General features: G+C 53.3%; 54 protein-coding genes and 9 tRNA genes (1 of these 63 running past the window's edge). 24 read left to right on the plus strand and 39 right to left on the minus strand.

All coding sequences use genetic code 11. The features are described 5' to 3' along the window. The 21 genes from NR177_RS14625 to sdhC form a co-directional block, all read right to left on the minus strand. A tRNA-Lys gene (locus NR177_RS14625) sits at positions 1 to 72 on the minus strand. Positions 73 to 132: 60 nt separating this feature from the next. After that, positions 133 to 208: transfer RNA gene (locus NR177_RS14630), tRNA-Lys, on the minus strand. A gap of 166 nt (positions 209 to 374) precedes the next feature. Beyond that, a complete protein-coding gene (cpoB, locus tag NR177_RS14635) occupies positions 375 to 1,178 on the minus strand; it encodes a cell division protein CpoB (protein WP_063878802.1) in 804 nt (267 codons plus the stop codon). A 9-nt stretch (positions 1,179 to 1,187) separates the two neighbouring features. Next, complete coding sequence (gene pal, locus NR177_RS14640; RefSeq protein WP_063878801.1) at positions 1,188 to 1,712, minus strand: peptidoglycan-associated lipoprotein Pal; 525 nt, start codon at positions 1,710 to 1,712, stop codon at positions 1,188 to 1,190. 52 nt (positions 1,713 to 1,764) lie between these two features. Further along, entirely contained in the window at positions 1,765 to 3,060 is a 1,296-nt protein-coding gene (gene tolB / locus NR177_RS14645; protein ID WP_063878800.1) for a Tol-Pal system beta propeller repeat protein TolB, read from the minus strand. A gap of 115 nt (positions 3,061 to 3,175) precedes the next feature. Then, a complete protein-coding gene (gene tolA, locus NR177_RS14650; protein WP_096012130.1) occupies positions 3,176 to 4,447 on the minus strand; it encodes a cell envelope integrity protein TolA in 1,272 nt (423 codons plus the stop codon). Between the two features lie 26 nt (positions 4,448 to 4,473). Then, positions 4,474 to 4,902 (minus strand): colicin uptake protein TolR, encoded by a 429-nt coding sequence (tolR, locus tag NR177_RS14655; protein WP_014606291.1) that lies wholly within the window; start codon positions 4,900 to 4,902, stop codon positions 4,474 to 4,476. A 13-nt stretch (positions 4,903 to 4,915) separates the two neighbouring features. After that, positions 4,916 to 5,602, minus strand: a complete 687-nt coding sequence (gene tolQ, locus NR177_RS14660) for a Tol-Pal system protein TolQ (RefSeq protein ID WP_063878797.1) — start codon at positions 5,600 to 5,602, stop codon at positions 4,916 to 4,918. Continuing rightward, positions 5,599 to 6,003, minus strand: coding sequence for a tol-pal system-associated acyl-CoA thioesterase (gene ybgC / locus NR177_RS14665; protein WP_063878796.1), 405 nt, complete (start codon positions 6,001 to 6,003; stop codon positions 5,599 to 5,601). The genes tolQ and ybgC overlap by 4 nt, the downstream gene beginning before the upstream one ends. Positions 6,004 to 6,184: 181 nt before the next feature. After that, complete coding sequence (gene ybgE / locus NR177_RS14670) at positions 6,185 to 6,478, minus strand: cyd operon protein YbgE (protein WP_256853139.1); 294 nt, start codon at positions 6,476 to 6,478, stop codon at positions 6,185 to 6,187. Beyond that, on the minus strand, positions 6,478 to 6,591 hold the full coding sequence (gene cydX, locus NR177_RS14675) for a cytochrome bd-I oxidase subunit CydX (protein WP_063878794.1): 114 nt from the start codon (positions 6,589 to 6,591) through the stop codon (positions 6,478 to 6,480). The genes ybgE and cydX overlap by 1 nt, the downstream gene beginning before the upstream one ends. A 15-nt stretch (positions 6,592 to 6,606) precedes the next feature. Then, the gene (gene cydB, locus NR177_RS14680) at positions 6,607 to 7,746 is read right to left on the minus strand and encodes a cytochrome d ubiquinol oxidase subunit II (protein ID WP_256853140.1); all 1,140 of its coding nucleotides are present in this window, start codon (positions 7,744 to 7,746) and stop codon (positions 6,607 to 6,609) included. Between the two features lie 11 nt (positions 7,747 to 7,757). Continuing rightward, positions 7,758 to 9,329 carry a cytochrome ubiquinol oxidase subunit I gene (gene cydA, locus NR177_RS14685; RefSeq protein WP_145393810.1) on the minus strand — a complete coding sequence of 524 codons (1,572 nt, stop codon included), beginning with the start codon at positions 9,327 to 9,329 and terminating at the stop codon, positions 7,758 to 7,760. 630 nt (positions 9,330 to 9,959) lie between these two features. After that, positions 9,960 to 10,835 carry a succinate--CoA ligase subunit alpha gene (gene sucD, locus NR177_RS14690; protein ID WP_013025067.1) on the minus strand — a complete coding sequence of 292 codons (876 nt, stop codon included), beginning with the start codon at positions 10,833 to 10,835 and terminating at the stop codon, positions 9,960 to 9,962. Further along, complete coding sequence (gene sucC / locus NR177_RS14695; RefSeq protein WP_013025065.1) at positions 10,835 to 12,001, minus strand: ADP-forming succinate--CoA ligase subunit beta; 1,167 nt, start codon at positions 11,999 to 12,001, stop codon at positions 10,835 to 10,837. The genes sucD and sucC overlap by 1 nt, the downstream gene beginning before the upstream one ends. Before the next feature lie 68 nt (positions 12,002 to 12,069). After that, positions 12,070 to 13,290, minus strand: a complete 1,221-nt coding sequence (odhB, locus tag NR177_RS14700; RefSeq protein ID WP_109717171.1) for a 2-oxoglutarate dehydrogenase complex dihydrolipoyllysine-residue succinyltransferase — start codon at positions 13,288 to 13,290, stop codon at positions 12,070 to 12,072. Positions 13,291 to 13,305: 15 nt separating this feature from the next. Continuing rightward, positions 13,306 to 16,113: a 2-oxoglutarate dehydrogenase E1 component gene (gene sucA / locus NR177_RS14705; protein WP_063878790.1), complete on the minus strand. Its 2,808-nt coding sequence runs from the start codon at positions 16,111 to 16,113 to the stop codon at positions 13,306 to 13,308. Positions 16,114 to 16,313: 200 nt separating this feature from the next. Beyond that, complete coding sequence (locus tag NR177_RS14710; protein ID WP_063878789.1) at positions 16,314 to 17,030, minus strand: succinate dehydrogenase iron-sulfur subunit; 717 nt, start codon at positions 17,028 to 17,030, stop codon at positions 16,314 to 16,316. A 14-nt stretch (positions 17,031 to 17,044) separates the two neighbouring features. Further along, positions 17,045 to 18,811, minus strand: coding sequence for a succinate dehydrogenase flavoprotein subunit (gene sdhA / locus NR177_RS14715; protein WP_063878788.1), 1,767 nt, complete (start codon positions 18,809 to 18,811; stop codon positions 17,045 to 17,047). Next, positions 18,812 to 19,159, minus strand: coding sequence for a succinate dehydrogenase membrane anchor subunit (gene sdhD, locus NR177_RS14720; protein ID WP_063878787.1), 348 nt, complete (start codon positions 19,157 to 19,159; stop codon positions 18,812 to 18,814). After that, positions 19,153 to 19,575 (minus strand): succinate dehydrogenase cytochrome b556 subunit, encoded by a 423-nt coding sequence (gene sdhC, locus NR177_RS14725; protein ID WP_162287606.1) that lies wholly within the window; start codon positions 19,573 to 19,575, stop codon positions 19,153 to 19,155. The genes sdhD and sdhC overlap by 7 nt, the downstream gene beginning before the upstream one ends. A 590-nt stretch (positions 19,576 to 20,165) precedes the next feature. On the opposite strand from sdhC, the gene NR177_RS14730 reads away from it, so the two are divergent. Next, positions 20,166 to 21,449 (plus strand): citrate synthase, encoded by a 1,284-nt coding sequence (locus NR177_RS14730; protein ID WP_063878786.1) that lies wholly within the window; start codon positions 20,166 to 20,168, stop codon positions 21,447 to 21,449. Between the two features lie 158 nt (positions 21,450 to 21,607). On the opposite strand, the gene NR177_RS14735 is transcribed toward NR177_RS14730, so the two are convergent. From NR177_RS14735 to NR177_RS14790, 12 genes are all read right to left on the minus strand, one after another. Further along, positions 21,608 to 22,180, minus strand: coding sequence for a GNAT family N-acetyltransferase (locus NR177_RS14735; protein WP_063878785.1), 573 nt, complete (start codon positions 22,178 to 22,180; stop codon positions 21,608 to 21,610). A gap of 82 nt (positions 22,181 to 22,262) precedes the next feature. After that, a complete protein-coding gene (nei, locus tag NR177_RS14740; protein ID WP_096012125.1) occupies positions 22,263 to 23,051 on the minus strand; it encodes an endonuclease VIII in 789 nt (262 codons plus the stop codon). Between the two features lie 11 nt (positions 23,052 to 23,062). Continuing rightward, complete coding sequence (gene pcp, locus NR177_RS14745) at positions 23,063 to 23,710, minus strand: pyroglutamyl-peptidase I (protein WP_256853141.1); 648 nt, start codon at positions 23,708 to 23,710, stop codon at positions 23,063 to 23,065. Between the two features lie 6 nt (positions 23,711 to 23,716). Further along, positions 23,717 to 24,733, minus strand: coding sequence for a DUF979 domain-containing protein (locus NR177_RS14750; protein ID WP_256853142.1), 1,017 nt, complete (start codon positions 24,731 to 24,733; stop codon positions 23,717 to 23,719). Then, positions 24,733 to 25,461 carry a DUF969 domain-containing protein gene (locus NR177_RS14755; protein WP_063878781.1) on the minus strand — a complete coding sequence of 243 codons (729 nt, stop codon included), beginning with the start codon at positions 25,459 to 25,461 and terminating at the stop codon, positions 24,733 to 24,735. Before NR177_RS14755 ends, NR177_RS14750 begins: the two co-directional genes overlap by 1 nt. 58 nt (positions 25,462 to 25,519) lie before the next feature. Then, positions 25,520 to 26,257 (minus strand): 5-oxoprolinase subunit PxpA, encoded by a 738-nt coding sequence (gene pxpA / locus NR177_RS14760; protein ID WP_063878780.1) that lies wholly within the window; start codon positions 26,255 to 26,257, stop codon positions 25,520 to 25,522. After that, positions 26,247 to 27,179 carry a 5-oxoprolinase subunit PxpC gene (gene pxpC, locus NR177_RS14765; RefSeq protein WP_256853143.1) on the minus strand — a complete coding sequence of 311 codons (933 nt, stop codon included), beginning with the start codon at positions 27,177 to 27,179 and terminating at the stop codon, positions 26,247 to 26,249. The genes pxpA and pxpC overlap by 11 nt, the downstream gene beginning before the upstream one ends. Beyond that, on the minus strand, positions 27,173 to 27,829 hold the full coding sequence (pxpB, locus tag NR177_RS14770; RefSeq protein WP_063881132.1) for a 5-oxoprolinase subunit PxpB: 657 nt from the start codon (positions 27,827 to 27,829) through the stop codon (positions 27,173 to 27,175). Before pxpB ends, pxpC begins: the two co-directional genes overlap by 7 nt. Positions 27,830 to 27,986: 157 nt before the next feature. Beyond that, positions 27,987 to 28,730 (minus strand): type 2 GTP cyclohydrolase I, encoded by a 744-nt coding sequence (locus NR177_RS14775; protein ID WP_256853144.1) that lies wholly within the window; start codon positions 28,728 to 28,730, stop codon positions 27,987 to 27,989. A gap of 17 nt (positions 28,731 to 28,747) precedes the next feature. Continuing rightward, positions 28,748 to 30,175 (minus strand): deoxyribodipyrimidine photo-lyase, encoded by a 1,428-nt coding sequence (phrB, locus tag NR177_RS14780; protein ID WP_256853145.1) that lies wholly within the window; start codon positions 30,173 to 30,175, stop codon positions 28,748 to 28,750. Between the two features lie 12 nt (positions 30,176 to 30,187). Then, entirely contained in the window at positions 30,188 to 31,147 is a 960-nt protein-coding gene (locus NR177_RS14785; protein WP_063878776.1) for a 2-thiouracil desulfurase family protein, read from the minus strand. Positions 31,148 to 31,322: 175 nt separating this feature from the next. After that, positions 31,323 to 31,523, minus strand: coding sequence for a DUF2517 family protein (locus NR177_RS14790; RefSeq protein ID WP_063878775.1), 201 nt, complete (start codon positions 31,521 to 31,523; stop codon positions 31,323 to 31,325). Between the two features lie 256 nt (positions 31,524 to 31,779). On the opposite strand from NR177_RS14790, the gene kdpE reads away from it, so the two are divergent. Continuing rightward, positions 31,780 to 32,454, plus strand: coding sequence for a two-component system response regulator KdpE (kdpE, locus tag NR177_RS14795; RefSeq protein WP_063878774.1), 675 nt, complete (start codon positions 31,780 to 31,782; stop codon positions 32,452 to 32,454). A gap of 40 nt (positions 32,455 to 32,494) precedes the next feature. Here the strand turns inward: kdpE and pgm are convergent, their stop codons facing one another. Beyond that, on the minus strand, positions 32,495 to 34,135 hold the full coding sequence (gene pgm / locus NR177_RS14800; RefSeq protein ID WP_256853146.1) for a phosphoglucomutase (alpha-D-glucose-1,6-bisphosphate-dependent): 1,641 nt from the start codon (positions 34,133 to 34,135) through the stop codon (positions 32,495 to 32,497). A 25-nt stretch (positions 34,136 to 34,160) separates the two neighbouring features. Next, complete coding sequence (seqA, locus tag NR177_RS14805; protein WP_063881131.1) at positions 34,161 to 34,712, minus strand: replication initiation negative regulator SeqA; 552 nt, start codon at positions 34,710 to 34,712, stop codon at positions 34,161 to 34,163. Positions 34,713 to 34,964: 252 nt separating this feature from the next. Between seqA and ybfF the strand changes: the two genes are divergently transcribed. From ybfF to fur, 4 genes are all read left to right on the plus strand, one after another. After that, positions 34,965 to 35,729, plus strand: coding sequence for an esterase (ybfF, locus tag NR177_RS14810; protein ID WP_218995055.1), 765 nt, complete (start codon positions 34,965 to 34,967; stop codon positions 35,727 to 35,729). A 166-nt stretch (positions 35,730 to 35,895) separates the two neighbouring features. Then, entirely contained in the window at positions 35,896 to 36,171 is a 276-nt protein-coding gene (gene ybfE, locus NR177_RS14815; RefSeq protein WP_063878771.1) for a LexA regulated protein, read from the plus strand. A 131-nt stretch (positions 36,172 to 36,302) separates the two neighbouring features. Then, a complete protein-coding gene (gene fldA / locus NR177_RS14820; protein ID WP_063878770.1) occupies positions 36,303 to 36,833 on the plus strand; it encodes a flavodoxin FldA in 531 nt (176 codons plus the stop codon). A gap of 334 nt (positions 36,834 to 37,167) precedes the next feature. Beyond that, positions 37,168 to 37,611, plus strand: coding sequence for a ferric iron uptake transcriptional regulator (gene fur / locus NR177_RS14825; RefSeq protein WP_063878769.1), 444 nt, complete (start codon positions 37,168 to 37,170; stop codon positions 37,609 to 37,611). A gap of 60 nt (positions 37,612 to 37,671) precedes the next feature. Here the strand turns inward: fur and NR177_RS14830 are convergent, their stop codons facing one another. The 3 genes from NR177_RS14830 to nagE all read right to left on the minus strand — a co-directional run bounded on the left by NR177_RS14830 (position 37,672) and on the right by nagE (position 42,154). Continuing rightward, positions 37,672 to 38,067 (minus strand): hypothetical protein, encoded by a 396-nt coding sequence (locus NR177_RS14830; RefSeq protein ID WP_256853147.1) that lies wholly within the window; start codon positions 38,065 to 38,067, stop codon positions 37,672 to 37,674. A gap of 231 nt (positions 38,068 to 38,298) precedes the next feature. After that, a complete protein-coding gene (gene glnS / locus NR177_RS14835; RefSeq protein WP_256853148.1) occupies positions 38,299 to 39,966 on the minus strand; it encodes a glutamine--tRNA ligase in 1,668 nt (555 codons plus the stop codon). A gap of 151 nt (positions 39,967 to 40,117) precedes the next feature. Beyond that, positions 40,118 to 42,154, minus strand: coding sequence for an N-acetylglucosamine-specific PTS transporter subunit IIBC (nagE, locus tag NR177_RS14840; RefSeq protein WP_256853149.1), 2,037 nt, complete (start codon positions 42,152 to 42,154; stop codon positions 40,118 to 40,120). Positions 42,155 to 42,477: 323 nt separating this feature from the next. Between nagE and nagB the strand changes: the two genes are divergently transcribed. The 12 genes from nagB to NR177_RS14900 all read left to right on the plus strand — a co-directional run bounded on the left by nagB (position 42,478) and on the right by NR177_RS14900 (position 49,358). Further along, positions 42,478 to 43,278 (plus strand): glucosamine-6-phosphate deaminase, encoded by an 801-nt coding sequence (gene nagB, locus NR177_RS14845; protein ID WP_063878765.1) that lies wholly within the window; start codon positions 42,478 to 42,480, stop codon positions 43,276 to 43,278. A 60-nt stretch (positions 43,279 to 43,338) separates the two neighbouring features. After that, positions 43,339 to 44,487 (plus strand): N-acetylglucosamine-6-phosphate deacetylase, encoded by a 1,149-nt coding sequence (gene nagA, locus NR177_RS14850; protein WP_256853150.1) that lies wholly within the window; start codon positions 43,339 to 43,341, stop codon positions 44,485 to 44,487. Between the two features lie 7 nt (positions 44,488 to 44,494). Then, positions 44,495 to 45,715: an N-acetylglucosamine repressor gene (locus NR177_RS14855; RefSeq protein ID WP_063878763.1), complete on the plus strand. Its 1,221-nt coding sequence runs from the start codon at positions 44,495 to 44,497 to the stop codon at positions 45,713 to 45,715. 40 nt (positions 45,716 to 45,755) lie between these two features. Then, positions 45,756 to 46,508 carry an HAD-IIA family hydrolase gene (locus tag NR177_RS14860; protein WP_063878762.1) on the plus strand — a complete coding sequence of 251 codons (753 nt, stop codon included), beginning with the start codon at positions 45,756 to 45,758 and terminating at the stop codon, positions 46,506 to 46,508. Positions 46,509 to 46,812: 304 nt separating this feature from the next. Continuing rightward, complete coding sequence (gene asnB / locus NR177_RS14865; RefSeq protein WP_145393800.1) at positions 46,813 to 48,480, plus strand: asparagine synthase B; 1,668 nt, start codon at positions 46,813 to 46,815, stop codon at positions 48,478 to 48,480. Positions 48,481 to 48,697: 217 nt separating this feature from the next. Next, a tRNA-Met gene (locus NR177_RS14870) sits at positions 48,698 to 48,774 on the plus strand. 10 nt (positions 48,775 to 48,784) lie between these two features. After that, a tRNA-Leu gene (locus NR177_RS14875) sits at positions 48,785 to 48,869 on the plus strand. A 22-nt stretch (positions 48,870 to 48,891) separates the two neighbouring features. Further along, a tRNA-Gln gene (locus NR177_RS14880) sits at positions 48,892 to 48,966 on the plus strand. A gap of 35 nt (positions 48,967 to 49,001) precedes the next feature. Further along, positions 49,002 to 49,076, plus strand: a tRNA-Gln gene (locus NR177_RS14885). A 22-nt stretch (positions 49,077 to 49,098) separates the two neighbouring features. Continuing rightward, positions 49,099 to 49,175 (plus strand) — tRNA-Met (locus tag NR177_RS14890). 6 nt (positions 49,176 to 49,181) lie between these two features. Further along, positions 49,182 to 49,256, plus strand: a tRNA-Gln gene (locus NR177_RS14895). Between the two features lie 27 nt (positions 49,257 to 49,283). Then, positions 49,284 to 49,358: transfer RNA gene (locus tag NR177_RS14900), tRNA-Gln, on the plus strand. Between the two features lie 108 nt (positions 49,359 to 49,466). Here NR177_RS14900 and ubiF read toward each other — a convergent pair. Beyond that, positions 49,467 to 50,639 (minus strand): 3-demethoxyubiquinol 3-hydroxylase, encoded by a 1,173-nt coding sequence (gene ubiF / locus NR177_RS14905; RefSeq protein ID WP_256853151.1) that lies wholly within the window; start codon positions 50,637 to 50,639, stop codon positions 49,467 to 49,469. A 168-nt stretch (positions 50,640 to 50,807) separates the two neighbouring features. Between ubiF and miaB the strand changes: the two genes are divergently transcribed. The 6 genes from miaB to NR177_RS14935 form a co-directional block, all read left to right on the plus strand. After that, on the plus strand, positions 50,808 to 52,232 hold the full coding sequence (gene miaB / locus NR177_RS14910) for a tRNA (N6-isopentenyl adenosine(37)-C2)-methylthiotransferase MiaB (protein WP_063878759.1): 1,425 nt from the start codon (positions 50,808 to 50,810) through the stop codon (positions 52,230 to 52,232). 207 nt (positions 52,233 to 52,439) lie between these two features. Continuing rightward, entirely contained in the window at positions 52,440 to 53,501 is a 1,062-nt protein-coding gene (locus NR177_RS14915; protein WP_063878758.1) for a PhoH family protein, read from the plus strand. Continuing rightward, positions 53,498 to 53,971 carry an rRNA maturation RNase YbeY gene (gene ybeY, locus NR177_RS14920; protein ID WP_063878757.1) on the plus strand — a complete coding sequence of 158 codons (474 nt, stop codon included), beginning with the start codon at positions 53,498 to 53,500 and terminating at the stop codon, positions 53,969 to 53,971. The genes NR177_RS14915 and ybeY overlap by 4 nt, the downstream gene beginning before the upstream one ends. An 81-nt stretch (positions 53,972 to 54,052) precedes the next feature. Continuing rightward, the gene (corC, locus tag NR177_RS14925) at positions 54,053 to 54,934 is read left to right on the plus strand and encodes a CNNM family magnesium/cobalt transport protein CorC (RefSeq protein ID WP_145393797.1); all 882 of its coding nucleotides are present in this window, start codon (positions 54,053 to 54,055) and stop codon (positions 54,932 to 54,934) included. A gap of 4 nt (positions 54,935 to 54,938) precedes the next feature. Next, a complete protein-coding gene (gene lnt, locus NR177_RS14930) occupies positions 54,939 to 56,462 on the plus strand; it encodes an apolipoprotein N-acyltransferase (RefSeq protein WP_109717274.1) in 1,524 nt (507 codons plus the stop codon). A 477-nt stretch (positions 56,463 to 56,939) separates the two neighbouring features. Continuing rightward, a protein-coding gene (locus NR177_RS14935; protein ID WP_063878755.1) for an amino acid ABC transporter substrate-binding protein crosses the window boundary here: on the plus strand, positions 56,940 to 57,671 show its 5' portion. 165 nt of this gene lie beyond the right edge of the window; only the first 732 of its 897 coding nucleotides appear in the window; it begins with the start codon at positions 56,940 to 56,942; the stop codon falls past the right edge of the window.

The raw sequence follows: 57,671 nt of genomic DNA on the forward strand, positions 1-57,671 counted from the left end.
GGGTCGTGCAGGATTCGAACCTGCGACCAATTGATTAAAAGTCAACTGCTCTACCAACTGAGCTAACGACCCATCTTAATGGTTGTGAAGCAATACTGAAGGTTCTCTTGGGGAACAACGTCCTGCGGGAGATGGTGGGTCGTGCAGGATTCGAACCTGCGACCAATTGATTAAAAGTCAACTGCTCTACCAACTGAGCTAACGACCCATCTTCAGGCTTGCCAGACACATCTGCAATGTGTCCCGGCAACGGCGGCATATATTACTGATTTACCGAGGTAGCGCAACCCTTATTTTCTGTTAAGGGGTTCAATTGCCTACCTTTCATGCGGCAAGACCAGAAATCACACGATATCCGGTCAAACCTGCACAAATTACATACCAGACAAACGTTTTTGCGCCTGCTTAGCAGATTCGGTATCCGGGTAAAGTTTGATCACCTGTTGATAAACGGCTTTGGCTTTCGCCGTGTCGTTTTTCTCCTGCATGATCACGCCAACCTTTAACAACGCTTCAGCAGCCTTGGGGGATTTTGGATACTGCTTCACCACCGTGGCGTAATAATACGCCGCGTCGTCTTTCTTGCCTTTGTTATAAAACAGTTGTCCCAGCCAGTAATTGGCATTCGGCTGATACGTCGAATCCGGGTAGCGCTTCACCCACGCCTGTAGCGCAGTGATCGCCTGGTCGTACTGTTTTTTCTCCAGAATAAGCGCGACAGCAGCATTGTAATCGCTGTTGGCATCGCCGCTCTGGACCGGCGCACTACCACCGGCTGCCGCTGCACCAGACTCCGTGCCAGAGGCTGCAGCACCCGCACCGGCGTTATCGCTGGCACCGGCGGCTGGCTGACTGGCATTGCTGTTGTTGCTGCTCAGACTGTCGATCTGCTGATAGATCTGCTTCTGGCGCTCAACAACCTGGTTCAGCTGATAGGTATTTTGCTGGATTTCCCCACGCAATGAGTCGATATCCCGCTGGTTATCACTCATCTGCTGCTGCAGTTGCTGCATCAGCTGTGCCTGGGCATTTGAGATTCTTTCAAGACTGGTGACACGGTCTTCGACCGAGCCGGAGCCAACGCTACTGATTGACGCTTGGGCATTAGCGGCCCAGGGGGCCGCTACGCCAATCAGTAACGACAGACTCAACAGGTGATGTCTGAAGTTACTAACCATGTGATTCTCTTAGTATACCAGTACGGCACGACGGTTTTTAGCGTAAGCCGCTTCGTCGTGGCCCAGAACAGCCGGTTTCTCTTTACCGTAAGAAACGATAGACATCTGATCGGCTGACACGCCTTTACCTTGCAGGTACATCTTAACGGCGTTAGCACGACGTTCGCCCAGGGCGATGTTGTACTCTGGCGTACCGCGCTCATCCGCATGACCTTCGATAGTCACTTTGTATGATGGGTTGCTACGCAGGAAGTTAGCGTGCTGATCCAGCATCTGAGCGTAGTCAGACTGAACATCAAATTTGTCCAGACCGAAGTAAACGATGTTGTTCTGTTGCAGCTGTTGCATCTGCAGACGCGCCTGCTCATCAGAAGACATGTTACCGTTGCCGTTCATGCCTGAGTTCGCACCGTAAGCGCCATCAGCACCTGCGCCAGACTGGTCGTTGTTGTTATTTTTGTGTGAGCTACACGCCGCAACTGCCATGATTGGCAGAGCCAGCATTAAACCCTTCAGTACTTTGTTCAGTTGCATTTGAAAATTCCCATTATTGTTTATTTTTTTGTAATGTCAGAAAGCTCAAACATTACAGGTACGGCGACCAGGCAGGAAATTTGACCTGTCCATCAGTTGCCGGAAGACGCGCTTTGAAACGACCGTCAGTGGAAACCAACTGCAACACAGAACCCATACCCTGAGTAGAGCTGTAGATTACCATGGTGCCATTGGGTGCCATGCTCGGCGTTTCATCCAGGAACGTGTCCGTTAACGTTTGAACGGCTCCCGTTACCAGATCCTGTTTGGCGACGTGTTGAGCACCGCCACTGGTGCTAATCATCACCATTGATTTACCATCGCTGGCCACATCAGCATCCTGGTTTTGAGCACCTTCCCAGGTAATACGCTGTGGTGAACCACCATTGATACCAATCTTATAAATTTGTGGTGCGCCAGCCTGATCAGAGGTGTAAGCCAGAGTCTGGCTATCCGGGAACCAGGTCGGTTCAGTACTGTTGTAGCGACCGTCGGTGATCTGGCGAATCTGACCCGAGCCCAGATCCATCACGTACAGGTTGAGGCTGCCGGTTTTCGATAACGCAAACGCCAGCTTAGTGCCATCAGGCGAGAACGCCGGTGCACCGTTGTGACGTGGGAATGAGGCAACCTGACGTACCGCGCCGTTAGCGAGCGTCTGAATAACCAGCGCTGACTTACCGCTTTCAAAGGTCACATAGGCCACTTTGCTGCCGTCTGGCGACCAGGCTGGTGACATCAACGGCTGCGGTGAGCGATGCACGACAAACTGGTTATAGCCGTCGTAGTCGGCAACGCGCAGTTCGTAAGGGAACTGACCACCGTTGGTCTGCACGACATAGGCGATACGGGTACGGAACGCACCTTTAATGCCCGTCAGCTTCTGGAACGCTTCATCACTGACGGTGTGCGCCGCATAGCGTAGCCACTGTTTAGTGATTTTATAGGAGTTTTGCGCCAGCACGGTGCCCGGTGCACCTGCAGTATCGACCAGTTGATAAGAAACCTGATAGCTGCCGTCGGCGTTTTGCTGAACCTGTCCTACCACGACAGCATCAATACCCAGCGCGCTCCATGCAGCAGGCTGCACTTCCTGGGGGCTGGTCGGCTGCTGTGGCAGACGAGAGCGGTCGAGCGGATTGAATTTACCGCTGTTACGCAGGTCAGCCGCGACGATGCCACCGATATCTTCCGGTGCCGCGCCTGAGCCAACCCACTTGAACGGAACCACACCGATTGGACGCGCGCTGTTTACGCCCTGGGTGATTTCAATGCGAACCTCTGCATGCAGCATCGCTGCCCACAACAGGATAAAAAAGCCTAACGTTACGCGAAGAGCTTGCTTCATTTTATCTCCCTTATCTGAACCTGAGTCCGCGATAATTGGCACTGTTCCTGAAAACCACGAGTACAACTAGAGTACGGCAAGCTAACCATAGATCAACCTGCCGCAGGTTACTGCATTATTGCGGTCTGAAACGCATCGGTGCGTTTTTAAACACTTCGTACACCGCTTGTGAAGGCGGTTTCGGAATACGTGCCTGCTTCGCCGCTGCGATTGCGGCCTGGCAAAGAGCCGGATCGCCCCCTTCTGATTTCACATCAATCAGCATACCGTCAGGCGCTAGTTTAATACGTAAGTCACAGCTTTTACCGCTATAAAGATCCGCATCGTAAAAACGGCTCTGAATAGCACTGGTAATCTGCCCAAGATAAGCATTCACCTCGGCCCCAGAGGCACCCGCTTTTTTCTGGTTGCCCTGTCCGGCTGCTCCACCGGACGCCCCGCTTTTCGGCGCATTCTTACCGGACGCTAAGCCGCCCAGCAAATCATCAACGTCGCTGTCATTGGCTGCATCCGCTGCGGCTTTGGCTTTGGCCTCCGCTTTGGCTTTCGCGTCTGCTTTCGCTTTCGCGGCAGCATCAGCTTTGGCTTTTGCTGCGGCTTCCGCTTTTTCTTTCGCTGCTTTTTCTTTGGCTTCCTGAGCTGCCGCGGCTTTGGCTTCCGCGGCAGCTTTGGCTTCTGCGGCCTTGGCTTCTTTGGCCGCTTCCGCTTTAGCCTGCTTCGCCGCTTCCGCCTTGGCCTGTTTAGCGGCCTCGGCTGCCTCGGCTTTGGCCTGCTGTTCAGCCTGCTTCTTCGCTTCTGCCGCCGCGGCTTTCGCCTGTTGCTCGGCCTGCTTCTTCGCCTCTGCTGCGGCCTGCTTAGCGTCTTCCTGAGCCTTTATTTTCGCGTCAGCGGCCGCTTTGGCCTGCGCATCGGCTTCCGCTTTAGCATCCGCTTTGGCTTTCGCTGCAGCCGCTTCTGCGGCTTTCTGCTGTGACTCGGCCTGTTTCGCGGCGGCTTCCGCCGCCTTCTGCTGTTCAGCCTGGGCTTTCGCCTGCTGTTTCGCGTCTTCCTGTGCCTGTAAGCGCTCTTTTTCCAGCTCTTTCAGCCGCTGCTGTTCAGCCGCCTGTTTCTGCTGTAGCTCTTCGGCCTGCTGCTGTGACTGTTTCTGGCGCTGCTGTTCCGCGCGCTGACTGTCACTTTGCTGATTCTGCTGACGATTATATTGATCAACCACCGCACCGGGATCGACCATCACCGCCTCGATATCGCTACCGCCGCCACCGCCGCTGGCTTCGATATGCTCATTAAACGAGCTCCATATCAGCAGGGCAATCAGCACGATATGCAGAATCACCGAAATGATTATCGCGCGCTTTAACTTTTCGTTTTGCTCGGTTGCCTTCGACACACTCGGTTCCCAAAAACGGTTCGACTTTAAATCGGCTGCGTCATCAAACCGACAGATTTAACCCCAGCCTGATGCAACAGGTTCAGCGCCTTAATGATTTCATCATAAGGCACCTCTTTCGCACCGCCGATCAGAAAGACGGTTTTCGGATTCGCTTCCAGACGACGTTGCGCTTCACTAATCACCTGTTCCGGTGGTAGCTGCGATAAACGATCGTGATCCACTACCATGCTGTATTGGCCGACACCCGACACTTCTACAATCACGGGAGGATTATCATCGCTGGAAACCGTTTTAGAATCCGTCGCATCCGGCAAATCCACTTCCACGCTTTGGGTTATGATTGGGGCTGTCGCCATAAAGATCAGCAACAACACCAGCAGAACGTCCAGCAGCGGAACAATGTTGATTTCCGACTTTAGCTCGCGGCGACCGCGACCACGCACTCGGGCCATCATTTACCTCTGTTTACTTAGCGCTGTCGCTGGAAAAGGCCTGACGATGCAGGATAGCCGTGAACTCTTCCATGAAGTTGTCATAGCCCTGTTCCAGTTTATTCACGCGCTGGTTCAGTCGGTTATACGCCATCACCGCTGGAATCGCCGCGAACAAACCGATGGCAGTAGCGATCAAGGCTTCTGCGATACCTGGCGCAACCATCTGCAACGTTGCCTGTTTTACCGCTCCGAGGGCAATAAAGGCATGCATGATCCCCCACACCGTACCAAACAGACCGATATACGGGCTGATGGAACCGACGGTGCCAAGGAAAGGAATATGGTTTTCCAGCGCTTCCAGCTCACGATTCATGGAAATGCGCATTGCCCTGCTCGCCCCTTCCACTGCGGCTTCAGGTGCATGGTTGTTGACTCGATGCAGACGCGCAAATTCTTTGAAACCGGCGTAAAAAATTTGCTCTGAGCCTGACAGCTCTTCGCGACGCGCCTGGCTTTCCTGATAAAGGCGAGAAAGCTCAACGCCGGACCAGAATTTGTCTTCAAAGGCGTCAGCTTCCCTTCCCGCCGCATTCAGAATACGCGTGCGCTGGATGATGATTGCCCATGAAGCAATCGAAAAGCCGATCAAAATCAACATGATAAGTTTGACCAGAAGGCTCGCCTTCAGGAACAAATCAAGAACGTTCATGTCAGTCACTGCTTGAACTCCGCGACAATAGACTTGGGAAGCGCAATCGGCTTCATTAGGTGTGGGTTGATGCAGGCAATCAGGACCTCTGCCTCATTGAGCACTTTGCCTTCTGCATTCACGATACGCTGGGTGAATGTCATCGTCGCCCGGGTCATTGATGTCACTTCGCTCTGAATTTCCAGAAGATCGTCAAGACGCGCCGCCGAAAGATAGTCCACCGTTATGCGCCGTACCACAAAAGCAATCTGCTGTTCTAACAGCGTCTGCTGATTGAAATGATGCTGACGCAACATTTCGGTACGTGCTCGTTCATAAAAAGCGATATAGCTGGCGTGATAAACCACACCACCGGCATCGGTATCTTCATAGTAGACCCGAACCGGCCAGCGAAACAGCGTTGTACTCACTCTACATCCCGGCCTCGTTTTAAACGTTGCTACTATACGCAAGACAATTGGGGTTGGGAATGGGCTGCCAGGGCCAGGAGAAAATAATTATCAGTTGGTTACAACCGGAAGGCTTTAATGGAGGCTTCTTGACCAGACGCTGAAGTAAACTCACGTTTCAGCGCGTTATGCTGCCAGGCAGTCAGAGATAAAACCGGCTCACCCCCCACAAGAGTACCACCAGGGCAGGTAAAGGGGTAAAAAAAGCGCGCCAGCGCAATCGGCGCGGCTGAAACCCGGCGCCGTGAATAACGCCCGTGCACACCGCCCAGATAAGCAACATCCCCTGCCACAGCAGAATGCCGCCTGAGCCACTGGCAAAGCGTGCGGGATTCCATAACAGGCATCCCGCCAGCCAGAGTGCCAGAATCAGCGAAAGGGCCCGGAACGGGCCCTTATCCATCAGACGATACGCCGTCTGAATCAACCGGCCCATCAGGGTTGCCGATCCGACGTCGCGCCGTCTTCAATATGCTCTATGGCCAGCGCCGTGATGATACCAAAGGCGCACGCCAGCAAGGTGCCAAGAATCCAGGCAAAATACCACATGTGTTGACTCCTTAATCAGTACAGTGAGTTGCTGTTGCTTTCAACATGCTCTTTGGTGATGCGGCCAAACATCTTCCAGTAACACCAACTGGTGTAAAGCAGGATGATGGGCACAAAAATTATCGCGGCAAAGGTCATGGTTTTCAGCGTCAGTAAACTGGATGTCGCATCCCACATAGTCAGACTGGTGCCCGGTACCGTGCTGGAAGGCATAATGAACGGAAACATGGCAATACCGGCCGTCATGATGACGCAGGCAAGCGTCAGTGAAGAGAACACAAACGCCCATGCGCTTTTGTTCATCCGTGAGCACAGCACCGTCAGCAGGGGCAGCACAACGCCCAGCAGAGGGAACAGCCACAACACAGGATGCTGCTGGAAATTCACCATCCAGGCACCGGCTTCACGCACCACGGTTTTGCCCAGCGGATTAGAAGCGGCATAGTGATCAAGCGTGCTGGTCACCACATAACCCGCAATACCGTACTTCACCCACAAACCAGCCAGCGCAAAACACACCATCATTACCAGTGTGGCGATCTGTGCGGTGGTACGTGAACGCAGATAGAGTTCGCCGGTTGTCCGCATTTGCAGATAGGTTGCTCCCTGCGCCAGTATCATCGCCACGCTGACCACACCGGCCAGCAGGCCAAACGGGTTCAGCAACTGGAAGAAGTTTCCGGTGTAGTAAAGGCGCATATACTCATCGGCGTGAAACGGCACGCCCTGCAACAGGTTGCCAAAAGCCACGCCAATCACCAAAGGCGGCACGAAGCTGCCGATAAAAATGCCCCAGTCCCAGGCCCCGCGCCAGCGCTTGTCTTCAATCTTTGAGCGGTAATCAAAGCCTACCGGACGGAAAAACAGCGAAGCCAGCACCAGGATCATCGCCACATAAAACCCTGAAAACGCGGCGGCATAAACCATCGGCCAGGCAGCAAACAGCGCACCACCTGCGGTAATTAACCAGACCTGGTTGCCGTCCCAGTGCGGCGCAATGGTATTAATCATTATCCGACGCTCGGTATCGGTTCGGCCTAACAGGCGCGTTAACATGCCGACGCCCATATCGAAGCCATCAGTGACGGCAAAGCCTACCAGCAAAATGCCGATCAGCAGCCACCAGACAAAGCGCAGAACTTCATAATCAAACATGGCGGTTCTCCTTATCCACGTACCGGCTGAACATTTTTCGCCATCTGCTCATGGTGATAACGACCCGTTTTCAGGCTGCTTGGCCCCAGGCGGGCAAATTTAAACATCAGATACATCTCGGCCACCAGGAACAACGTATAGAGGCCGCAAATCAGCCCCATTGAGAACAGAATATCCCCAATGGTGAGCGACGAATTCGCCACGGCCGTAGGCAGCACCTCACCTATTGCCCAGGGTTGACGGCCATATTCTGCGACAAACCACCCTGCCTCAACCGCAATCCACGGCAGCGGAATGCCATACAGCGCGGCTTTGAGTAACCAGCGATTTTTGCCGATGCGATTACGAATGACGCTCCAGAACGACAGCGCGATAACGCCGAGCAACAGCACCCCACAGAGCACCATGATACGGAAAGCAAAATACAGCGGTGCCACGCGCGGAATGGAATCCTGCGTTGCCTGTTTGATTTGCGCCTCGCTGGCATCAGAGACGTTTGGCGTATAGCGCTTCAACAGCAGGCCATAACCCAGATCTTTTTTACTGTGATTAAACGCCTCACGCACGGCCGGGTCGGTATTGCCGCTGCGCAGCGCGTTTAGCAGTGCATAGGCTTTCATGCCGTTTCGAATGCGCACTTCATGTTGGGCCATCAGTTCTTTCAGACCGGTTACGGGCGTATCCGTTGAGCGGGTAGCAATCAGCCCCAACAGATAGGGAATCTGAATGGCGTAATGATTCTGCTGCGATGCCTGATCGGGCAAACCGAACAGGGTAAACGCGGCCGGTGCGGGCTGGGTGTCCCATTCGGCTTCAATGGCAGCCAGCTTGGTTTTCTGAACATCCCCCATCTCGTAACCTGACTCATCACCCAGCACGATGACGGACAGTATGGCTGCCATACCAAAACTGGCGGCGATGGCAAAAGAGCGTTTGGCAAAAGCCAGATCTCGCCCTTTCAGTAAATACCATGCGCTGATGCCCAAAATGAACATCGCACCTGTGGTGTAACCCGACGCGACAGTGTGAACAAATTTCACCTGGGCAACCGGATTTAACACCAGCTCCGAGAAACTCAGCATCTCCATGCGCATGGTTTCAAAATTAAACTCAGAGGCGATGGGGTTCTGCATCCAGCCGTTTGCTACCAGAATCCACAGTGCAGACATGTTGGAGCCCAGCGCCACCAGCCAGGTGACAGCCAGGTGCTGAACTTTACCCAGACGATCCCAACCGAAAAAGAACAGGCCAACAAAGGTAGACTCAAGAAAGAATGCCATTAATCCTTCAATGGCCAACGGCGCACCAAAAATATCGCCGACATAATGAGAATAGTAAGACCAGTTGGTGCCGAACTGAAACTCCATCGTCAGCCCGGTTGCCACGCCCAGCGCAAAGTTAATACCAAATAACTTGCCCCAGAATTTCGTCATATCCTTATAAATTTGTTTACCGCTCAGCACATAGACCGTTTCCATTATTGCCAGCAAAAACGCCATACCGAGCGTTAATGGGACGAAAAGGAAATGGTACATCGCCGTTAAGGCAAACTGTAAACGCGACAGCTCGACAATATCTAGCATAATGACTCCTTGCTCCTCACCTTAACTCTGTATCCGTACAGACTGAATAAGAGTCAGGAACGACTGATTATTGATTCCAGTTTTGTCATCGACAGGACAGATCTGTGTGCGGCCTGGGATGAGGGCGTAACGGTTAACAGAAACCTGTGAAACACCAATGCAGCAGCGTGGCTCAAACGTTTAACGAGTAATAAATGAAAAATTGATGCTTTCCCGTATTTGTACAAACGTATGAATATTTTTTTAAAAGGCTGGATTGATGCAGCGCAATTTAAGCGCTTAACCGCATCCTTTGCTAGCAGTAAAGTTTGTTATAAATGACAGAAAATTGATTTGGAATAATGAAAAGAGATGGGAAATATGTTCTCACGAAGACTTTGTTAAAAAACTGTCATCGGGTAATTTGCTTTTCTATAAATATTTAACTTTATATCTTATTGAATAACTTTTTTTGCGGCCAGGAGGAAATCCTGAGCCAAATGAATAATAGCAAACATCACAGGAATACTTAAGATTATTTTATGTTATTTATGGGCGGTACTAAAATTAAACACGCGGTGCCGTGGATTATTCAATGCAAAGACGTAAAAAAGCCACCCGAAGGTGGCTCTGTGATAATACTCAGGCCTGTTATTTGGCTGGCAGGACGGCTTTAACGGCATCGCCGATATCAGCCAGACTGCGTACGGTTTTCACGCCTGCCGCTTCCAGCGCAGCAAACTTCTCGTCTGCTGTACCTTTACCACCGGCAATGATGGCGCCAGCGTGGCCCATACGTTTGCCTTTCGGGGCCGTTACGCCAGCAATGTAGCCGACAACCGGTTTAGTCACGTGCTCTTTAATAAAAGCAGCGGCTTCTTCTTCAGCGCTACCACCGATTTCACCGATCATGACGATCGCTTCCGTCTGTGGATCGTCCTGGAACATTTTCAGGATGTCGATGAAGTTAGAACCTGGGATCGGGTCACCGCCAATACCAACGCAGGTTGACTGACCGTAGCCGATATCGGTGGTCTGCTTAACGGCTTCATAGGTCAGGGTGCCTGAACGCGATACGATACCAACACGGCCCGGCTGATGAATGTGTCCCGGCATGATACCGATCTTACATTCGCCTGGGGTGATCACACCTGGGCAGTTTGGACCGATCATGCGTACGCCCGCTTCATCCAGCTTCATCTTCACGGTCAGCATGTCCAGCGTCGGGATGCCTTCGGTGATGGTGATGATCAGCTTGATACCGGCATCGATGGCTTCCAGGATACCGTCTTTGCAGAACGGTGCCGGAACATAGATGACGGTTGCCGTTGCGCCGGTCGCTTCCACCGCTTCACGTACGGTGTTAAAGACTGGCAGGCCCAGATGCGTGGTGCCGCCTTTGCCTGGCGTAACGCCGCCAACCAGTTGCGTGCCGTATGCCAGCGCCTGCTCAGAGTGGAAAGTCCCTTGTCCGCCGGTGAATCCCTGGCAAATGACTTTGGTGTTTTTGTCGATCAAAATGGACATTATTTACCCTCCGCAGCAGCAACAACACGCTGTGCCGCGTCTGTCAGACTGGTTGCTGCAATGATGTTCAGACCACTGTCCGCCAGTTTCTTAGCGCCCAGTTCAGCGTTGTTACCTTCCAGACGTACCACGACCGGTACGTTAACACCCACTTCTGCTACTGCACCGATGATGCCGTCTGCGATCAGGTCGCAACGTACGATGCCGCCGAAGATGTTAACGAATACCGCTTTCACGGCGTCGTCAGACAGGATGATTTTAAAGGCTTCGGTTACGCGCTCTTTGGTCGCGCCGCCGCCCACATCCAGGAAGTTCGCTGGCTGGCCACCGTGGTGCTTAACGATGTCCATGGTACCCATTGCCAGGCCTGCGCCGTTAACCATACAACCGATGTTGCCTTCCAGCGCAACATAGTTCAGTTCCCACTGTGTCGCGTGCGCTTCACGAGGATCTTCCTGGCTTGGATCGCGCATTTCACGCAGCTCTGGCTGACGGAACAGGGCATTGCCATCGGCACCCAGTTTGCCATCCAGACAGATCAGGTCGCCCTGCTTGGTGATCACCAGCGGGTTGATCTCAACCATCGCCAGGTCACGCTCCAGGAACATGGTGGCCAGACCCATGAAAATTTTAGTGAACTGGCTGACTTGCTTACCGGTCAGGCCCAGTTTAAAGGCTAACTCACGGCCCTGATAAGGCTGTGGACCGGCCAAAGGGTCCAGCGCCATTTTGTGGATCAGGTGTGGCGTTTCTTCTGCCACTTTCTCGATTTCCACGCCGCCTTCGGTCGATGCCATAAAGATGACACGACGCGTCGCACGGTCAACCACGGCGCCCAGGTACAGCTCCTGATCGATATCGGTCGCGGCTTCAACCAGAATCTGGTTTACCGGCTGACCATTGGCGTCAGTTTGGTAAGTTACCAGACGTTTGCCCAGCCAGTTTTCGGCGAAAGCACGGATGTCTTCTTTACTGTTAACCACCTTCACACCGCCCGCTTTACCGCGGCCACCGGCATGAACCTGACATTTAACTACCCACGGGCCTGCACCGATTTTCGATGCTGCTTCTTCTGCTTCACGTGGTGTAGTACAGGCGTAGCCGGTCGGTGCTGGCATGCCATACCGTGCAAACAGCTGTTTAGCCTGGTATTCGTGTAAGTTCATGATGTTCTATCCATTCAGATCTGAAAAGAGTATTGAGGTTGGGCACGCAACGCGTGCCCAGTGATGAATCAGACATCCAGCAGCAGACGCGCCGGATCTTCCAGCATCTCTTTCACTGCGACCAGATAGCCGACAGATTCACGGCCATCGATTAAACGGTGATCGTAGGAGAGAGCCAGGTACATCATTGGCAGGATCACAACCTGACCATTGACCGCCATTGGACGATCTTTGATGGCGTGCATGCCCAGAATCGCGCTCTGTGGCGGGTTGATGATTGGCGTAGACATCAGTGAACCAAACACACCACCGTTGGTGATGGTAAAGTTACCGCCAGTCAGATCCTCAACCGTCAGCTTGCCGTCACGGCCTTTTAGAGCCAGTTCTTTAATTTTCTTCTCAATGTCAGCCATGCTTAACGCATCAACATCACGCAGTACCGGTGTTACCAGGCCACGTGGCGTAGAGACGGCAATGCTCACATCGAAGTAGTTGTGGTAAACCACATCTTCGCCATCGATAGAGGCGTTGACTTCAGGGTAACGCTTCAGCGCTTCCACGACGGCCTTGATGTAGAACGACATAAAGCCCAGACGCACACCGTGACGCTTCTCGAACGCATCGCCGTACTGCTTACGCAGGTCCATAATGGGCTTCATGTTGATTTCGTTGAAGGTCGTCAACATGGCGGTGCTGTTCTTGGCTTCCAGCAGACGCTCCGCAACACGCTTACGCAGACGCGTCATCGGTACACGTTTTTCGCTGCGGTTAGCCACTGGCTGCTGAGCAGCAGGTGCCGCCGCGGGCGCTGCGGCTTTATCTGCCTGCGGTTTGTTCGCCAGATGCTTTTCAACATCTTCACGGGTTAAACGTCCACCCACGCCGGTGCCTTTGATCTGCGAAGCATCAAGATTATGCTCGGCAATCAGGCGGCGGATAGCCGGGCTAAGTGCGTCACTGCTCTCTTCTTCCAGAGAAGCCGTCTGACGCTGAGATGGCGTCGATTCATTGCTTTCCGCTTTGGCACTGCTTTCTTTGCCAGCACTGTTGCCTTCTTTCAGGCGACCCAGGATCTGACGGGAGGTAACCGTTGCCCCTTCGTCTTCCAGCACCGCTTCCAGCACGCCATCGGCAGAAGCTGGCACTTCCAGCACGACTTTGTCAGTTTCAATTTCGACGATGACTTCATCGCGACTTACTGCATCGCCTGGTTTCTTGTGCCAGGTTGCTACTGTGGCATCTGCAACCGATTCAGGCAGGTCGGGAACGAGAATATCTACGCTACTCATTATCTTTCCTTTTAATTAATTGACGTTCAGAGCGTCATTAACCAGGTCTTGCTGCTGTTGTTGGTGTACGGACATATAACCCACGGCCGGTGAAGCCGATGCCGGGCGACCTGCATAGCGCAGCGTGGCACCGAACGGCACGACATCACGGAAATGATGCTGGCTACAGTACCAGGCGCCCTGGTTCAGCGGCTCTTCCTGGCACCAGACAAAATCCTGTACGTGAGAATAAGCTTTTAATGCTTCCTGTACCGCCTGATGCGGGAACGGGTAAAGCTGTTCGATGCGCACGATGGCAACATCGTTTTTCTCGTCTTTACGACGCTGTTCCAGCAGATCGTAGTAAACCTTACCGGAACACATCACGACGCGCTTAACGCCTTGCGGGTCCAGATCGTCGACTTCGCCAATCGCAGGCTGGAAACTGCCATTCGCCAGTTCTTCCAGAGAAGAGATAGCCAGCGGGTGACGTAACAGCGACTTCGGCGACATCACCACCAGCGGACGACGCATACCACGCAGCGCCTGACGACGCAGCATGTGATACACCTGAGCCGGTGTTGAAGGGACACAAACCTGCATGTTCTGCTCGGCGCAGAGTTGCAGATAGCGTTCCAGACGTGCAGAGGAGTGCTCCGGGCCCTGACCTTCGTAACCGTGCGGCAGTAACATCACCAGGCCACACATACGGCCCCACTTCTGTTCGCCAGAGCTGATGAACTGGTCAATAACAACCTGAGCACCGTTGGCAAAGTCACCAAACTGCGCTTCCCAGATGGTCAGCACGCGTGGCTCTGCAGTGGCATAGCCATATTCAAACGCCAGCACCGCTTCTTCAGACAGGACCGAGTCCCACACTTTGAACTCGCCCTGGCTGTTATGAATATGATGCAGCGGCGTATAGGTTGAGCCGTTCGCCTGGTTGTGAACAACTGCATGGCGATGGAAGAAGGTACCGCGACCGGAGTCTTCACCCGAGAGGCGAACCGGAATCCCTTCATCAACCAGGGTTGCGTAGGCCAGATTTTCTGCACCGCCCCAGTCGAACGCTTTCTCGCCTTCGGCCATCAGCTTACGATCGTTGTAAATCTTGGCAACGCGTGCCTGTACTTCAATCTGTTCAGGGACCTGGCTGATGCGTAATGCCAGTTCCTTCAGGCGTTTCATGTCAACCTGTGCCGGGTAAGGCTCATCCCACTCGTGGTTCAGGTAAGGCGACCACGTGAACGAATGCAGGCTCATTGGACGCCATTCAGGCACCACGCATTCGCCCGCATCAAGCGCATCGCGGTACAGGTTCACCATTTCGGTGGCATCTTCCTGAGAGGCAACACCTTCACCTTCCAGACGATCGGCGTAGATTTTACGCGGCGTCGGATGCTTTTTGATTTTCTGGTACATCAACGGCTGCGTTGCACTTGGCTCATCCGCTTCGTTGTGACCATGACGGCGATAGCACACCAGATCGATAAACACATCGCGTTTAAAGGTATTGCGATAGTCCAGCGCCAGACGTGTTACAAAAGCCACCGCTTCCGGGTCGTCAGCATTGACGTGGAAAATCGGGGCCAGCACCATTTTGCCGATGTCAGTACAGTACGGGGTTGAACGCGCGTCTTTCGGGTTGGAGGTGGTAAAACCAACCTGGTTGTTAATGACGATGCGAACCGTACCGCCGACTTCATAGCCGCGCGCCTGAGACATGTTCAGCGTTTCCTGAACGACGCCCTGGCCAATAACCGCAGCATCACCGTGAATGGTGATAGGCAGCACTTTATTACTGACCGGCTCAGCCAGACGATCCAGACGAGCACGCACCGATCCCATAACCACCGGGCTGACAATTTCCAGGTGAGACGGGTTAAACGCCAGCGCCAGATGCACCAGGCCGCCTTCGGTTTCAATATCCGAAGAGAAGCCCATGTGATATTTCACATCACCGGTGCCCAGATGCTCTTTGTGCTTGCCAGAGAATTCGTCAAACAGATCCTGTGGCTTTTTACCCAGTACGTTAATCAGTACGTTAAGACGGCCGCGGTGCGCCATCCCCAGTACCACTTCACGTGTGCCGTTTTTGCCCGCATGACGAATCATTTCGCGCAGCATCGGCACCAGCGCATCACCGCCTTCCAGCGAGAAGCGTTTCGCACCCGGGAATTTCGCGCCCAGATATTTTTCAAGGCCTTCTGCCGCGGTCAGCTCTTTCAGGAAACCTTTTTTCTCTTCGCCACTGAATGAGGTCTGGCTCGCACCGGATTCAATACGCTGTTGAATCCAGCGTTTCTCTTCGGTGTTATTGATGTGCATGTATTCTGCACCAATAGAGCCACAGTAAGTCTGCTTCAGCGCGTCGAACAGATCGGCCAGCTTCATGGTTTCTTTGCCAATGGCAAAAGAACCTACGTTAAAGCTTTCCTGAAAATCGGCGTCGGTCAGATCGTGAAAGGCGGGATCGAGATCGGCAACACGGTCCTGTTTCCACAGGCCAAGCGGATCGAGATTGGCTTCCTGATGTCCGCGAAAACGAAACGCGTTTATCAGCTGCAGCACTTTCACTTGTTTGGAGTTGGTTGCCGGATCGGTGACTGAGGAGGTGTAACGAGATGCGTCTTTCGCCAGGCGACGGAAATATTCGCGAGTCGCGGAGTGGAACTGCTCAGGTTTCACTCCCGTGCCTGGTAACTGTTGGAACATCGAGCGCCACACTGCATCCACAGAGTCAGGATCGGTCAGGAAATCCTCATAGAGTTGCTCTATGTAAGACTGATTCGCGCCGGCCAGCCAGGAGGAGTCCAGCCAGGGCTTCATCGCGCTGTTCTGCATTGTGATCCCTTAAGCAATGTTATGCTTTTTTGAGGTTTCATTTGTTGCCGCTTTCGCGGTTAGCCGTAGTGAGTTCAGCGATACGAGCACTGTGCGCAGCGCGCGCCCGGCCCGTAAGGGAACCTTTGTAAACGTGGTCGGAACCGCGTTTACAGAGGCTTCCGTAAAACACCGGGAACCTGAGGTTCCCGGTGGTACAACTAGGCGCCGCGTTGCAGCAGCATCGACTTGATATGGCCGATAGCGCGCGTTGGGTTAAGCCCTTTAGGACAAACACTTACACAGTTCATGATGCTGTGACAGCGGAAAACGCTGAAGGCATCACTCAGATTATCCAGACGCGCATCGGTTTCGGTGTCGCGGCTGTCAATCAGGAAACGGTAAGCGGCCAGCAGGCCCGCAGGACCGATGAACTTGTCCGGGTTCCACCAGAACGACGGGCAAGAGGTGGAGCAGCAGGCGCAGAGAATGCACTCATACAATCCATCCAGATGTGCACGCTCGCCCGGCGACTGCAGATGCTCACGCGCTGGCGGGTTTTCACCGTCGTTTAATAAGAAAGGCTTAATTTTCTCATACTGGGCATAAAACTGCCCCATGTCTACCACCAGGTCGCGCACCACAGGCAGGCCCGGCAGAGGACGGATAACGATTTTCTGCTTGCCGTTGCCCAGTGCCGAGACCGGCGTGATGCAGGCCAGGCCGTTTTTACCGTTCATGTTCAGACCGTCTGAACCGCACACGCCTTCACGGCATGAGCGACGGAACGCCAGCGTAGGATCTTTCTCTTTCAGGCGGATCAACGCATCCAGCAGCATCATGTCACGGCCGTCTTCCGCTTCCAGGGTATAGTCCTGCATCCGCGGTTTATCATCGACATCCGGATTGTAACGATAGATCGAAAATTCAAGTCTCATGATGATCTCCGCAATTAGTAGGTACGCGCTTTAGGCGGGAAGGCCGCACGCAGTTTCGGTTGCATGTTCACCTCACGGCGCGTCATGCTTTCCGTTTGCGGAACATAGAGGCTATGGCACAGCCAGTTTGCATCATCACGTTCCGGATAATCGAAACGGCTGTGTGCGCCACGGCTCTCGGTGCGATAGTTGGCCGCCACAGCAGTGGCGTAAGCCGTTTCCATCAGGTTGTCCAGCTCAAGGCACTCAATACGTTGGGTATTGAAGTCAGGTGAACGGTCATCCAGACGGGCCGACTTCAGACGCTCACGGATCTCTTTCAGCTCAGCAAGCCCTTCACGCATCGCATCGCCTTCGCGGAAGACCGAGAAGTTGTTCTGCATACAGCGCTGCAACGCTTTACGGATTTCAACCGGATCTTCACCCGTCGTGTTGTTTTCCCAGCGATTGAAGCGCGCCATCGCAGCATCAATGTTTTCCTGGTTGGCTTCGCGCAGTTCGCCCTGCTCTTCCAGACACTCAAGCAAATGCACGCCAGCCGCACGGCCGAATACCACCAGGTCCAGCAGCGAGTTACCGCCCAGACGGTTGGCACCGTGTACTGATACGCAGGCGATTTCGCCCACGGCGAACAGGCCCGGGATCACTTCATCTTCGCCCTGCTCGTTAACGCGCAGCGCCTGGCCCGTCACTTTGGTCGGCACGCCGCCCATCATGTAGTGGCAGGTTGGAATGACCGGAATCGGCTCTTTAATTGGGTCAACGTGAGCAAAGGTACGGGACAGCTCAAGGATACCTGGCAGACGGGATTCCAGCACTTCCGCGCCCAGGTGATCAAGTTTCAGCTTGATATGCGGGCCCCATGGACCTTCACAACCGCGACCTTCACGGATTTCCACCATCATCGAACGCGCCACAACGTCACGACCGGCGAGGTCTTTGGCGTTAGGGGCATAGCGCTCCATGAAACGCTCACCGTGTTTGTTGAGCAGATAACCGCCTTCACCACGACAACCTTCTGTTACCAGTACACCTGCACCGGCAATACCGGTCGGGTGAAACTGCCACATTTCCATGTCCTGCACGGGCACGCCAGCGCGCAGCGCCATGCCGACACCGTCGCCGGTATTGATGTGGGCGTTCGTGGTGGACTGATAAATACGTCCTGCACCGCCGGTCGCCAGAATGGTGGCTTTCGCTTTGAAGTAGACCGTTTCGCCGGTTTCCATGCAGATTGCTGTACAGCCTACAATCGCACCGTCGTCATTCTTCACCAGATCCAGCGCATACCATTCGGAAAAGATCGTCGTTTTATTTTTCAGGTTCTGCTGATACAGCGTATGCAGCAGAGCGTGGCCAGTACGGTCGGCCGCTGCGGCAGTTCGCGCCGCCTGCTCACCGCCGAAGTTTTTCGACTGGCCACCAAACGGACGCTGATACACGCGGCCGTCATCAAGACGGGAGAATGGCAGACCCATATGCTCCAGTTCCAGAATCGCTTCCGGGCCGACGTGACACATGTATTCAATGGCGTCCTGGTCACCGATATAGTCGGAACCTTTGACGGTATCGTACATATGCCATTCCCAGTTATCTTCATGGGTATTACCCAGCGCAACGGTGATACCGCCCTGCGCGGATACCGTATGAGAACGGGTCGGGAAGACTTTAGACAACAGGGCACAGGTCTGGCCCGATTGGGAGATTTGCAGTGCCGCGCGCATACCTGCGCCGCCTGCGCCGATTACCACGGCATCAAATTCTCTGATTGGTAAACTCATTTACACACCCCACACCACAACAAATCCATAAATAGCATATGACAACAGCGCCACTACGATAACCAACTGTAACAGCAGACGCGCCGCCACGGATTTAACGTAGTCCGTTAACACCTGCCACATACCAATCCAGCCGTGGATCAGAATGGAAAACAGCGTCAGGAGCGTGAACACTTTTGTAAATGCAGAAGCGAAGAAGCCACGCCAGATGTCATACGTTAGCGTGTCTGTCATCACCACGAAACCAAGGATGTAGATGATGTAAAGCGTAATGAGGATTGCCGACGCGCGCAGCAACAGCCAGTCCTGAATGCCATTGCGACCCAACGCGGATGCATTGCTTACCATACGAGGACTCCTGCTAAAATTGAAAGCACGACAGTAATACCAAACGTCACCTGCGCAGAAAGCTTACCCGCTTCCAGCGTTTCGGCCAGATAACCAAAATCCATTAACATATGACGTATCCCGCCCACTGCATGATAGGCCAGCGCAGTTAAAATGCCCCACATGATAAACTTCGCAAAGAAGCCATTCATGATAGACGCTGCGTGCTGGAAACCTTCGGGAGAAGAGAGAGAAAGACCGAGAAGCCATAACAGGATGCCGAGAGCAACCAGAGTGATGACGCCGGAGACGCGATGAAGAATGGACGATATTGCAGTAACGGGAAACCGGATCGTCGAGAGATCCAAGTTGACAGGTCTTTGTTTTTTCACGGTTTTGCCCACACAGCTCTTTTTTATTTTGCTTCCTCCGGACATAAGACCTGAACCGCAACGCTGTTCAGACTTTATCCGTCACCAAAATAGCAACATCCAGTGTTAAATGACGTGGTACAAACGCTGGGTGGCTCCTGGTGTCAGGGTATTCCGGAGACCTGGCCGGAAGTATAGGACGATCACATTCTGATTACAATTCCCCTACAAACTCTTTGGAGAATTTTGGGTAGAACAGTGATCATTCTCACGTTTTTCACAATTCATACAAATTTAATTATCTGATTTGACAATAGTTCAACAATTCAGTTACAAACTAATCCGATAAAATCCTATGATGCACAAAAGTTATGGGGATACACTTTCTCCTAAGCTTAAGTTATGTAACATTGCCAGTAACAGTTTTTAAAACCATCAGGTTATTGGTTACAAAGAAGTTATGTCCTGACCGGATCTTTAACAACCGCGATATGCACATGTCACGGCTTTACATTTCCTGTGGAACGCGCCTCTCACTCTGTACCCTTCACTGCTTATAATGCAGAGTGACACCGTGAAGTACTGCCTAAATGCAACATGCACGCGTTTCAGGTGTCGAAAGATCCTTACCTGCCCAAGGCGCTATGGAGACGAAAATGACAGATAAAAAAGTGACGCTAACCCTACCCGACGAAAAGCCTATTGAACTGAGTGTGTTACAAGGCACGCTGGGCCAGGATGTCGTTGATGTCCGCGAACTGGGTTCTAACGGCCTGTTTACCTTCGATCCTGGTTTCACGTCTACAGCGTCCTGCGAATCAAAAATTACCTTTATCGATGGCGATGAAGGTATCCTGCTTCACCGTGGCTTCCCAATTGACCAGTTGGCAACCCACTCAAACTACCTTGAAGTGTGTTATATCCTGCTGAATGGTGAAGCACCGTCGCAGGAACAGTTCGAAGACTTTAAAGTCACCGTTACCCGCCACACCATGATTCATGAGCAGATTACGCGTCTGTTCCACGGCTTCCGCCGCGATTCGCACCCAATGGCCGTGATGTGCGGCGTGACCGGCGCACTGGCGGCGTTTTATCACGACTCGCTGGACGTGAACATTGAACGCCATCGCGAAATCGCCGCGTTCCGCCTGCTGTCGAAAATGCCTACCATGGCAGCGATGTGTTACAAGTATTCAATCGGTCAGCCGTTCGTTTATCCACGTAACGACCTTTCTTACGCGGGTAACTTCCTGCACATGATGTTTGCGACACCTTGCGAAGAATACAAGGTTAACCCTGTGCTTGAACGCGCCATGGATCGCATTCTGATTCTGCATGCCGATCATGAGCAGAACGCATCCACCTCTACCGTGCGTACCGCCGGTTCGTCTGGCGCTAACCCGTTTGCCTGTATCGCTGCAGGTATCGCCTCCCTGTGGGGACCGGCGCACGGTGGCGCAAACGAAGCCTGTCTGCGCATGCTGGAAGAGATCAGCACAGTTGAGCACATTCCAGAATTCGTACGTCGTGCAAAAGACAAAAACGACTCCTTCCGCCTGATGGGCTTTGGTCATCGCGTTTACAAAAACTATGACCCACGCGCAACCGTCATGCGTGAAACCTGTCATGAAGTGCTGAACGAGCTGGGCATGAAAGATGACCTGCTGGAAGTGGCGCTGGAGCTGGAACACATTGCGCTGAACGACCCGTACTTCATCGAGCGTAAACTCTATCCAAACGTGGACTTCTACTCCGGTATTATCCTGAAAGCCATGGGCATTCCGTCTTCCATGTTTACCGTGATTTTTGCCATGGCTCGTACCGTTGGCTGGATCGCCCACTGGAAAGAGATGCACGACGAAGGCATGAAAATTGCCCGTCCTCGTCAGCTGTATACCGGTTATACCGAGCGCGACTTTACGTCACAGCTGGATAAATAAGCCTGTCGCCTGGGCGAATATCGCACCGGGCCATCAACGACAAAACGGCTATGCTGACAAGGCATAGCCGTTTTTTTGTGCCCGAAGGATGCAGGTTCCGTTGAGGACGGACAGGTTTAACCTTATCGCTAAAGATGCTGTCTGATCACGGCACAATGTTACTTTTTCGCGGCTGTTTCGCCAGCCTGAGCCGCTCTGAATTTGCGCCACTCATCCCGCGTCACTTCCCAGAGTTCGGAGTCATGTTCGCCTGAAACATAGCGTTGCTTTCCCGTTCTGATACAACGCATACCGCTTTTAACCGAGATAGCGACCGAACGTTGATTTGGCGCGGCTTTGGGTGTTCTCAGTACCGTTTTTTGCAGCACATTGAACCAGAAATCAGTAACGGCATTGCTGGCCTCAGTCATGTAACCCTGCCCCTGCCATTCCGGTACCAGCCAGAAGCCGCGATGATTGTCCGGCGTGTCCATCAGGGAGATCGCCCCAATCATCACCTGTTCTTCTTCCCGGCGGCGTAACGTCCAGTACCAGCCTTTTCCCGCAGCGACGGCGGGTAAGGCCACATTGGCGATATAGTCTCTGGCGGCCCCGTCCGGATAAGGCCAGGGAACCGAATCGATCAGGTAGCGGACGATTTCCCATCGGGGAAACGTCGCTTGCATCGCGTCAGCGTCCCGCAACGTCAGCGGTTTTAATATCAGTCGTTCAGTCACAATTTCAGGCGTCATCGTGATGTCCTGCAACAGAAACCTGTGAATTAACCTGAGCCATCGTTTTGCTGCCACGCTGTCGGTCAGAGCCGCCTGGCGTTTACATCTGACAGCCCGGGCACCAGTAAAACGGTCGGGAGGATAACACTCCCTTTTCAATCGTCTCACCGCAGCGCCGACACCGCTTACCCTGACGGTGGAACACCTCAAAGCGAAAGGCCGCTTCGCTGTGATACTTTTTCATTGTCCCGCGCATACGATAGGCATGACGCGGCACAGAGAGCAACGCATCACTGAAGGCAGCAAGCTGTGACCCGGTCAGTGACTGCGCGTTGTGGTGCGGCAGCAGCTGTGCCAGCCAGAGGATTTCCGCACGCAGATAGTTACCCAATCCAGCCAGAAACGCCTGGTCCAGTAATAAGCCGCTAAACTGGCGACGACGAAACCGCGCTGAAAGCAGCCGCTGCGTGACGTTCTCCACCGTCAGCGCGTGGCTTAACACATCTGGCCCAATGCGATTGAGAAACGGATGGCTGGCCAGCGTTTCCGCATTCAGCAACGCAATATCTGAGGCGCTGTACAACAATATCGCCTGGTCTGCTGTTGCCAGACGCACGCGTAACTGTCGCCGGGTCTCTGGCTGCACGTCGGGCGGCACAATGCGCCAGACGCCGTAAAGCTGGTTGTGAGAATAGAGCGTCAGACCGTTGCTGAAGTGTGTCAGCAGCGCTTTGCCGCGCGTCTCAATTGACGCCACCTTCTCCCCCACTAATGCTGGCTCGTAGGTTTTTAACGCAGGAAAAGCAAACCAGACGTCGGTTAAAGGCTGACCGACAATGGCAACTTCAAGCTGATCCGCCACGCGGCGGATCTCCGGTCCTTCTGGCATCACTCGTCCTCTTAATGGGTTGCGCCACCCGCTTCCTTGAGATCCTGGGTGGTTTCCAGCGTGGTGCGTACAGCAATTTTCAGCGCCTCGATCACGGTTGCGGCGGCCATGCTGGGTTGGCCTGGATGATGCGCTGCCTGCTCAGGCAGGTAAGGAATATGGATAAATCCCGCCCGTGCCGCACTGCCGTGTTGGTGCAGCCAGTGCAGCAAACCGTACATCACCCGGTTACAGGTGAAGGTGCCGGCGGTTTGCGACACCGAGGCCGGAATTCCGGCTTTGCGCACAGCAGCCACGATGGCTTTGATCGGCAGGCGTGAGAAATAGGCAGCCGGTCCATCCTGTACAATCGGCTCATCCACGGGTTGATGACCCGCGTTATCGGGGATGCGCGCGTCATCAACATTAATGCCAATGCGCTCGACGGTGATATCGCTGCGCCCACCGGCCTGTCCGACGGAAATAATGGCATCCGGCTTAATCTCATCCAGCACCTGATACAACACGTCCAGCACCTCGCTGAACACGACCGGTAACTGGCGCGTGATAATACGCGCACCGGCAATCTGCTGGCCTTCCAGCGCACTCACCGCCTGCCATGATGGATTAATGGATTCGCCACCAAAGGGTTCAAACGCCGTCATTAATACCGTTTTCATGCTGCCTCACAGAAACATCAGGAAATAGAGTAAAAAAACGTTAACGATTAACAGTAGCACACCGGTCGGGACCTGAGCTTTGATAACCGCATTACGATCTGGCAACTCCAGCAGCGCGGCGGGCACGATATTAAAGTTGGCCGCCATCGGGGTCATTAGCGTACCGCAGTAGCCTGAAAACATGCCGATTGCCGCCATCACCGCCGGATTACCACCATGCTGCAGCACCAGAATGGGAATACCGATGCCCGCCGTAATAATCGGGAAGGCAGCAAAGGCGTTCCCCATGATCATTGTCAGCAGCGCCATACCGACCGCGTAAACGGTTACCGCAATGAAGCGGTTGTCCACCGCCAGATACTGTTCGGTAATATGGGAAATGGCACCGCCGACACCTGCAGCAGTAAATAACAGCCCCAGCGTGGCCAGGATTTGCGGTAAAAGAAAGGCCCAGCCCACACAATCCAGCAGGCGTCGGGTTTCCTGCATCGACTGCACCGGCTTTTCATGAGTCAGTTTCATGGCAATCAGCCAACCCAGCAGGCAGCCCACCGTCATGGAAAACAGCGTGACCAGCGTAGAGTGGTTGCCTGGTCCAAATAACCCGCTCTGTAAACCGGGAATATTATTAAAGGCCAGGACACCAATAACCGTTACGACAGGAATCGCTAAGGCGGGCAGAAAGAGTTTATTTTTGAGACGTTGTGCGCTGGCCTGCTTTTCCTCTTCGCTGCGCTGATGATAGCGCCCGAGTTTTACGCCCCCACATCCGGCAATCAACCCCATCAGCACGACCGCAACGCCGACGGTAATATGCAGGGTACGCGTACCGCTCTCTGTTGACCCCATAAGCTGTGACATCCAGCGCGTGGTCCAGTCACCCACCAGAAAAATCAGGCCGTACAGTCCCCAAAACAGTCCAGTAGTAAAACGGCGCGGGTTCGCGCTGTCGCGCCAGGACAACAAGGCCACCACCAGCAAGATAACGCCGGCCAGCCACATCAAATACAGTTGCTGGAACATTAGCGAGCTCCTTTGGCTTTGCTGGTCTGACTGTTAATAGCGCTCAGTTCACGTGCCAGTTGACGATCCAGCCTTAACAGACGCGCAGAGTGAATCAAAAAGGCAGCGACAGCCGTCGGAATGCCCCATAAGGCGATATGCAGCGGCTCGGTCTGAATACCGGCGGATTCCTGCATAAAATTGTGCATGAAGATGATGGCACCGAAAGCGACAAAGATGTCCTCGCCAAAGAATAAACCGACGTTATCCGTTGCGGCAGACATGGCACGCAGGCGGTGGCGTATCTCAGGAGACAGTGCGCCGTACCGGCTTTCGCTGGCACCTTCGGCCATCGGGGCCAGCAATGGCCGCACCATTTGCGGATGCCCACCGAGGCTGGTCAGCCCCAGTGCCGCGGTTATTTCGCGCACAAACAGATAGACGATAAGCAGTCGCCCCGCCGTCGCGGTTTTAATCTGAGCAATCCACGTCTGGGCACGCTGTTTCAAACCATGGCGTTCCAGTAAGCCGATCACCGCCAGTGGCAACAGCAGGATAAGCGGCAGATTGCGGGTATTCAGAAAACCTTCACCCAGTTTTTGCAGAATATCGCCCAGCGGCATCATGGCGGCAAGTCCGGTGACAAAGCCCGCGACGATCACCACCAGCACCGGATTAAAGCGCAAAACGAAGCCGACTACGATGGCAGCAATGCCCAGGAGTGGCCAGAGATTCACTACGCTATCCATATTTTCCCCTCGTAAGATATGAAAAAAAGCCTGAGCTTATCAGCCCGGCTGTGCCGCTTTATTGACTGGTTACAGCAATATTGTTATTGGCGAAGCTGGCACGTAATCGTTGCGCAAACTGCAGTGCATGTTCCCCATCACCGTGCACACAGACGGTTTGAGCATTGACCGCAACCCACTCACCACTCAGGCTTTTTACCCGCCCCTGCTGCACCATCGCCAGGGTCTGGTCGATAGCCTGCGCTTCCTCTTCAATTAGCGCGCCAGGTTGACCCCGTGGCACCAGGGCACCGCTACTGAGATAACCGCGATCGGCAAACACTTCTTCGCGGGTTTTCAGGCCGTAGTGGGCCGCCGCCCGAATGGATTCGCTGTTCGCCAGCCCCACGACAATCAGTCCGGCATCGACGGCCTTAACGGCGCGGGCAATGGCGTCCGCAAGCACGGCATCGGCGGCAGCCTGGTTGTACAACATTCCATGGGGCTTTACATGGACCAGCGATTGCCCTTCGCTCTCCGCCAGGCTTTTCAGCGCGCCCACCTGGTAGATAATTTGGGCGTAAACGGTTTCGGGCGGCAGTTGCATGGCGCTGCGGCCAAAATTCTCACGGTCAGGAAAGCTGGGATGTGCGCCAATCGCCACACCAAATGCGCTGGCCCAGCGCACGGATTGCAGCATTGTCTGTGCATCGCCCGCGTGAAACCCACAGGCGATATTGGCGGAGCTCACCAGTTGCAACAGCGCACGATCGCTGTCGCCGCCCTCGCCCAGATCGGCGTTTAAGTCAATTTTCATTAGCCAGTCCCCATGCTATTTGATCCAGTGCGTGCTGCTGTTGCCGTTTTGCTACCCGCGCCTCCTGTGGCGTACAGGGCACAAAATGGATCGGTTCCCCCAGACGGATCTGCGCCAGATGGTAGAGATCGCTCTCTATAATGCAGGCAATGCGCGGATAGCCGCCGGTCGTTTGTGCATCGGCCAGCAATACGATAGGTTGCCCGCTACCCGGCACCTGAATGACGCCCGGCACCAGGCCATGGGATAACAGCTCGCGTGAGGTTTCACGTTGCAAGGCAGGCCCCTGCAAGCGGTAGCCCATGCGGTTACTTTGTGGATTGAGTGTCCATGCCGCTCGCCACAGCTTTTGCTGGGCCTCTTCACTGAATTCGTGATATTCCGGCCCCGGCAGCGCGCGAATGCGGTTGCCCCACAGCAACTGCTTTACACCTTTTTTATGGGTGAAAGGCTGCCCCGGCTGGCCTAAAGGAAGACGATCGCCATCCTGCAAGGTGCGCCCCTGAAAACCGCCAAATCCGGCTTTCAAATCCGTGCTGCATGAACCCAGCACGTCCGGCACATCGAACCCGCCCTGTATTGCCAGATAACTGCGCATCCCGTGGACCGGTTTCTTTAGCACCAGCACCTGACCTTTTTTGACCGGCAGCCGCCAACCGGTCCAGACGGGCTTGCCATCCAGTTCGGCCTGACAGCCGGCCCCCGTTAAGGCGAACCAGCCATTACGTCTGAATTCTGCTTTGAACTGACCCAGGACAATTTCCAGCACAGCGCTGCCCGGTGGATTACCGACCAGTAAATTTGCCGTGATCATGGCGGGCTGATCCAGAACGCCACTCACGCCGATACCGTATTGCCGCCAGTCATTGCGGCCGAAATCCTGAATACTGGTTGCCAGCCCCGCCCGAAGAATTGTTAACATATGCCTTCCTTTTGCGGAACAAAACGGACTTTATCACCCGGATGCAGCAACGTGGGTGGCTGCTGCTGTGGCGTGAAGAGCGCCAGCTGGGTTTGACCAATGAGCTGCCAGCCGCCGGGCGAAGCTAACGGATAAACCCCCGTTTGACTCCCGCCAATCCCTACCGAACCGGCAGGGACGACAACGCGGGGTTCCGCACGGCGTGGCATGTGCAGACGAGGATCAAGCCCGGCCAGATAGGGAAATCCTGGCTGGAAACCAATAAAAAAAACGTCGTAATCGCGACTGCTGTGCAACTCCACCACCTGTGTTACTGACATGCCGGCGTTTTCCGCCACCAGCGTCAGGTCTGGCCCCACCTCACCGCCGTAGATAACCGGTATCTGCATTACACGGGACTCGATGACCTGTGCCTCACTTTCCTGCCACCAGTCGTTGAGCTGTTCGATCGCCTGCTGCGCATCAGCGGGCGCATCGTGCAGCAGCAAGGTGAGATTGTTCATACCGGGAATCACGTCCCGTATCGCATCATGTGACTGCACGCGGTGGCTCAGGTGCCATATTCGCTGCTGGCTTTCCAGTGAAACCGGCGGTGCCAGTTCCAGCACCACCGCACGTTCGCCCAGCATATAGCATCGTGTTTTTTGCAACACGCACCTCCCGGTAAACTGAATGATTGCGCTCAGGCATCATGCTGGCGTCCAAAAGCAGGCCCTGGTGTTGCGGCCTGAAGAAGGTAGTTATGCGAAAGTGACAGAGATGTGTCAACAGATTTGGGTTCTGTCGCGTTATACAGAACCCACAGGATCAGGCAGGATTAGGGATATCAATAAAGGTCACATCAAGGCCATGCTCTGTCGCCAGCCACTCACCCAGTGCCTGGATGCCGCACCGTTCGGTCGCATGATGACCGGCGGCGAAAAAGTGCAGGCCCTGCTCGCGTGCGCTGTGAATGGTTTGCTCAGACACTTCACCCGTAATAAAAGCATCCACCCCAAAGGCAGCCGCACTGTCGATAAACCCTTGACCGCCACCACTGCACCAGGCCACACGGCGGATTTCAGCAGGCGCATTATCGCCGCAGTGCAACGGCTCACGCCCCAGCACCTCGGTAATGCGCTGGGCCAGTTGCTGACCTGTCACTGGCTGGGTAAATTCGCCCCAGGGCACCAGCGGCATGATCTCGCCCATCACCTTGATGTCCAGCAGTTTAGCCAGCTGCGCGTTATTACCCAGTTGAGGGTGCGCATCCAGCGGTAAGTGCCAGCCATAGAGATTAATATCGTTAGTCAACAGGGTACGCAGCCGTTGGCGCTTCATCCCTTTAATAACCGCAGGCTCGTTTTTCCAGAAATAACCGTGATGCACCAGCACCGCATCGGCATGACGGGCCACGGCTTCATCCAGTAACGCCTGGCAGGCGGTGACGCCGGTAATCACCGTTTTTACCTCGGCGCGCCCTTCTACCTGAAGGCCGTTTGGCGCGTAATCGCTGAAGCTGTGGGTGTCCAGCTGCTGGTTGACGATGTTTTCTAACTCATGATGATTCATTTCTGCTCCTTGCCGCCTCAGGCCGCGTTCTTCGCGCGCTCAAAGGCGTCGAGTGTCTTTTTACGTGCGTCTTTATGTTCCACGATTGGCGCTGGATAATCGAGTGTCTTGTTATTTTTCTGCGCCCATTGATGCGGCTGATGAATATCACTATCAGGGACCGCGCTCAGCTCAGGCAGATAGCGGCGGATAAACTCACCCGCTTTATCAAAGCGCTCGCCCTGGGTGGTCGGATTGAAAATGCGGAAATAGGGTGCAGCATCCGTTCCGGTTGAGGCCGCCCACTGCCAGCCGCCATTGTTGGCGGCCAAATCACCGTCTATCAATTGTTGCATAAAGTAACGCTCGCCTTCCCGCCAGTCGATAAGCAGATCTTTAACCAGAAAACTGGCCGTAATCATACGCAGTCGGTTATGCATCCAGCCAAGCGTATGCATCTGGCGCATGGCCGCATCCACGATGGGATAACCGGTTTTACCCGCTTTCCAGGCCTCGAAATGCGCACTGTTGTGTTGCCACTCCACATTGCGCGTCCAGTGGACAAAGGGCTGATGTTTACACAAACGCGGGTGCGCCACGATGAGATGGCGATAGAACTCACGCCATATCAGTTCATTGATCCATACGGTAGCCGGGCTGTTATCCAGTGCTTTCGGCTGTTCATGGAGGATACGATGCAGGCATTGCCGTGGCGAGAGCACGCCGACAGCGAGATAGCCCGACAGACGACTGGTACTGTCCAGCGCAGGCAGATCGCGCTGCACTGAATAATCGAGAACCGCTTTTTTGGCGAACTCACGCAATCGCTTAATCGCCGCCTGTTCACCGGGCGGAAACAGCGACGCGTCAATATCGGCGTGGGGATAATCGAAAGGCGGGATACTTCCTTGTCCGCTAAGCGGCGCACCTGCGCGGGCTTTAGGGGCGGGTACGCACTCAGGTAGCCCCTGCTGTAACCGACGGAGAAAGGCGCGGCTGAACGGCGTAAACACTTTGTACATCTCGCCATCACCGGTTTGAATACTCCCCGGCGACAGCAGTACGCTGTCATCAAAGCCCTGACAAACCACGTCCACTTCATGCAGCCGTTTTTCAGCCCTGGCGTCCCGCTCACGTTCGTTAACTTCGTACTGATAGTTATAAAACAGCCGATCAACCTGCTGCTTTTGGCAGAATTCGACCAGGAACCCGATGCTGGCCGCAAAATCATCACACTGATGAAAATGCAGCGGAATGCCCCGCTCCGCCAGGGAAGACTGAAGTATGCACAGATTCTGGTGAATGAAAGCGGCCTGTCGGGGCGCCATCTCATGTTGTTGCCACTGTCCCGGCGTTGCGATAAACAGCGCAATCACGTTGGCATCCGGTTGATTGCAGGCCGCGTGCAGTGCCAGATTATCGTTAATGCGCAGATCGTTTCGCAGCCAGACTAAATGGGTGGTCATAATGCTCCTGAATCATTGTCCATATCGCAGGCGCAGGGCTTCGGGATATGGATCGAAGTAACGCTGCTGCGTCAGCCACGGATGTGGGTATTCCGCCATGTAGTGTTTGAGGATGGTGATGGGCGCTAACAGGGGTTGCGTTCCCTGGCGGTAGCAGTCAATCAGCGACGTCAGCTCTTTACGCTGAGGCGAGCTTAACTGACTACGGAAATATCCCTGAACGTGCATCAAAACATTGGTGTGGTTAGTGCGAGAGGCGGGCTGAGACATCAAATCCATCAGCCGGTTGCGGTACTCAGAGGCAAAAGCCTCCAGTGATTCCCACTGGTTCATTGAGGCGACAAAGGGCCCCAGCTCACGGTATTTTTTTTGCGAATGGGCCAGCAGCAACAGCTTGTAGCGGCTGTGAAAGGCAATCAGGCTGTGGCGCGTCAGGCCCGCTTTCCACATCTGATAAAACTCATGGAGCGCGCAGATGCGACCAATAAAATTTTCGCGCAGCGCCGGATCGTTCAGGCGTCCATCTTCTTCAAGCGGCAACCAGGGCATTTCACGTTGCAGAAATTCGGTAAAAATGCCGGTTCCCGCTTTGCGATTATTGTTCGTGGCCGGTTCATAAATGCGTACGCGTTCCATCCCGCAGCTGGGTGATTTTGCACACAGAATGTAGCCGCAAAGATGATGGAGAGATTTAACCCGGTTTTCGGACCAGTTGCGCATTTTATCGGTGATATCTTCCCCGCCTTCTTTGCTAAAACACAGGTGAAGATCGTCATCATCGCCGGTTTTAACGAGGCGAAGCGCTGGACGAGGCGTAGGAAGGCCAATCGCCATTTCAGGGCAGACAGGTTCAAAACGCACGAATGGGGTAAGTTGCTCAGTGGCGAAAGCCAGGCGTTTGTGGCCGCCATCAAATCTGACGCTCTCACCCAGCAAGCAAGCGCTGATTCCAACCGGAATTTTTTCGCTCATACTTGTACAACCTCCGAAAACTTGTAGAGGTTTAAGTGTAGCTCAAAAAATAACGGAAATCAGCCTTCACCATGAAGCAGAGTGCGATAACGCCTAAAAAAAAGCCCGTTCCCTTCGAGTCGAACAAGAGAACAGGCCTGTCGGTGAGCAGATGGATGCGGTTAGCGCAGCCTGCTTACCAAAAAATACCGGCTGCGGCCTCAGACTGCGCCAGCCAGACCGGTTTTGCGCTGGTTTTACACCACATACGATGCAGATAGCTGTAAAAACGTGCGCGATCCTGGCGAAACAGCATGACCGGCAGTGCCAGCAGGCCCAACAGGATAACCAGCGTACGGCGCAAAATGATTTTATGGCGTGAATAGGTCCGGTACATGGATTCCTCCTGGCGCGAAATCGGGGTTAAATGTGATCTGCGTCTAATATTACGCCTGATTGTGTAATTTTACTACTCATCTGACCACTATATTTGAGCTTTTTTTGTTCTTCTTTCGGCAATTTGAAAATTAGTTACATTTTGGTTAAATAACGGTTGTAGCGATGATCTTTGAGGCAGGTTTATGGCAACACGGACGAACGACTGAAAAGTTGGTACAGTGTGTTTTCCCTTTTCAGGCAATGGCAGGCTTGGTGTGACCACGGTTTTAATCATTGAAGATGAGAAAGAAATTCGCCGCTTCGTGCGCATCGCGCTGGAAAGTGAAGGCCTGAAGGTTTTCGATGCCGAGACGCTGCAGCGCGGGCTGATCGAGGCAGCGACGCGAAAACCCGATCTGGTCATTCTCGATCTCGGGCTGCCTGACGGCGACGGCAAAACCTTTATTGGCGAACTACGCCAGTGGAGCGCGCTGCCCGTGATTGTTCTGTCGGCCCGAATCGACGAGCAGGATAAGATCGATGCGCTGGACGCAGGCGCTGATGATTACCTGACGAAACCCTTTGGCATTGGTGAACTGCTGGCACGGGTGCGCGTTGCTTTGCGTCGCCACGCCGGGCAACATGCCGATCCTAAAGTCAGCTTCGCCGATGTCACCGTGGATATTGCGGCGCGCAGAGTGCTGCGCGGCGGAGAGGAAGTTCATCTCACCCCTATAGAGTTTCGCTTGCTGACGACCCTGCTGAACAACGCGGGTAAAGTGTTGACCCAGCGTCAGCTGTTAAGCCAGGTCTGGGGGCCGAACGCCGTCGAGCACAGCCACTACCTGCGCATCTATATGGGACACCTGCGACAGAAACTGGAGGCGAATCCTACTCAGCCAGTACATCTGTTAACGGAAACCGGCATCGGCTACCGCTTTATGCCATAAAAAAAAGCGCCAGCGGCGCTTTTTTCATTTAACTGGCTTATCAGGCATTTTTCAGCACTTCGCTGACAATCTCTACCGCTTCTTTTTCGATCTGTGCACGGTGCTCTGCGCCCAGGAAACTTTCACAATAGATTTTGTACGCATCTTCGGTGCCCGATGGACGGGCAGCAAACCAGCCGTTTTCCGTCATGACTTTCAATCCGCCGATAGACGCGCCATTACCTGGCGCAGCGGTCAGGCGCGCGGTAATCGGATCGCCCGCTAACGTATCCGCACTGACCATTTCAGGTGACAGCTTAGACAGCGCCGCTTTCTGCGCCGAGCTGGCGGATGCCTGCAGACGGTTATAGCTTGGTGCACCAAAGCGTGCGGCCAGTTCATCATAGTGCTGCTGCGGGTTCTTGCCGGTAACGGCCGTAATTTCCGCTGCCAGCAGGCACATGATGATGCCGTCTTTGTCAGTTGACCATGGCGTACCGTCAAAGCGCAGGAAGGATGCGCCCGCGCTCTCTTCGCCACCAAAGCCAAAACTGCCGTCAAACAGGCCATCGACAAACCACTTAAAGCCAACCGGCACTTCCACCAGCTTGCGGCCGATGTCGTTAACCACGCGGTCAATCATGGCACTGGATACCAGGGTTTTACCCACGGCAACGTCTTTGCCCCACTGTGGACGATGCTGGAACAGATAGTTGATCGCCACCGCCAGATAATGGTTCGGATTCATCAGCCCGGCAGGCGTGACGATACCGTGGCGGTCGTAATCCGGATCGTTACCAAAGGCCAGATCGAACTTGTCTTTGTACGCCAGCAGGCCCGCCATGGCACATTCGGACGAGCAGTCCATGCGCACCACGCCATCTTTGTCCAGATGCATGAAGCGGAAAGTCTGGTCAACTGCGTCATTCACCAACGTCAGGTCAAGTTTGTAGTGCTCCGCAATACGCTGCCAGTAGGCAATTCCGGAACCACCAAGCGGATCGACGCCAATTTTCAGGCCCGCTTTTTGAATGGCGGGAAAATCAATGATCTGTGAAAGCCCTTCAACGTAAGGCTGGATCAAATCTTTCTCGACCACACGACCGCTGGCCCAGGCCTGGTCCAGCGGCAGACGTTTGACGTCTTTTAAGCCGTCTTTCAACAGCTGATTGGCGCGGTCTTCGACCACTTTGGTGACGTTGGTATCGGCAGGTCCACCGTTCGGCGGATTGTATTTAATCCCGCCATCTTCGGGGGGATTGTGCGACGGCGTAATGACAATACCATCCGCGAGCTGACCACCCGATTTGTTGTGCTCAAGGATGGCGTTTGAAATCGCCGGCGTTGGCGTGTAGCCATTGTCCTGCTGAACAATCACGTCCACGCCGTTTGCGGCCAGCACTTCCAGCACGGACAGCAGCGCAGGTTCAGAAAGCGCATGCGTGTCTTTGCCTACGTAGCACGGACCGGTGATCCCGTTCTTGCTTCGCTCTTCCGCAATCGCCTGGGCAATCGCCAGAATGTGCTTTTCGTTAAAGCTGTGGCGTCCTGCGCTACCGCGATGGCCTGATGTGCCAAATTTCACCGCATGTTCTAGGTTCGCCACATCGGGCTGCAGGACATAATATTGTGAAGTTAATTGTGCAACGTTAATCAAATCGCTCTGCTGGGCAGGCTGCCCGGCACGGGGGTGATTGGCCATTGGCGCTTCTCCCTGACGCTTCAGTTTAAATGGTGCCGCAAACTTTCTCTGTCAGTTCCGAAGGGAACTGCATCGACAGCATGATGTGTTCGACCATGCTGCGTTTACGACCGGTATTGGTATTGGTGATGACCCAGTACGGCGTGCCGGGTACGTGCTTCGGCTTAGTATGGGTACCGCCTTGTAGCAGCGTGTGTTCATCGCCCGCGAAATAGATGCGCGTGCGGCCCTGCAGCGACGTTGTCGCCTCGGCAAACGCCGCCGTATCCAGACGATAGAGCGTTGACAAGATTAGCATAAAGCGATTAACCGCCCGCTTCTGCTCAGCATATTCATCAGAAAGCAGTAATTCACGCACCGCACGCACACGATCCTGGGGACGCGATTCATTACCCGCCGACTGTGCCGCTTTTGAGGGTGCCGATGCGGCAACAGGCTGCGCGTCAGTCACAGTCGCTGACTGACCGGCCGTGAACTTCAGCATACGGCGCAGAATATCGGATGCACTTTCGCCAATATGTTGCGTGTGGCTGGCAATATAACGGTAGAGCTCTTCGTCAACTTCGATCGTTTTCATCTTATTCCGTACGGTTTTTTTGCTCACGACAGAACCAGCGATTTTCTGAAAATCCCGACGTGCTCGCAGGCATTTCAGAAAGGGGGCAGGTTCTAACATGAAGATTATAAAGTTAAATTCAGACAGGCTGATAGCATTCAAACGGTTTATGGGCAAAAGTCAGAATATGTCCTAATGCCGCTGGAAGCAGCGCGCCTGAAAAGGTGAAACCATGATAACCTAAGCTCAGGTCTCACACTTAAGAACTTTGCTATGATTTTGAATGCCCGTCTGCAAACTGAACAATCTCCTGCTGATTCCACGCCTGTCCTGCTTATTCACGGTCTGTTTGGCAGTCTCGATAACCTTGGCATACTGGCCCGTGGGCTTAAAGACGATCGCCCCTTGATTCAGGTTGATGTGCGTAATCATGGGTTATCGCCGCGCGCTGACGAGATGAACTACACTGTCATGGCGCAGGATATGCTGGACACACTGGATGCGCAGGGGATCGCTCAGGTATCAGTCATCGGTCACTCCATGGGCGGTAAAATTGCCATGGCGATGAGCGCACTGGCACCGGATCGCATAGAACAGATGGTGATGATCGATATCGCCCCGGTTGACTACCAGACACGTCGGCACGATGAGATCTTTGCTGCTATCCGTGCGGTCACGGCGGCGGGCGTCACTTTGCGCAGTGAAGCCGCAGAGGTCATGCGTACGCACATCCATGAAGACGGCGTGATTCAGTTCATCCTGAAATCCTTCAGCAACGGCGAATGGCGTTTTAATGTGCCAGTATTGTGGGACAACTATGCGTTGATCGCCGGCTGGCAAGACGTGCCGGCCTGGCCCCATCCTGCGCTGTTTATTCGCGGTGGCGATTCGCCCTATCTGGATAACCAGTACCGTGATGCGATACTCCGGCAGTTTCCCTCCGCCCATGCGCATGTTATCGGCGGTGCCGGGCATTGGGTGCACGCTGAAAAACCGGATGCGGTTTTACGCAGTATTCGACGCTTTTTTGCACTTTAAAACGGCTTAACTGGCTGTAAAAGTTTAAGATTGGCGTCCGTGGTTAGCCTGGAGTATGATGGCGCGCTAAATTTTTGCCGTGGGGCAACTTACCCGCGGGAAGAGTCAATAATTTAATCTGCGCAGCGGAAACGCCTCGTTCGCGCCCATTCAGTTGTATTAAGTCATGGCAAAAGAACACACTGACCGCACTACGCTCGATCTGTTCGCTAACGAGCGTCGCCCTGGTCGCCCCAAAACCAGTCCGCTCACGCGCGATGAACAACTGCGTATCAACAAACGCAATCAACTGAAACGTGACAAAGGGCGCGGGCTTCGCCGTGTCGAACTCAAAATGAACAGCGATGCGGTGGAAGCGCTGAACATGCTGGCTGAACAGCGTAATCTCAGCCGCAGCGAATTAATTGAACAAATGCTGTTGGCACAGCTCAAACTGGACTAACGCGCGTAAACCGCACACAGAAACAAATGTCGCGGCTTTACACGTTCCGCCCGTTTGCCCGGTCTGCTATTATTTGCTGAATAGGCTTCGGCATTCATTCTATCATCAGGATTTAAGAGGTTATTTTACCCATGGCAATCGTAGGCATCTTCTTTGGCAGCGATACCGGTAACACCGAAAACATTGCAAAAATGATCCAGAAACAACTGGGTAAAGACGTTGCAGAAGTTCACGACATCGCGAAAAGCACTAAAGAAGACTTAGAAGCCTTTGACATCCTGCTGCTGGGCATTCCCACCTGGTACTATGGCGAAGCACAGTGCGACTGGGATGACTTCTTCCCTACTCTGGAAGAGATCGACTTCAACGGTAAGCTGGTTGCACTGTTTGGCTGTGGCGATCAGGAAGACTACGCAGAATACTTCTGTGACGCCATGGGCACCATTCGTGACATTATCGAACCTAACGGTGCCATCATCGTGGGTCACTGGCCGACCGAGGGCTACCATTTCGAAGCCTCAAAAGGTCTGGCAGACGATAACCATTTCCTTGGCCTGGCCATTGACGAAGATCGTCAGCCAGAGCTGACCAACGAACGCGTTGAGAAATGGGTGAAGCAGATTTTTGATGAGCTGCAGCTGAAAGAAATTATTGAAGCCTGATCGCGCTGAGCTCAGTGTGGACGCAGGTTCACACTGGGCGAATGTCTTTTCCTATAAAAATAATAGCTACATTTTTGTAACTTTCCCCATTTAATCTGTAGAATACCCGCATCGATCATCTGCTTATTTCCCTGGAACTGAGATGACAAAACGCGAAATGCCAGCATCCGCTCTCCATGCCATGTGCAGCGAACATCGCCGCTGGCGCACCGCAGGAGCATCGGTTTTCATTTCAGCGCATCAGTTCTATAATGAGACGCAAATGAGAATGGCGGTCGATCGACATACAGGCTACGTGCCACAAGAGTGACTAAAGTAACAGGACAATATCCGCATGACTGACAACAATACCGCATTAAAGAAGGCTGGCCTGAAAGTCACATTGCCCAGACTTAAAATTCTGGAAGTGCTTCAGGAACCTGCATGCCATCACGTCAGCGCGGAAGATCTGTATAAACGCCTGCTCGACATGGGCGAAGAGATCGGACTGGCCACGGTTTACCGTGTCCTTAACCAGTTCGATGATGCAGGCATCGTAACCCGCCATAACTTTGAAGGCGGTAAATCGGTGTTTGAGCTGACACAGCAGCACCATCACGATCACTTGATCTGCCTGGATTGCGGTAAAGTGATTGAGTTTAGTGATGAATCTATTGAGACGCGTCAGCGTGAGATCGCGACGCGTCACGGTATTAAGCTCACCAACCACAGCCTGTACCTGTACGGTCACTGTGCACTGGGCGACTGCCGTGAAGACGAAACACTGCACGACAAATAACCTCTTTCCGTTTTGAAGTAAAAAAGCCGATGCTTGCATCGGCTTTTTTATGCCTGTCAGTCAGACCACCAGCGTTTCCTGCAGATAGCGCCAGCGAGGAACAGAGGTGGTGCAATCCAGAATCGCCAGCGAAATACGGCTTTTGTTTTCTCCGTTCATCATTTGCAATTCACGGTACTGAATCGTCACTTCGTTGGCGTGCTCTGAAAGAATCACGTGTTCGCTGGTCGCGATGCGCATCCCCTCCCTTGCCCCCTGCAATCGACGAAACAAATCTTCGACCTCATTCAGATTCAGCTGCTTTCCCTGGGGCGTGACCATGCGAAAGTCAGGATGAAAGTGAGAGAGCAGCAGATGAAAGCTGTCGCCACTGGCATGACGATGATTAAAAATATGTTCAATAAGCTGATGTAACACGACAACGCTGTGTTTAGCTTCCTGTGCGAAAACCGTCATTTTTCCTTTTAAACCCACAAACTGAGACTTCAGAGGGTTAGCGTACCTGAAAAAAAAGAATTAACATCTGGAAATTTATTAAAAAAATTAAACTGAGAGCGGTTCCACAAAAATAAAATTAATGGCTGTTGAGGTGCGCAGAAGAAATGTCGGCGTTAAAAAAAATATCCATAACAAAAAAGGGCGATAAGTCGCCCTTTTGATTATCCAGTGATGAAAATGACGCGTCGGTTATTCGCCGATTTTCGTCCAGGTATCGCGTAAACCGACGGTACGGTTAAACACTAACTGCGCCGGCGTGGAATACAGGCTGTCGGCACAGAAATAGCCTTCACGCTCGAACTGGTAAGGTGCACTGGCTGCCGCGTCACGCAGGCCTGGCTCAACAAAACCTTGTTTGATTTCCAGCGAATCCGGATTGATTGTGGTCAGAAAATCGTCTGCCGCACCGGGATTGGGCACGCTAAACAGGCGATCGTAGAGACGAAACTCTGCAGGCAGCGCATGTTCAGCAGAAACCCAATGGATAACGCCTTTAACTTTACGGCCGTCAGCCGGATCTTTACTCAGCGTATCCACATCACAGGTGCAATAGATGCAGGTAATGTTGCCCTCTTCATCTTTTGCAATGCGCTCAGCACGGATCACGTAGGCATTACGCAGGCGAACCTCTTTCCCCAGAACCAGGCGTTTATATTGCTTGTTCGCCTCTTCACGGAAATCGGCCCGATCGATCCAAATCTCACGGCTGAATGGCACTTCACGTGTACCCATTTCAGGTTTGTTCGGATGGTTAGGCATGCTGAGCACTTCGTTATGACCCGCAGGCAGGTTTTCCAGCACCAGCTTCACCGGCTCCAACACCGCCATCGCACGTGGTGCATTTTCGTTGAGATCGTCGCGGATACAGGATTCCAGCGAGGCCATTTCAACAATGTTGTCCTGCTTGGTGATGCCAATACGGCGACAAAATTCACGAATCGAAGCTGCGGTATAACCACGACGACGCAGGCCGGACACCGTTAGCATACGCGGATCGTCCCAGCCTTCCACATGCTTTTCACTGACCAGTTGCGTGAGTTTGCGTTTTGACATCACGGCATATTCCAGATTCAGACGCGAAAATTCGTACTGACGCGGATGAACCGGAATCGTGATGTTATCGAGCACCCAGTCATACAGGCGGCGGTTATCCTGGAATTCCAGCGTACATAGCGAATGCGTAATGCCTTCCAGCGCATCGGAAATACAGTGGGTAAAGTCGTACATCGGGTAGATGCACCACTTGTTGCCGGTTTGATGATGTTCGGCAAACTTAATGCGGTACAGCACCGGATCGCGCATGACGATAAAACTTGAGGCCATGTCGATCTTTGCACGCAGACAGGCTTTGCCTTCTGCAAATTCACCGTTGCGCATCTTTTCAAACAGGGCGAGGTTTTCTTCCACGCTGCGATCGCGGTAAGGGCTGTTTTTGCCCGGTGCGGTTAAGGTGCCACGGTATTCACGGATTTCTTCCGGGGTCAGTTCATCTACGTAGGCCAGGCCTTTGCCAATCAGTTCCACCGCATAGTGGTAAAGCTGATCAAAATAGTCAGATGAATAACGAACGTCGCCGCTCCATGTAAAACCCAACCACTGCACGTCGCGCTTGATGGATTCAACAAATTCCATATCCTCTTTAACCGGATTGGTATCGTCAAAACGCAGATTGCACTCACCTTGATAATCTTGAGCAATTCCAAAATTCAGGCAGATTGATTTAGCATGACCGATGTGCAGATAACCATTTGGCTCTGGCGGGAAACGGGTGTGCACAGTGCTGTGCTTCCCGCTTGCCAGATCCTCGTCAATAATCTGACGAATAAAGTTAGTTGGGCGGGCTTCAGCCTCACTCATCTCAAAATCCTCAACGCGTAGAATGGGTGGTTTATACCACGTAATATCCGGGTATGATCCACAAAGCGTTGCAGAGAAACAACCGTTTGTTGGGCGTTTAAAATAAAAAAGGCAGGAATCGCTTCCTGCCTTTTGTTGTGGATACAGCGAATTAGCCTTTTATTTCATACAGCGGCGTTTCGCCTGCTACGACCTCGCCTTGGGTCAACAGCGTCAAACCCGAGAAGTCTTCGATATTACTGACCACCACCGGACTGATCATCGAGCGGGCATTCGCATTAAGGTAATCAAGATCCATCTCCAGTACCGGCTGGCCTGCCGTCACCTGAGCGCCCTCTTCCACTAAACGGGTAAAGCCCTTACCGCCGAGCGCAACGGTATCCAGCCCCATGTGCACCACGATTTCTACGCCGTTTTCGCTTTCCAGACAGAAAGCGTGGTTTGTGTTGAAGATTTTCACCACCGTGCCCGCAATCGGGGCAACGACGCGCTTATCGCTCGGTTTGATCGCTACACCGTCGCCGACCGCTTTGCTGGCGAAGGCGTCATCCGGTACCGCATCCAACAACACGACTTCGCCGCTCACGGGCGCCACTAAAGTCGCGATAACGCGTTTTTCGCTGTTCAGTACGGCCTGCGGTTTGACGTCGCTGGTCGCTGCTGGCGCGCTGGCGCTACTGGCAGCTGCTGCCGCGACCGGACCTTTCACCAGCACTTTTTTCATGGCCATGGCAATGCTTTCCGCCTGCGTACCCACGATAATCTGGACACTCTGTTTGTTCAGGCGGATTACACCTGATGCGCCAAGGCGTTTTGCCACGCCTTCATTGACCTGGCTGGCATCCTTCACATTCAGGCGCAAACGAGTAATACAGGCATCAATAGCGGTTAAGTTTTCTGAACCGCCCACTGCACCGATATAACGACGCGCCAGCGATTCGGTCGCACTTTCGCCATTATCGGTGGTGTCGACATTCACGTCATAACCATCGGTTTCATCCCCGGCAACCGCCAGCTCGCGGCCAGGCGTCATCAGATTGAATTTTTTGATGGTGAAACGGAACACAACGTAATAGATGACGAAGAACACCAGACCTTGCGGAATCAGCATGTACCAGTGGGTTGCCAGTGGGTTCCGGGTAGACAGCACCAAATCCACCAGCCCCGCGCTGAAGCCAAAGCCCGCAATCCAGTGCATGCTAGCCGCAATAAACACGGAAATGCCTGTCAGCACGGCATGAATCACATACAGCACGGGTGCAACGAACATAAAGGAGAATTCCAGCGGCTCGGTAATACCGGTGAAAAACGAGGCGAAGGCCGCAGCCAGCATGATACTCCCGACTTTCACCCGATTTTCAGGACGCGCGCAGTGGTAAATCGCCAGCGCGGCACCAGGCAAACCGAACATCATGATTGGGAAGAAACCTGCCTGATAACGGCCGGTGATCCCAGGTATTGCCGTACCATTCGCCAGCGACTGAGCGCCGCCGAGGAACTTAGGAATATCGTTAATCCCTGCCACGTCAAACCAGAAAACGGAGTTCAGCGCATGGTGTAAGCCAACCGGAATTAACAGGCGGTTAAAGAAGGCGTAAACTCCCGCACCCACCGATCCCAGCTTCTGAATGTGCTCACCAAAATTGACCAGACCATTAAAAATTAATGGCCAGATATACATCAGGATGAACGCCACCAGGATCATAAGGAAAGACACAAGGATAGGCACCAGGCGACGACCACTGAAGAACGAGAACGCTTTCGGCAGTTCAACATGGCTAAAGCGGTTATACACTTCCGCCGACAGCACCCCGACCAGAATACCGACAAACTGGTTACTGATTTTACCGAAGGCAGGCGGTACCTCAGCCACCGGTATTTTCTGGATCATCGCCACAGCAGCAGGTGAACACAGCGTGGTGACCACCAGGAAGCCGACAAAGCCAGTGAGCGCGGCCGCGCCGTCTTTGTCTTTTGACATGCCATACGCCACGCCAATCGCGAACAGGACCGACATGTTTTCGATAATCGCACCACCGGACTTGATCAGCAGTGCGGCAAAGGCATTGCCCGCCCCCCAACTGTCCGGATCTATCCAGTAGCCGATCCCCATCAATATTGCTGCAGCAGGCAAAGTGGCGACCGGCACCATTAGCGCCCGCCCCACTCGTTGTAAGTAACTTAACATTGACCCATCCCCCTTTAAACTGACTTTATAGCTTTGCTGCCGCTTAATGTTGTTATGTCAGCAGCAAGCCTCTGACGGCATTACACTCAATGCTGTAGAGTGTAATAATAATTTAATTCGCTTCACAAATTAATAGCTGCTATCTGTGACAATTATCACCAAAAATCGATTTTTAAGGACGTTCTTACTGGCTTTAAAGACCGACTTATTTTATGATGCGAAATATCAAGACGCGCTGATTCCTCTGCCTTTGAGCCTGCATTTTAGGCTTCACCCACATGTTTACTGCGCGTCAGATCATTAACTCACATTCGAGGTGCAACATGAGACTGATTCCTTTATCCACACCCACGCAGGTCGGCAAATGGGCAGCGCGCCATATTGTGAATCGTATTAATGCGTTTAATCCGAGCGCTGACAAGCCTTTTATCCTGGGATTGCCAACCGGCGGAACCCCACTTGAAGCCTATAAACACCTGATTGACATGCACAAATCGGGCCAGGTTAGCTTTAGACACGTCGTGACCTTCAATATGGATGAGTACGTTGGCTTGCCTAAAGAGCACCCGGAAAGCTACCACAGTTTTATGTACCGTAATTTCTTTGACCACGTTGATATACAACCAGAAAATATCAACCTGCTGAATGGTAATGCGCCAGATATTGACGCAGAATGTCGCCGTTACGAAGATAAAATTCGGACACTGGGTAAAATTCACCTGTTTATGGGTGGCGTTGGCAATGATGGACATATTGCGTTCAATGAACCGGCCTCCTCTCTGTCTTCCCGGACCCGAATCAAAACCCTGACTCACGATACGCGCGTAGCAAATTCGCGCTTTTTCAACGGTGATGTGGATCAGGTGCCAAAGTACGCGCTTACCGTAGGCGTTGGCACGCTGCTGGATGCCGAAGAAGTGATGATCCTGGTCACGGGTCATGTTAAAGCCCAGGCGCTGCAGGCAGCCGTGGAAGGTAATGTCAACCACATGTGGACGATCAGCTGTCTCCAGCTTCATGCTAAATCCGTGGTGGTCTGTGATGAACCCGCCACCATGGAGTTGAAAGTCAAAACGGTGAAATACTTCCGTGAAATGGAAGCGGAAAATATGCAGGGCGTTTAATACAGTCATTACGCCACCTGCGGTTAGACGCATTAACGGCAGGCAAGCCGGGAGAATAAGATGTACGCATTAGTGAACGGCCGTATCTATAGCGGCGATGACATTTTTGATAATCATGCCGTGGTCATCGCTGACGGCAAAATTGAGCGCGTTTGCCCCCTGGCAGCGTTGCCGCCAGGCATTGAACAGCAGGATGTCGGAGGCGCAATTATCGCGCCCGGCTTTATTGATCTGCAGCTCAACGGCTGCGGAGGCGTGCAGTTTAATGACGACATCGATGCCATTAGCGTGGAAACGCTGGAAACCATGCACCGGGCCAACGTTAAGTCCGGCTGCACCAGTTTTCTGCCGACGCTGATTACCAGCAGTGATGAACTGATGGTGCGCGCCGTGGAAACCATGCGCGCCTTTTTGCAGAAATATCCCCACCATCTGCTGGGATTACATCTGGAAGGTCCCTGGCTGAATGTGGTCAAAAAGGGAACGCACAATCCTGCGCTCATCCGTAAGCCAGATCCGCGGATGGTGGATTTCCTGTGTGACAATGCTGACGTGATTAGTAAGGTTACGCTGGCACCGGAAGTTGTCGGAAGCGCCGTGATTCGTCAACTCAGCGAAGCCGGCATTGTGGTTTCAGCGGGCCATTCCAATGCTACCTTTGAAGAAGCCAAGGCGGGTTTTGCTGCCGGTATTCGCTTTGCCACGCACCTTTATAATGCTATGCCGACCTTTGCAGGACGTGAACCCGGCCTTATCGGTGCGCTGTTTGATGCGCCTGATGTATACTGCGGCATTATTGCAGACGGTTTACATGTCCATTACGCTAACGTTCGTAATGCCAAGCGCATCAAGGGTGACAAGCTGGTTCTGGTGACCGATGCCACTGCCCCCGCAGGTGCCGCAATCGATAAATTTATTTTTGCTGGTAAAACAATATATTATCGTGGTGGATTATGCGTTGATGAGCATGGCACGCTAAGCGGTTCAGCATTGACCATGATCGAAGCCGTGCAAAACAGCGTTGAGCATGCCGGCATTCCACTGGATGAAGCGCTGCGTATGGCCTCGCTTTATCCGGCACGGGCAATGGGCGTAGAAAAGCAGTCAGGCTCCCTTCAGGCAGGAAAAATCGCCAACCTGACCGTCTTTACACGCGACTTTAAAATTATAAAGACGTTAGTCAATGGAGATAACGTCCTGAGCGAGTAAGCACTGAATGACCACTGGCGGCCAGACACAAATTGGAAATGTCGATCTTGTCAAGCAACTGAACAGCGCAGCCGTCTATCGGTTAATCGATCAACAGGGACCGATTTCACGCATTCAGATTGCGGATCTCAGCCAACTCGCTCCCGCCAGCGTGACGAAAATCACTCGCCAGCTTATTGAGCGCGGCCTGATCAAAGAGGTGGAGCAACAGGCATCCACCGGCGGTCGCCGCGCCATTTCCATCGTCACTGAAACCCGTCACTTCCATACCATTGGTGTGCGCCTTGGCCGCAACGATGCGACCTTAACGCTGTTCGATCTGAGCGGTAAATCACTGGCTCAGCAGGATTATCCCCTGCCGCAAACCACGCAGGAAACGCTGGAGCTGGCGCTGTTCGAGGCCATCGCGCATTTTATTCAGCAGAGCGAAGCCAAAATTCGTGAGCTGATCGCCATTTCAGTGATCCTGCCAGGCCTTGTCGATCCCCTTAATGGCGTTATTCGCTATATGCCGCACATTAATGTGGATCAGTGGCCCCTGGTGGCAAACCTGAAAAACCGCTTTAACGTTACCAGCTTTGTTGGGCATGATATCCGCAGCCTGGCGTTGGCTGAGCACTATTTTGGGGCAACGCGTGACTGCGCCGACTCGATATTAGTGCGGCTGCATCGGGGAACCGGTGCGGGGATTATTGCCAATGGACAGATTTTTCTGGGCAGTAATGGCAACGTCGGTGAAATCGGTCATATTCAGGTCGATCCGCTGGGCGAGCGCTGTCATTGCGGTAACTTTGGCTGTCTCGAAACCCTCGCGGCTAACGGTGCCATCGAACACCGCGTCAGAGAGTTGCTGAATAAAGGTTATCCCAGTGTACTGACGCAGGACGCCTGCCAGATGCCACAAATCTGTCAGGCGGCTAATCAGGGCGATGCGCTGGCAAGTGAGGTCATTGAGCATGTCGGTCGCTATCTGGGTAAAGCCATTGCCATTGCCATTAACCTGTTTAATCCGCAAAAAATTGTGTTGGCCGGCGAAATTACTGAAGCTGAACGCGTGTTGCTGCCGGCCATTGAAAGTTGCATTAATACGCAGGCACTGGCAGCCTTTCGTAAAAATCTGCCTGTGGTGCGTTCTCAACTTGATCATCGCTCCGCCATCGGCGCATTTGCCCTGGCAAAACGGGCGATGTTAAACGGCATTCTGCTGCAACATCTTTTGGAAGACTAAGCGCAGCCTGACGCATGGCTGCGCGCATCGGAACCCATTTATGACGATTAAAAATGTAATTTGTGACATTGATGGCGTGCTGATGCACGACAATACGGCGGTACCCGGCGCGCAGGAGTTTTTGCAGCGCATTCTGGCGAAAGATATGCCATTGGTGGTGCTGACTAATTATCCTTCACAGACGGCGCGCGATTTAGCGAACCGGTTTTCCTCGGCAGGCATTGAAATACCGGATTCGGTGTTTTACACCTCCGCCATGGCTACCGCTGACTTTCTGCGTCGGCAGGAAGGCAAAAAAGCCTATGTGATTGGCGAGGGCGCGCTGGTACACGAGCTGTATAAAGCCGGTTTTACCATCACTGATGTCAACCCGGACTTCGTGATTGTCGGTGAAACCCGCTCATTTAACTGGGATATGATGCATAAGGCGGCCTTCTTCGTGGCAAACGGTGCGCGTTTCATCGCAACGAACCCGGATACCCATGCCCGGGGCTTCGTGCCAGCCTGCGGCGCACTTTGTGCCGGTATTGAGAAAATCTCCGGTCGCAGGCCGTTTTATGTCGGGAAACCCAGCCCCTATATTATGCGTGCCGCGCTGAACAAGATGCAGGCCCATTCAGAGGAAACGGTCATCGTGGGCGATAATCTTCGCACCGATATCCTGGCCGGTTTTCAGGCCGGTCTGGAAACGATTCTGGTGCTTTCAGGGGTTTCTACCCTTACCGATATCGATGCTATGCCTTTCCGCCCCGACTGGATCTTCCCGTCTGTCGCGGATATCGACCTGTTTTAATGCCTTTCTCTTATGACGCACTGGCAAAACAGGCGGTGCGTCTCCCCTTTCTGGCCCGTTAAAGCCATTATCAGCGTTCAAAAAGCGTGCTGAAATTCCATTTCATTGCCGATCCGTCAATAAAAACCTTATTTCATTAGATGAAATTCAATATTAGTCGCTCGCCACCAACATTTTCATCAGCAAAAGACGATTCCTCTTGCATTGAGGGTGGGAAATAACGCATTTTCTTATACATCACGCAGCGACAGGCTGCCGGACAAACGTAAAATTACATCGCCGCAGGTGAGTTCAGGAGTCAGATATGTGTTCTATTTTTGGTGTGCTGGATCTGAAAAGCGATCCCGTTGAGTTACGCAAAAAAGCATTGGAAAGCTCACGTTTGATGCGTCACCGTGGGCCGGACTGGTCAGGCGTTTACGCTGACGATCATGCCATTCTTGCTCATGAGCGCCTCTCAATTGTTGACGTGAACAACGGCGCACAGCCGCTGTATAACGCTGACCACACCCACGTACTGGCAGTGAATGGCGAGATCTATAACCATCAGGCTCTGCGAGCAAAATTAAGCGATCGTTATGCTTTTCAGACCGGTTCAGACTGTGAAGTGATTCTGGCGCTGTATCAGGAGAAAGGCGTCGATTTCCTTGACGAGCTGGAAGGCATGTTTGCCTTTATCCTGTATGACAGCGTAAAACGCACCTATCTGATTGGCCGTGACCATATCGGCATCATCCCGCTTTATATGGGCAACGATGAGCACGGTAACCTGTTTGTCGCCTCAGAAATGAAAGCGCTGGTGCCGGTGTGTCGTTCAATCAAAGAATTCCCGCCAGGAAGCTACCTTTCCAGCACCGAGGGTGAAATCCGTCGTTACTGGCAGCGTGACTGGATGGAATACCAGAACATTGAAAACAACGTGACTGATGCAGCCGAGCTGAAACATGCGCTGGAAGAATCCGTAAAAAGCCACCTGATGTCAGATGTGCCTTATGGTGTGCTGCTGTCAGGCGGTCTGGACTCCTCCATCATTTCAGCGGTGACCAAGCGTTTTGCCGCTAAGCGAGTGGAAGATCAGGATAAGAGCGATGCCTGGTGGCCGCAGCTGCACTCCTTTGCCGTCGGCCTGGAAGGCTCACCGGACCTGAAAGCTGCAAAGCTGGTGGCCGAGCATTTAGGTACGGTCCACCATGAAATTCATTTCACGGTGCAGGAAGGCCTTGATGCCATTCGTGACGTGATTTACCACATCGAAACCTATGATGTGACGACGATTCGCGCCTCCACGCCGATGTACCTGATGTCGCGTAAAATCAAAGCGATGGGCATCAAAATGGTGCTGTCAGGCGAAGGTGCTGACGAAGTCTTTGGCGGTTATCTGTACTTCCATAAGGCACCGAACGCGAAAGAGTTCCACGAGGAAAACGTTCGCAAACTGCTGGCCCTGCACATGTTTGACTGCGCACGCGCCAACAAAGCCATGTCGGCCTGGGGCGTTGAAGCCCGCGTGCCTTTCCTGGATAAGAAATTCCTTGATGTGGCTATGCGCATCAACCCACAGGACAAGATGTGCGGCAGTAACGGTAAGATGGAAAAACACATTTTGCGTGAATGCTTCTCGTCCTACCTGCCAGAAAGTGTGGCATGGCGCCAGAAAGAGCAGTTCTCCGATGGCGTTGGCTACAGCTGGATCGACACGCTGAAAGAAGTGGCGGCGAAACAGGTCAGCGATCAGCAGTTGGCGACGGCGCACTTCCGTTTCCCACACAACACGCCGGGCTCAAAAGAAGCCTACCTTTATCGCGAAATCTTTGAAGAACTGTTCCCGTTGCCGAGCGCGGCTGAATGCGTCCCGGGCGGCCCGTCTGTTGCCTGTTCATCGGCGAAAGCCATTGAGTGGGATGAGGCATTCAAAAACATGGATGACCCGTCAGGACGCGCCGTAGGCGTGCACCAGTCCGCTTATAAATAAGTGCTATACTGAGTGCGTAATGGGCCGAATACGGCCCATTTTTTTTGTTATTGGCGTTGTATTCACTGAAAAATTGCCGAATAAAGCATCAGCCTGGTTATAAGCCAGACAAACAGGCGTTTGAAGGCAAAAAACGGCAAAAAACTTGTTGACGCTGTGTAGTCAACTCCGCATAATGCGCCCCGCAACGCCGATGAAGGTTGCGCGAAAAAAAGATGGCTACGTAGCTCAGCTGGTTAGAGCACAGCACTCATAATGCTGGGGTCACAGGTTCGATTCCCGTCGTAGCCACCATCTTTTTTCTGCGGGAGTGGCGAAATTGGTAGACGCACCAGATTTAGGTTCTGGCGCCGCAAGGTGTGCGAGTTCAAGTCTCGCCTCCCGCACCATTTCATGATTCGGCAGCATGGATGGGGTATCGCCAAGCGGTAAGGCACCGGTTTTTGATACCGGCATTCCCTGGTTCGAATCCAGGTACCCCAGCCAATTTCGATGAATCTCGTGGCTGCGAGTGGGACGAATGGGATATCGCCAAGCGGTAAGGCACCGGTTTTTGATACCGGCATTCCCTGGTTCGAATCCAGGTATCCCAGCCATCATCGAAAGGCAGTACAATTTGGCTACGTAGCTCAGCTGGTTAGAGCACAGCACTCATAATGCTGGGGTCACAGGTTCGATTCCCGTCGTAGCCACCATTTTTTTGGGGTGTCGCCAAGCGGTAAGGCACTGGTTTCTGATACCAGCATTCCGGGGTTCGAATCCCTGCACCCCAGCCATTTTAAGACAATTTGATTTGACACCATTGGGGTGTCGCCAAGCGGTAAGGCACTGGTTTCTGATACCAGCATTCCGGGGTTCGAATCCCTGCACCCCAGCCAAATTAAGCAACAAAGCCCGCTTTTGCGGGCTTTGTTGTTTTTGGCATCTGGCATCTGGCATTTGCTGATACAGCCACGCATCACCTCAGTGCAACGCGTGGCGAGCGCTTACAATCCTAATGCGTATCGTAATACCTGGCGCTTCAGCACGCCCGAATGTTCAGCGGCAATCAATCCCAGATTACGTACCAGCTTTAACGGCCCAATGCGGTTACTGAAGGTAAAATAGAACAGGTCCATCCCGCTCTGCATCAGCAGGTTATCGTTGCGGCGCTGGCGCTGATAACGCAGCAGCACCCGTTCCGATGACCAGGCTTCTGCTTTACCACGCGCGTCAATCAGCACATCCATCAGTGCGTCGATATCCCGATAACCCAGGTTCACGCCCTGCCCTGCTAACGGATTAATGGTGTGCGCGGCATCGCCCACTAAAGCCAGCCCTGGCAAGACATAGCGCAAGGCATGACGACGGACCAGCGGAAAGCCGCCTGCTGCGTGCGCCTGAAAACGCCCCAGCCGTGCCGGGAAGTGGCTGGCGATCTCTTTTTCCAACTGCAGCATCGGCATGGCCTGCAACTGACGAATGCGTGCAGCAGAGTCATACCACACCAGAGAAGCATGATGACCAAACAGCGGCAGAAAAGCGCGAGGGCCCTGAGGGGTAAAGTGCTGCCAGGTGGCGTCACCCGCAGGATGTTCACAGGTCACACTGATCAGTAAACAGGACTGCGCATAGCGCCAGCCATGAATACCGATGCCGGCCATCTGTCGCACCTGCGAGTTAGCGCCGTCTGCGCCCACCACCAACGCGGCCGTCACCGCGTTCCCATCGCTTAAAGACAACGTCCAGCCGCCATTGCAGGGCTGGAGATCGTCCATGGTCGCCGGACAGAGTAACGTAATCCCGCGCTGCTCCATTTCTTCCCACAGGGCGCGTTGCAACACGTTATTTTCAACCATATAGCCCAGTTCAGGCAGCCCCAGCGACTCGGCGTCAAAGTTCACCTGCGCCGTTTGCCACTCCCAGGTTTCAAGTTTGCGATAAGGCGCACAGCGCATCGCTTCAACACGTTGCCAGACATTCAGTTGCTTCAGGAGTGCCACAGAAGAGGAACCGACAGCGGAGATACGCACATCGGGCAGGCTGTGTGGATCAAAAGGCGGCGGCGTTGCCCGCTCCACGACCGCCACACGGAACTTGTGCTGCATCAGCCCACATGCCAGCGCGGCACCGACCATGCCACCGCCCACAATCACCACATCAAACTGGTTATCCTGCATAACTTGTATCCCTCTCATATGCCGTCACTTTTCAGCGCGGTTGTCTTACTGCAAAGTGTACCGGAAAAATCAGGCACGATCAGAAAAGCCCTCAGGCTGGTCACATCCGCAGCAAAGCATTACAATACGCCCCCAGCACTTCACTGCACTGATTTAATGGCTAGCTCGATGACAAAAAAACTGCATATCAAAACCTGGGGATGTCAGATGAATGAGTACGATTCATCTAAGATGTCTGACCTGCTGAACAGCACGCACGGCTACACCCTGACAGAGGAAGCTGAAGAGGCGGATATTCTGCTGCTCAACACCTGCTCTATCCGCGAGAAAGCGCAGGAGAAGGTTTTCCACCAGTTGGGGCGCTGGAAAAAACTGAAAGAGCGCAACCCGGATTTGATCATCGGTGTTGGCGGCTGCGTCGCGTCACAGGAAGGGGATCATATTCGCCAGCGTGCGCCTTGCGTGGACATTGTCTTTGGTCCACAAACCCTGCACCGTCTGCCCGAAATGATCAACACCGTGCGCGGCAGCAAAAGTCCGGTTGTCGATATCAGCTTCCCGGAAATCGAAAAATTTGACCGTTTGCCTGAACCGCGCGCCGATGGGCCTACCGCGTTTGTCTCCATCATGGAAGGCTGCAACAAATACTGTACTTTCTGCGTGGTGCCTTACACCCGCGGTGAAGAAGTCAGCCGTCCCTCCGACGATATTCTGCTGGAGATCGCGCAGCTTGCCGCGCAGGGCGTGCGCGAAGTCAATCTGTTAGGTCAGAACGTTAACGCCTATCGTGGCGCAACCTTCGATGGCGACGTATGCACCTTTGCTGAACTGTTGCGCCTGGTCGCGGCCATTGACGGCATTGACCGTATTCGCTTCACCACCAGCCATCCGATTGAATTCACTGACGACATCATTGAAGTTTATCGCGATACACCAGAGTTGGTGAGCTTCCTTCATCTGCCCGTACAGAGCGGCGCTGACCGTATTCTGACGCTGATGAAGCGCGCCCATACCGCGCTGGAATACAAAGCCATTATCCGTAAACTGCGTGCGGCGCGTCCTGATATTGAAATCAGCTCTGACTTTATCATTGGCTTCCCGGGTGAAACCCAGCAGGACTTTGAGCAAACCATGAAGCTGATTGGCGATATCAACTTTGATATGAGCTACAGCTTTATCTACTCAGCACGCCCTGGCACGCCAGCAGCGGACTTGCCTGACGATGTCAGCGAAGAAGAGAAGAAGCAGCGTCTCTACATTCTGCAGGAACGCATTAACCAGCAGGCGATGGCGATCAGCCGCCGCATGATGGGCAGCGTGCAGCGGATTCTGGTGGAAGGCATCTCACGTAAAAACGTGATGGAGCTGACAGGCCGGACCGAAAACAACCGCGTGGTGAACTTTGAAGGGTCGGTAGAGATGATTGGCAAATTTGCCGACGTCGAAATCGTGGACGTGTATACCAACTCCTTACGTGGGAAGCTGATTCGCACGGAAGATGAACTCGGTTTACGCGTTGCGGAAAGCCCTGCGTCTGTTATTGCCCGTACCCGTAAAGAAAATGACATCGGCGTCGGGGTCTTCCAGCCCTGATCCCTCGTTATGTGCGGCGGCGCAGCACTGGCTGCCGCACATTCTGCTGTTTTGCACTTGGTTTCTGCCTGTGCCGCCCAAATATCACTTCATACGCTTGCGCCCCGGCGCTACCGCATAAATAATTTCGTTACGATGCATCCGCTTAAGGCGTTTGATGCAGCAGCAAACCCTCTCAACTGGCCCTGAGTGACCCAAAGGATTCGTTTGAATATTGAAACCCGTGAAATCGCCCTTGAACCGGCTGATAACCGCCGTCTGATGAGCCTGTGTGGTCCGTTTGATGACAATGTAAAACAGCTGGAACGTCGTCTTGGCATTGAGATTAATCGCCGCGATAACCAGTTCAAACTGGTTGGTCGGGTGCTGTGTGTGAATGCCGCCGTTGATATCCTGAAAACGCTCTATGTCGATACCGCGCCCGTGCGCGGCGCGATCCCGGATATCGAACCTGAACAGATTCATCTGGCCATCAAAGAGAGCCGGGTGCTGGAACAAACAGCGGAAAGCGTACCGGACTACGGCAAAGCGGTCAACATTAAGACCAAACGTGGCGTGATTAAGCCGCGTACGCCGAACCAGGCACAGTACATCGCGAATATCCTCGACCATGACATTACCTTTGGTGTCGGTCCTGCGGGTACCGGTAAAACCTATCTGGCCGTGGCAGCCGCGGTCGATGCGCTGGAACGGCAGGAGATTCGCCGCATCCTTCTCACGCGCCCTGCCGTAGAAGCGGGTGAGAAACTCGGCTTTCTGCCGGGCGACCTGAGCCAGAAAGTGGACCCGTACTTGCGCCCCCTTTACGACGCCCTGTTTGAGATGCTGGGATTCGAAAAGGTTGAGAAACTGATGGAGCGCAACGTGATTGAAGTGGCTCCGCTGGCTTACATGCGTGGTCGTACGCTGAATGACGCGTTTATTATTCTGGATGAAAGCCAGAACACCACCATCGAACAGATGAAGATGTTTCTGACGCGTATTGGCTTCAACTCTAAAGCGGTCATTACCGGTGACGTGACGCAGATCGACCTGCCGCGCCATACCAAGTCCGGTTTACGCCATGCAATAGAGGTGCTGTCCGAGGTTGAAGAGATCAGCTTCAACTTCTTCCACAGCGAAGACGTCGTGCGTCACCCGGTTGTGGCACGTATTGTTACCGCCTATGAAGCCTGGGAAGAAGCCGATCAAAAACGTCGTGACCAGCAAGCTGAAGAGCGTAAACGCGACGCCCTTGCGGCCCAACACAGCGCCCAGGAGAATTCATGAGCGACGTGATCCTCGATCTGCAACTGGCCTGCGAGCAGACCGATAATTTACCGACGGAAAGTCAGTTTCAACACTGGCTGGAAGCGGCAGTCATGCCCTTTCAGCCGGAAAGTGAAGTGACCATTCGTGTGGTGGATGAATCCGAAAGTCATGAGCTTAATTTGACCTACCGTGGCAAAGACAAGCCGACCAACGTGCTGTCATTCCCCTTTGAAGCCCCGCCCGGCATCGAATTACCGCTGCTAGGCGACCTGATCATTTGTCGTCAGGTGGTTGAGCAGGAAGCGCAGGAACAGGGAAAAACCACAGAAGCCCACTGGGCGCACATGGTGATCCATGGCACGCTGCATCTGTTGGGTTATGATCACATTGAAGACGGCGAAGCCGAAGAGATGGAAGGTATCGAGACAGAGATAATGCTTGCTCTTGGTTATCCTGATCCGTACATTTCGGAGAAAGAAAACACCTGAAGCTGTGATTCAGGCCATCCTGCTGCTGGCGAACAGGCCGGCAGCGTAATTTCCTTACCAGAGAGATCTTTAAAAACCGCCATGAGCGACGACCATTCTCAAAACAGCGATGCACCCAGTAGTAAAAAGGGATTTTTTTCCCTACTAATCAACCAACTGTTCCACGGTGAACCTAAAAACCGTGATGAGCTACTGGGTCTTATCCGTGACTCCAATCAAAAAGACCTGATTGATCAGGATACCCGGGACATGCTCGAGGGCGTGCTGGATATTGCAGAACAGCGCGTGCGGGACATCATGATCCCACGCTCCCAGATGATTACGCTAAAACGAAATCAGAACCTGGAAGAGTGCCTGAGTGTAATTATCGATTCAGCACACTCTCGCTTTCCGGTGATCAGCGAAGACAAAGACCATGTTGAAGGCATCCTGATGGCGAAAGATCTGCTGCCGTTTATGAGCAGTGAATCTGAACCTTTCAGCGTGGAAAAAGTCCTGCGTCCGGCGGTGGTTGTCCCTGAGAGCAAGCGTGTTGATCGCATGCTGAAAGAGTTTCGCTCGCAGCGCTATCATATGGCGATTGTGATTGATGAGTTTGGTGGTGTGTCCGGACTGGTCACGATTGAAGATATTCTGGAGCTGATCGTTGGCGAAATCGAAGACGAATATGACGATGAAGAAGATCGTGATATCCGTCAGCTTAACCGTCAGACCTATACCGTTCGTGCACTCACGCCGATTGAAGATTTCAACGAGGTGTTTGGCACCCAGTTCAGCGATGATGAAGTGGACACCATTGGCGGGCTGGTCATGCAGGGCTTTGGTCATCTACCGGCGCGTGGCGAAAGCATCGACATCGATGGTTACCAGTTCAAAGTTGCCATGGCTGACAGCCGTCGTATCATCCAGGTTCATGTAAAAATTCCGGAAAATTCGGCGCTACCTCAACTGGATGACGAATAATTTTATGGCATTAGCCTCACTTTACCAGCGGCAGCGGGTACGTCTGCTGCTGGCTTTACTCAGCGGCGCCTGTGGCACGCTTGCCTTTTCCCCTTATGATTTCTGGCCTGCCGCTCTGCTCTCGCTCTGCGGGTTGCAAATCCTGACCTTAAACCGTACCAGCCCACAAGCCAGCGCCATCGGTTTCAGTTGGGGATTTGGCCTTTTTGGCAGCGGTATCAACTGGGTTTATGTCAGTATTGCCACCTTCGGCGGAATGCCGGGGCCGGTTAACGTATTCCTGGTCGTGCTGCTGGCGGCGTATCTGGCGATTTACCCGGCCCTGTTTGCCGGGGTGCTTAACCGCATTTGGCCACGAACCACCTTGTGGCGGCTGGCACTGGCGGCCCCCGCATTGTGGCAGGTCACGGAGTTTTTACGCGGCTGGATATTAACCGGATTTCCGTGGTTACAGTTTGGCTATAGCCAGATCAACGGCCCGTTGAAAGGTATTGCGCCTCTGGCGGGTGTGGAAAGCATCACCTTCCTGATGATGATCGTTGCCGGGTTACTGGTGTACGCCCTGCAGCAGCGCAATATTAAAAGCCTGGTGGGTGCGCTGGCATTACTGGCCCTATGCTGGCCGTTACGCTATCTGCAGTGGTATCAACCGCTGCCAGCACGGGCAGTCAATGTGGCGCTGGTGCAGGGCGACATTCCCCAGTCAATGAAGTGGGACCCGCAACAGCTGCTGAATACCCTGCGTATTTACAGCGATCTGAGCCAGCCACTAATGGGCAAAGCCCCCATTATTATCTGGCCGGAGTCAGCCATTACCGATCTGGAAAGTAACCAGCAACCTTTCCTGCGTTCGCTGGATAATGAATTACGCGCGCGCGGCAGCTCGCTGGTCACCGGTATCGTGGATTCGCGTCTGGAGCAGAATCGCTACCATGACTACAACACGGTAATCGTTCTGGGCGGACCGAAGCCTTATAACTACTTCAGCACCAACCGCTATCAGAAACACCACCTGGTGCCCTTTGGTGAATTCGTTCCCATGGCTGACCTGCTGCGACCGCTGGCCCCTTTCTTTGATTTGCCGATGTCCGCCTTTAGTCGCGGCGCTTATCTGCAGCCTCAGCTCAACGTGGCAAATTATCATCTGACGACGGCCATTTGCTATGAGATCGTTTTAGGGGAGCAGGTGCGCGCCAACTTCCGTCCGGATACCAACTTTCTGTTAACCGTCTCGAATGATGCCTGGTTTGGTCACTCGATTGGCCCCTGGCAGCATTTCCAGATGGCGCGCATGCGCGCACTCGAACTGGGCAGGCCACTGCTGCGCGGCACGAATAACGGTGTGACTGCCGTGGTGAATGCCGATGGCGATGTGGAGAAAGTTCTGCCGCAGTTCACCCGGGATGTTTTAGTGGACAAGGTAACGCCCACCCGCGGTGAAACCCCCTATTCCAGAGCCGGTATCTGGCCGGTATGGTTAGCCACCCTGTTGGCCGGGCTGATCGCCTTTATCAGACGTCACCGCTAATTCCCCCTGTGGCGAAGCGCGGCTTCGCCACATCTTCTCTCCCTGCTCGTTCTTTTCTGCTTCTGCTTCTGCTTCTGCTTCTGCTTCTGCTTCTGCTTCTGCTTCTGCTTCTGCTTCTGCTTCTGCTTCTGCAGTAAAACTAGCGTTTCACCGGATTGTCATTTTATTTTGGCACGATGATTGCAAAATGTTTCTGTATTCACCGGCATTCAGGCCTGTTAGCGGGCGCGGCGCACCAAAAAGAGTCCTGATGCGCACCCTTTATGTGCATTGGCCTTTATTTGCCTTTTTTTGGTGCGAATGACATCGCAAAAAAGAAACTTTTTTGTTTCATTGAGTTAACAATCCGCTATGTTAGTGAATATTCTCAGCGCTTAAGCGCGAAGGGATAACAAGAAAAGCAGCGCAAAATACACACAACATCACAATCAGTACAGGGGTAGATCCTGTGCAATTTCCACATGAAGGAGTTGGAACATGCAATTACGCAAAGTGGCATTATCTCTTCTGCTGTTAAGCGCAGCAGCGGGAGCGGCCCAGGCGGAAGATCTGAGCGGTACCCTGAAGAAAATCAATGACAATGGCGTCATTGTCATCGGGCATCGTGAATCATCAGTTCCCTTTTCTTATTACGACAACCAGCAAAAAGTGGTTGGTTATTCTCAGGCTTATTCCAATGCCATTGCAGACGCGATTAAAGCCAAACTGAATAAGCCCGATCTGCAAATTAAAATGATTCCTATTACATCGCAAAACCGTATTCCGCTGTTGCAGAACGGCACATACGATTACGAATGCGGTTCCACCACCAATAACCTTGAGCGCCAGAAACAAGCGGCATTCTCCGATACCATTTTTGTTATCGGCACCCGTTTGCTGGTCAAGAAAGGCGGTCCGATTAAAGATTTCGACGATCTGAAAGGTAAGACTGTCGTCGTGACCTCAGGCACCACCTCAGAAGTGCTGCTGCACAAACTGAACGACGAGAAAAAAATGGATATGCGCATTATCAGCGCGAAAGACCATGGTGACTCGTTCCGCACGCTGGAAACCGGCCGTGCCGTGGCCTTTATGATGGACGATGCGCTGCTGGCTGGCGAACGTGCCAAAGCGAAAAAGCCTGACGACTGGGAAATCCTGGGTACGCCGCAGTCTAAAGAAGCCTATGGCTGTATGCTGCGCAAAGACGATCCACAGTTCAAAACCCTG

The sequence above is a fragment of the Pantoea sp. Fr+CA_20 genome (assembly GCF_024520835.1).
In the GTDB taxonomy this organism is placed as follows: Bacteria; Pseudomonadota; Gammaproteobacteria; order Enterobacterales; family Enterobacteriaceae; genus Pantoea; species Pantoea allii.

What these genes read in the sequence shown, in the direction of transcription:
- cpoB (WP_063878802.1), bottom strand. Translation starts at nt 1,178, where the DNA reads ATGGTTAGTAACTTCAGACATCACCTGTTGAGTCTGTCGTTACTGATT.
- pal (WP_063878801.1), bottom strand. Translation starts at nt 1,712, where the DNA reads ATGCAACTGAACAAAGTACTGAAGGGTTTAATGCTGGCTCTGCCAATC.
- tolB (WP_063878800.1), bottom strand. Translation starts at nt 3,060, where the DNA reads ATGAAGCAAGCTCTTCGCGTAACGTTAGGCTTTTTTATCCTGTTGTGG.
- tolR (WP_014606291.1), bottom strand. Translation starts at nt 4,902, where the DNA reads ATGGCCCGAGTGCGTGGTCGCGGTCGCCGCGAGCTAAAGTCGGAAATC.
- ybgE (WP_256853139.1), bottom strand. Translation starts at nt 6,478, where the DNA reads ATGGGCCGGTTGATTCAGACGGCGTATCGTCTGATGGATAAGGGCCCG.
- cydX (WP_063878794.1), bottom strand. Translation starts at nt 6,591, where the DNA reads ATGTGGTATTTTGCCTGGATTCTTGGCACCTTGCTGGCGTGCGCCTTT.
- cydB (WP_256853140.1), bottom strand. Translation starts at nt 7,746, where the DNA reads ATGTTTGATTATGAAGTTCTGCGCTTTGTCTGGTGGCTGCTGATCGGC.
- cydA (WP_145393810.1), bottom strand. Translation starts at nt 9,329, where the DNA reads ATGCTAGATATTGTCGAGCTGTCGCGTTTACAGTTTGCCTTAACGGCG.
- sucD (WP_013025067.1), bottom strand. Translation starts at nt 10,835, where the DNA reads ATGTCCATTTTGATCGACAAAAACACCAAAGTCATTTGCCAGGGATTC.
- sucC (WP_013025065.1), bottom strand. Translation starts at nt 12,001, where the DNA reads ATGAACTTACACGAATACCAGGCTAAACAGCTGTTTGCACGGTATGGC.
- odhB (WP_109717171.1), bottom strand. Translation starts at nt 13,290, where the DNA reads ATGAGTAGCGTAGATATTCTCGTTCCCGACCTGCCTGAATCGGTTGCA.
- sucA (WP_063878790.1), bottom strand. Translation starts at nt 16,113, where the DNA reads ATGCAGAACAGCGCGATGAAGCCCTGGCTGGACTCCTCCTGGCTGGCC.
- NR177_RS14710 (WP_063878789.1), bottom strand. Translation starts at nt 17,030, where the DNA reads ATGAGACTTGAATTTTCGATCTATCGTTACAATCCGGATGTCGATGAT.
- sdhA (WP_063878788.1), bottom strand. Translation starts at nt 18,811, where the DNA reads ATGAGTTTACCAATCAGAGAATTTGATGCCGTGGTAATCGGCGCAGGC.
- sdhD (WP_063878787.1), bottom strand. Translation starts at nt 19,159, where the DNA reads ATGGTAAGCAATGCATCCGCGTTGGGTCGCAATGGCATTCAGGACTGG.
- sdhC (WP_162287606.1), bottom strand. Translation starts at nt 19,575, where the DNA reads ATGTCCGGAGGAAGCAAAATAAAAAAGAGCTGTGTGGGCAAAACCGTG.
- NR177_RS14730 (WP_063878786.1), top strand. Translation starts at nt 20,166, where the DNA reads ATGACAGATAAAAAAGTGACGCTAACCCTACCCGACGAAAAGCCTATT.
- NR177_RS14735 (WP_063878785.1), bottom strand. Translation starts at nt 22,180, where the DNA reads ATGACGCCTGAAATTGTGACTGAACGACTGATATTAAAACCGCTGACG.
- nei (WP_096012125.1), bottom strand. Translation starts at nt 23,051, where the DNA reads ATGCCAGAAGGACCGGAGATCCGCCGCGTGGCGGATCAGCTTGAAGTT.
- pcp (WP_256853141.1), bottom strand. Translation starts at nt 23,710, where the DNA reads ATGAAAACGGTATTAATGACGGCGTTTGAACCCTTTGGTGGCGAATCC.
- NR177_RS14750 (WP_256853142.1), bottom strand. Translation starts at nt 24,733, where the DNA reads ATGTTCCAGCAACTGTATTTGATGTGGCTGGCCGGCGTTATCTTGCTG.
- NR177_RS14755 (WP_063878781.1), bottom strand. Translation starts at nt 25,461, where the DNA reads ATGGATAGCGTAGTGAATCTCTGGCCACTCCTGGGCATTGCTGCCATC.
- pxpA (WP_063878780.1), bottom strand. Translation starts at nt 26,257, where the DNA reads ATGAAAATTGACTTAAACGCCGATCTGGGCGAGGGCGGCGACAGCGAT.
- pxpC (WP_256853143.1), bottom strand. Translation starts at nt 27,179, where the DNA reads ATGTTAACAATTCTTCGGGCGGGGCTGGCAACCAGTATTCAGGATTTC.
- NR177_RS14775 (WP_256853144.1), bottom strand. Translation starts at nt 28,730, where the DNA reads ATGAATCATCATGAGTTAGAAAACATCGTCAACCAGCAGCTGGACACC.
- phrB (WP_256853145.1), bottom strand. Translation starts at nt 30,175, where the DNA reads ATGACCACCCATTTAGTCTGGCTGCGAAACGATCTGCGCATTAACGAT.
- NR177_RS14785 (WP_063878776.1), bottom strand. Translation starts at nt 31,147, where the DNA reads ATGAGCGAAAAAATTCCGGTTGGAATCAGCGCTTGCTTGCTGGGTGAG.
- NR177_RS14790 (WP_063878775.1), bottom strand. Translation starts at nt 31,523, where the DNA reads ATGTACCGGACCTATTCACGCCATAAAATCATTTTGCGCCGTACGCTG.
- pgm (WP_256853146.1), bottom strand. Translation starts at nt 34,135, where the DNA reads ATGGCCAATCACCCCCGTGCCGGGCAGCCTGCCCAGCAGAGCGATTTG.
- seqA (WP_063881131.1), bottom strand. Translation starts at nt 34,712, where the DNA reads ATGAAAACGATCGAAGTTGACGAAGAGCTCTACCGTTATATTGCCAGC.
- ybfF (WP_218995055.1), top strand. Translation starts at nt 34,965, where the DNA reads ATGATTTTGAATGCCCGTCTGCAAACTGAACAATCTCCTGCTGATTCC.
- ybfE (WP_063878771.1), top strand. Translation starts at nt 35,896, where the DNA reads ATGGCAAAAGAACACACTGACCGCACTACGCTCGATCTGTTCGCTAAC.
- fldA (WP_063878770.1), top strand. Translation starts at nt 36,303, where the DNA reads ATGGCAATCGTAGGCATCTTCTTTGGCAGCGATACCGGTAACACCGAA.
- fur (WP_063878769.1), top strand. Translation starts at nt 37,168, where the DNA reads ATGACTGACAACAATACCGCATTAAAGAAGGCTGGCCTGAAAGTCACA.
- NR177_RS14830 (WP_256853147.1), bottom strand. Translation starts at nt 38,067, where the DNA reads ATGACGGTTTTCGCACAGGAAGCTAAACACAGCGTTGTCGTGTTACAT.
- glnS (WP_256853148.1), bottom strand. Translation starts at nt 39,966, where the DNA reads ATGAGTGAGGCTGAAGCCCGCCCAACTAACTTTATTCGTCAGATTATT.
- nagE (WP_256853149.1), bottom strand. Translation starts at nt 42,154, where the DNA reads ATGTTAAGTTACTTACAACGAGTGGGGCGGGCGCTAATGGTGCCGGTC.
- nagB (WP_063878765.1), top strand. Translation starts at nt 42,478, where the DNA reads ATGAGACTGATTCCTTTATCCACACCCACGCAGGTCGGCAAATGGGCA.
- nagA (WP_256853150.1), top strand. Translation starts at nt 43,339, where the DNA reads ATGTACGCATTAGTGAACGGCCGTATCTATAGCGGCGATGACATTTTT.
- NR177_RS14855 (WP_063878763.1), top strand. Translation starts at nt 44,495, where the DNA reads ATGACCACTGGCGGCCAGACACAAATTGGAAATGTCGATCTTGTCAAG.
- NR177_RS14860 (WP_063878762.1), top strand. Translation starts at nt 45,756, where the DNA reads ATGACGATTAAAAATGTAATTTGTGACATTGATGGCGTGCTGATGCAC.
- asnB (WP_145393800.1), top strand. Translation starts at nt 46,813, where the DNA reads ATGTGTTCTATTTTTGGTGTGCTGGATCTGAAAAGCGATCCCGTTGAG.
- ubiF (WP_256853151.1), bottom strand. Translation starts at nt 50,639, where the DNA reads ATGCAGGATAACCAGTTTGATGTGGTGATTGTGGGCGGTGGCATGGTC.
- miaB (WP_063878759.1), top strand. Translation starts at nt 50,808, where the DNA reads ATGACAAAAAAACTGCATATCAAAACCTGGGGATGTCAGATGAATGAG.
- ybeY (WP_063878757.1), top strand. Translation starts at nt 53,498, where the DNA reads ATGAGCGACGTGATCCTCGATCTGCAACTGGCCTGCGAGCAGACCGAT.
- corC (WP_145393797.1), top strand. Translation starts at nt 54,053, where the DNA reads ATGAGCGACGACCATTCTCAAAACAGCGATGCACCCAGTAGTAAAAAG.
- lnt (WP_109717274.1), top strand. Translation starts at nt 54,939, where the DNA reads ATGGCATTAGCCTCACTTTACCAGCGGCAGCGGGTACGTCTGCTGCTG.